This is a genomic window from Halpernia humi (assembly GCF_900108025.1).
Lineage (GTDB): Bacteria > Bacteroidota > Bacteroidia > Flavobacteriales > Weeksellaceae > Halpernia > Halpernia humi.
In genome coordinates, this window is sequence record NZ_FNUS01000007.1 from 115,343 (window position 1) to 173,013 (window position 57,671).

Below are 57,671 nucleotides of genomic sequence, written 5' to 3' on the forward strand. Positions count from 1 at the left end.
ATTTTGAAAAATCGTAAAGAAAAATATCTTCAGCCAAATAAGAAATATTATCAAATTTTTCGGAACATTTTTCGGCATGTCTTATAGAAGCGGCATTGGCGTCAATTCCAATTAAATTAAATTTTATATTATTTTTTTTGCCAAAATCTGCAAGCATTCGAAGCATATCGCCGTTTCCGCAGCCAAAATCCATAATGGTAATCGTTTGATCGGCTGGAATATCTTTTATCAGTTTTTTAACGCCGTCTAACGTCACAGCATTTCCGCCCAAAAGTTGGTTAATTTTTGCGATATCGTCCAGCGCGGTAATTAAACCTTCATTATCCATCGAAAAATCATCCATAGATTCCTCTAAATCAGTTCTGTATGTGGTATCTAAAATCATTATTTATTGATCACGATTTCTTTGCCGTGTGTTTTTTTAATTATTAGGGGAAGCATAAAAGGAAAATACGTGATTAATTTTGTTAAAGTTTCCGAAAGCGCAGAATTTTCGAAAATTTTGCCAAGCATTCTTCCGTAATGCAGTCTTTTTTTAAAATTTAGATTCCAGTTTTCGGAATATTTTTTTTCCATTTCTTCACGCGAAATTTTTTCTGTTAAAAAATTTTCAACCTGTTCTGAGGCTAATTTTGCGCTGTGAATCGCCATTGCCATTCCGTTTCCGCACAAAGGATGAATTAATCCAGCGGTGTCACCCAACATTAAAATGTGGTTTTCTACATTTTTTTTCTTCTCAAAAGAAACCTGAGAAATCGTTAAAGGTTTTTCGAAAATCTGAACTGAATTTTTTAAAATTTTCTTCAAATGCGGATTTCCTGAAACCACATTTTCCTGAAAATCTTCAATGTTTTTATGTTCTTTAAAAGATTTAAAATTAGTTAAATAACAGATATTAATCTCATCATTTTCCACTTTTGAAACGCCACAATAACCGCCTTTAAATTTATGCAAACCGACAACATCTTCGGGGAAACTTCCCGAATAGTGAGATTTAACGGCGAGCCAAGGTGATTTATTTTGAGAAAAATCACGCTTCATATTCAAATCTAAATTTGATCTTTTACCAAAAGCACCGAGCACAATTTTTGATTTTAAAATTTTACCTGAATTTAATTTAACTTCAAAATGATCATTTTCATAATGAACTTCATTCACCAAATCTTCTAAAACAATACAATTCTGAGAAAGCGCTTTTAAATAAAGTGCTTCATCTAAAATGTAACGGCTCACGCCAAAACCACCGAGCGGCAATTTTGTTTCGATCTCTTTTCCGGATTCTGAGGAAAATTTTAAAGTTTTAATATGCGTTGGTTTTAACGCTTCAATATCAACGTTCAACCATTTAAAATAAGGCAAAACTTCATTCGAAATATATTCGCCACAAACTTTATGTTTCGGGTAAGAATTTTTTTCGATAACGACCACAGAAAAACCCAACTTTGACAAGTGAATGGCGGAAGTTAATCCGGCTAAACCGCCGCCGATTATTGTGATTTGGGGGGTTAAATCAGTCAATTTTTGAGATTATGGGTTGCCAATTTTGTTTTGCCATCAAGGAATCAATTTTTTCGTAAAAATTTACTAAACCTAAAGTTCCTCTTTCACCAAAATCAGAAATTGTTTTAATTTTTCCACCATCAAAAAATATCTCAATCTTTTTGGTTGGTAAATCATTTCCATTCACTGCGTAATGGTCAGATAAATTTTTGAAATCAATTTCATTTAAATCATTTGACAATTGAGGAAAATTTTTAAAATTAGTTGTAAAATATTTTCCATCAAACTTTTTATAAAATTTTGTACTAAAAAATACTGAATCTTTTTTGAAAGTTAGATTGTAAGTTGTAGTGGGAACATAGCCGCCAATCAATGTATATATAATTTTGTCTATTTTATGATTTTGATGTGGTTTTACAAATTCAGTCAGTTGATTATTTTTTATCATTAAAGTATCACTTCTCAATATGTCATTTCTGTCATCTAAACTTCGTTTGAAACTTATCAATTTTATTAAATTTTGGTTTTTATAATTTATAATTTTAGAAGAAAATATATCATAAACTTTTCTTTTTCCTGGATTCAAAAGTTTGTAACCATCATTATTACTTAATAGTAAAGCACAAGTCTTTATATCGTTAAATAAAATTCTTACTGGTATTCCATTGTCTTTATCTTTTTTTTGATAATGAAAATTAATTAGATAATCTTCTTTCCCATCGTTATTAAAATCGGCTTTGTAAATTGCTTTAAAATGTTCTTTTTCAATAATTTTCCGAAACGTTTTTATAGAGTCTATGAAATTATCACTAGAATTAAAATCAGTTCCCAGTTCCATAGATTCGAAACCTGTCTGTAAATGAATTAATTCTAAAATTTCTTTCTCGTTAAGCGTTTTTTTCTCACAAGAACTTAATAGAACAAGACCGAAAAATAAAAGTATATATTTTAACATTTAAAAAACTAAAAAATAAAGATACAAATAAAAAACCTCACATTTCTGTGAGGTTTGATTTAATATCTAAACTTTCCCATCTCTAATCTCATCCACAATCTCAGGATTCAGCAAAGTAGAAGTATCCCCAAAATTAGAAAAATCGCCTTCTGCAATTTTACGAAGAATACGGCGCATAATTTTTCCAGAACGTGTTTTTGGTAATGCAGAAACAAACTGAATTTTGTCCAACTTAGCAATTGGTCCCATCGTATCGGCGATGACGTTGTTTATTTCTTTCTTTAAATTTTCTCTGTCTCTGCTTTCGCCGGTATCTTTTAAAATCACAAAACCATACAGCGCGCTTCCTTTCACATCATGTGGAAAACCGACAATGGCGGATTCTGCAACGGCAGGATGAAGATTGATGCTGTCTTCAATAGGCGCAGTTCCCAGATTATGGCCGGAAACAATGATGATATCATCCACTCTTCCCGTAATTCTGTAATAACCCACTTCATCTCGCAAAGCGCCGTCGCCAGTGAAATATTTCCCAGGAAATGCCGTGAAATAAGTTTCTTTATATCTTTGGTGGTCGCCCCAAATCGTGCGCGCAATTCCTGGCCACGGAAAACGGATGCATAAATTTCCATCAACCTGGTTTCCAGTAATTTCATTTCGTTTATCGTCCATCAAAACAGGCTGAATCCCCGGAAGTGGCAAAGTAGCGTAAGTTGGTTTTGTGGGTGTGATAAACGGAAGTGGGGAAATCATAATTCCGCCCGTTTCGGTTTGCCACCAAGTATCAACAATTGGGCATTTTTTCTTGCCAACATGGTCGTTGTACCAATGCCACGCTTCATCGTTAATTGGTTCACCAACAGAACCGATCACTCTTAAACTCGATAAATCGTGTTTTTCTACCCAATCTATAGATTCTTTTGCTAAAGAACGAATGGCAGTTGGCGCCGTGTAAAATTGGGTGATTTTATGTTTTTCAATCACTTCCCAAAATCGGTCGGGTTGTGGATATGTCGGAATGCCTTCAAAAATAACCGTAGTCGCGCCATTTAAAAGTGGGCCGTAAATAATGTAAGAATGCCCGGTAATCCAACCAATATCTGCGGTGCACCAATAAATATCATTTTCCTGATAATCAAAAACATTTTTAAAAGTGTAACCTGTATAAACCATGTAACCCGCCGTTGTATGCAACATTCCTTTCGGTTTTCCTGTGGAACCAGACGTGTAAAGAATAAAAAGTGGGTCTTCTGCATCCATAATTTTCGTCACAAAATCTGGCGATGCTTTTTGATATAAATCTTCCAACCAAAAATCCCGACCTTCCTTCCAATTGACTTCACAACCCGTTCTTTTCACCACTAAAACCTTTTCAACCAAAGGTGTTTTTTCGATCGCTTTGTCGATAATGACTTTTAAATCAATCGATTTATTGCCCCGAAAACTACCATCAGAACAAATAATTACTTTCGCACCGCAATCATTTACGCGCGATGCAACGGCAGAATCTGAAAATCCTGCAAAAATAACAGAATGTACCGCACCCATTTTTGCACAAGCCAAAACGGAAACCGCCAATTCTGGAATCATGGGCAAATAAATACAAACTCGGTCGCCTTTTTTTACGCCTAAATCTGCTAAAACATTCGCCATTTTACAAACCCGTTGATGCAAATCTCGGTAAGAAATATGTTGCGCTTCTTCGGTCGGATTATTGGGTTCAAAAATAATGGCAGTTTTATCACCACGATCATTTAGATGCCGATCCAGACAATTTTTAGTGATGTTAAGTTTAGCATTTTTAAACCATTCTATTTTGGCATTATCCATGTCATATTTTACAACTTTGCTCCAGCGTTGGTACCAAACAAAATTTTCATCAGCAATTTTATCCCAGAATTTCTTAGGGTTTTTTATAGATTTTTTATATTCTTTAAAATATTCTGGTAAATCGTGAATTACATAATTTTTCATATATAGATTTTTATTGTTTTAAGTGGCTATTTGCAATCGCCTTTTCTTCATTGGTGTTTGTTTGCAAACTTGCTAATGGCGATTTCATAATAATTTCTTATTTCGTTTTTAATTTTTTTGAAGCCGGGAACCTGCTATCCGCTGCAATCTGTCATTGCAAGAAAAGATCAAATCCGTTGAATTTTCTCGCATGCAATGCCAGGATTTCCGCTTCTATCAGGGCTAGTTAAGCTTCGGCTTTTTAATCAAGTTTTTTGTTCGTTTTTAAATTTACAAATATTTCTTTTTATAAGTGTTCATTTTTTCTTGCAATTCTGCTACAATACTTTCATCATCAATTGTAGATGGCATTTGATATTCTTTTCCGTCCAACATCGTTCGGATTAATTTTCTTAATATTTTTCCCGAACGGGTTTTCGGTAATCGATTGACAACCAGAGCATTTTTCATACTGGCAACCGCACCAATTTTTTCTCGAATTAAGAGTACAATTTCCTTTTCCAAAACCGATTCATCAATTTCAGAGCCCGATTTTAAAACCGCAATCGCAAACGGAACCTGCCCTTTCAAATCATCATCAATCCCAACCACGCAACATTCTGCAACTTCTTTATGACTAGAAACTACTTCTTCCATTTCTGCGGTGGAAAGTCGGTGTCCTGCCACATTAATTACATCATCCACTCTTCCAGTCACGAAAACATATCCATCTTCATCTTTAATTGCGCCATCACCAGAAAAATAATAGCCAGGAAATCTAGATAAATATCCAAATTTAAAGCGTTCTGGATCGCCCCAAATGCCCATCATCGCACCCGGCGCAAGTGGAAGTTTAATAACCAAATATCCTTCATGATGCGGTTCTAATTCTAAGCCTTCTTCACTAAAAACTTTGATATCATAACCTGGAATTGGTTTTCCAGCCGATGCTCTTTTAATTTTTACATTTGCAATTCCAGGCATTAAACCCAACATTGGCGAGCCAGATTCTGTTTGCCACCAATGGTCGATGGCGGGAACGCTTACAAATTCATCATACCAATCCAATGTTGCAACATCACATCTTTCACCTGCTAAAAACTGAGTTCTGAGAGAAGATAAATCGTATTTTTTTACAAATTTTCCTTCTGGGTCTTCTTTTTTAATGGCTCTTATCGCTGTTGGTGCCGTAAACATTACCGCAACTTGATGTTCCTCAATTATCCGCCAGAAAGTTCCCGCATCTGGCGTTCCGATGGGTTTTCCTTCAAAAATAATCGTTGCATTTCTGTTAATTAATGGGCCATAAACGGAATAACTGTGCCCAACTGCCCAACCAATATCCGAAGCTGCCCAAAAAGTTTCGCCTTCTTTTGCGCCATAAATATTTTTCATAGAAAATTTCATGGCAACAGCATGTCCGCCATTATCCCGAACAACGCCTTTCGGCTTTCCCGTCGTTCCGGAAGTGTAGAGAATATATAAAGGATGCGTAGATTCTATAGAAACGCAATCTGCAGGTTCAGATTCTGTCAATAATTTTTCAAAATCTACCAAAGTTGAATCATTTTTAAAATCTATGCGATTACCCAATAATTTCCTATCAAAAGCCACAATGTAATTTGGTTGATGTTCCGACATAGAAATGGCTTCTTTTACAAAAGGCAAATATGGAATTCTTCGCGAAACTTCCATGCCAGAACTTGCCGTGATGATGGCTTTTGGTTTGCAATCGTCTATTCTAATCGCCAATTCTTTTGGTGCAAAACCGCCAAAAACCACGGAATGTGTAACGCCCAATCTTGCACAAGCCAACATTGCAAATACAGATTCTGGAATCATCGGCATGTAAATAATTGCAGTATCACCTTTTTCTAATCCTAATTTTTGCAAACCACCTGCAAATTTGGAAACATTTTCTAAAACTTGATTGTAAGTGTATTTTATAATTCTATTCGTAACGGGCGAATCATAAATTATCGCCACTTGCTCGCCAAAACCATCTTTTACATGTTTATCTACGGCCAGAAAACAAGTATTTAATTCTCCGTCTTCAAACCAGGTTGGGTAATTTATTCCGTCGTCGGTTAAGATTTTGCTTGGTTTTTTAAACCATTCAATTTGGTCTGCCTGTTTTCCCCAAAATTTTTCTTTTTGAGTGATACTTTCGCTAAACATTTGGTCTGCATTCATGGTAATTTAATTTAGGTTTGAGGTTTTTAATTAACTTTTAATCATCAATTATTTTAAAAGTTCTTCAACCCTTTCCGTGAGTTTTTTTATGGAATATGGTTTTGTAATATAATCGTCTGCACCGAGTTCTAGCCCTTTTTGGATGTCTGCTTCTTTGGTTTTTGCAGAGAGGAAAATTACCTTGGTTTTATCTAAATTTTTATTTTTTTTAATTTCTTCAAGCGTGGTATATCCATCAATATTGGGCATCATAATATCAAGCAGTATCATGTCTGGAATTTCGCTTTTTAATAATTCTAAAACTTCGGAACCGTCTCTTGCAATGAAAACTTCATAGCCCGCCTTTCGAAAAGCATACTCTAATGTCATGATTATTTTATGTTCGTCGTCCGCAATTAAGATTTTTTTCATAAAGTTTTTTCTTTTTTCCGTAAGTTTTACATACGGTTATTATAATTGAACTCTTCGAGTTCTTTGGTGTTTTTGGGCGGCCGCGAAGCGGCCGAATGTTTTAGCCGTATGTGAAACTTACGGGCTGGTTTTATAAAAAATATTTTTCATCAAATTCAATTTCATTTTCTTTTAGCAATCTGCGGTATTCTTTTTCGAAATCTTCGTTGAGGTGGTGTTTCTTCTGATTTTTAATGTAATTGATAACTACATCTTTATCATTAATAGAATAGGTAAATGCACCATAACCTTGCTGCCACTCATCAAAAAGAGGAAATAAACCGCTCTGTTTCATCCAAAGATTACTAGCCACTTTAATATCTTTCACCAAATCGCTTAATCTAATAGTTGGGTGTAAACTTGTGAAAATATGCAAATGATCAGGCATTCCATTAATTCTATATAAAGTGCATTTTTTATTTTTTATAATTCCCCAAATGTATTTGTAAAGTTCTTCTTCATGCTCAATGTTAATCACTGATTTTCTATATTTTGTAGAAAATATTATATGATAATATATTTGCGTGTAACTCATCTTTATTAATTTTTTAATTCAACTAAACTGAGCCGTAAGTTTCACATACGGATATTTTTATTGAACTCTTCGAGTTCATTTATACTTCCTTTAATGGGCAAATAAATATCAAAAATGACCCCAATTTCTTTATTTTTTACTTTGATGTTGCCATTTTGCGCCAACATAATTTTTTTGCAAATCGCTAAACCTAAGCCACTTCCGACTGGTTTTCGTAGGTTTTGATTTTTAGATTGATAGAATTTTTCAAAAACAAATTCCAAATCTTCTTCGGGAATTATTTTTCCTGTATTGAAGATGGAAATTTCTAAATAATTATTTTTAACTTGAAATTTTGTTTGAATCATTCCTTGTTCATTAGTGAATTTCAGGGCGTTTCCTAAAATATTTTGAAACACCTGAATCATTCTTTGTTCATCATATCTGAAATTTTCTGCTTGTAAAAGATTCACTTCAGAATGGTGAAGATTTCTTTGTTCAAAAAGATGAAACAAGGGTTTTACTGATTTATGAAAAGTCTCAATAATGTTATTTTCCTCAATTTTCATCGGGATATTTCCGGTTTCTAATTTGTCTAAATACAAAATATCATTGATGATTTCTGCCAAACGGTCGGATTCTGAAATAATATTTTCCAAGAAATCTCTCTTTAAATCTGCGGGCATATCATCATCCAAAAGAATTTCTCCTGTGGCGCGGATTGCTGTGAGAGGCGTTCTAAGTTCGTGCGCAACGCTGTCTAAAAATTCGTCTTTTTGCTGGTCTTTCACAATCAGATGCTCGTTTGCATTTTGCAAATCATCAGATAATTTAATTAATTGATGAGATTGCTCGCTCAATTGCTTATTAATGGTAATATTTTCTTTAGATTCTTCTAAAATTTTTAAAACTTCTGGAAGTGTAATTTTTTCTTCTTTGGCAACGCCTTCAATTAAAATTTTTGCAGAAGCAGTACCGATTCTTCCACTCAAAAGATTTTCGGAAAACTTGATGAATCGGGAATCTGCAGTATCATTTTCATCGCTAATGTTATATTTTAAATTAAATATTTTCAGCGCTTGTGCCGCTTTTTTATCACCCAAAAATCTTACTAATATTTTCTGAATATCAGAAATATTTGCAGTGCCTTTCCAGATGTAAGAATTTTCGTGATTTTGAATATAATCATCAATATCTGCATAAATTTCCGCGTAATTTCTTTCCCGATAAGTAGAAATGGTATTAGTGGAAACGAGCAGAAATAAGAAAGCATTTATCAAAATACTCCAGAAAAAAATCTGCGAAATGGACGATAAATAAGGAATATTAAAAAAACTGAAAAAACTGCTATTGTAGAAATTACTCAGTAGAAAATGTTCTGAAAAACTTGGCAAAAACAAACTGAAAAAACAAATGGCAACGCCTGCAATAATCCCAGAAACTGAACCTGCATAAGTACCTCGTCGCCAGAAAATTGCACCAAAAAAAGCGGGCGCTAATTGCGCAATGAGTACGAAAGAAAATAAACCGACACTGTATAAACTTTTACTTAAAATTAAATATTTATAAAAAATAAATGCGGAAATAATCAATAAAAAAATACTGATTTTTCTAATGTTCACAATGTTTTTGGTATTGTCTTTTTCTGAATGTACTTTAAATTTATTCAGCCAACCATAAGGAATGATAATGTTGTTTGAAAGCATGATGGAAAGCGAAATACTTGAAATGATAATCATGGAAATACAAGCACTTAATCCACCAAAAAAAACCATCACTGAAATGGCAGTATTTTCAAATTTTTGAGGAATTAAAATGGAATATAATTCTGGATTAACGTTTTTTCCAAAAAAGAGTACTTTTCCGCCCCAAGCAATCGGAAAAACGAAAAAATTAAAAATTAAAAGATAAAGCGGAAAAAGCCAAATGGCAGTTTTGAGGTGTTTTTCTTTCCTATTTTCTACAATTGCGGTGTGAAATTGTCTTGGTAAAAGAAATATCGCAGACATTGAAAGCATAGACATTAGAAACCAATTAAAACCGCCTTCTAAACCATTAATCGTGTTTTTTGAGGCAAAATCTGGAAGTTTTTCTGCTTGTGTATAAATATCTCCAAAACCATTAAAAACGCCATAAACTACGAACAACCCAAGAATTACGAAAAATATTAATTTTAAGAAACTTTCTAGGGCTACTGCAGAAATAATTCCCAATCTTTTTTCGGACGCATCTACATATTTTGTCCCGTAATAGGAAGAAAATAAGGCAATTATGAGCACTACATAAGTTGCAGAATCAAAAAATATATTGGAAGATTGATGGGTTTCTGTAATCAAATGGAAGGTTTCAGAAATCGCTTTGATTTGCAAACCGATGTACGGAATAATCGCAATCATACAAACTATTGCGACCAAAGCACTTAGCGAACGGCTATTTCCGTAGCGTAAAGCAATAAAATCTGCAATACTACTGATTTTATTAACCCGAGAAATTTTGATGATTTTTGAATTAATAAAAATCCATGATGGAATAATGATGATGGGACCAATATAAATTGCCATATATTCTAAACCTTGGTTTGCGGCAACGCCAATGCTTCCATAATACGTCCAAGCGGAACAATAAACCGCCAAAGAAAGAGCATAAACATAAGGATTATTCACCAGAAAATTACTCTTCCTTTTCTCCGCAAAATGCGCGATGAAAAACAAAAGTCCCAAATAAATGATGACCAAAACGAAAAGCAGAGAACTATTCATCGAACTTTTTAAATATTACAAATGAACTGATGGAAGATGCTAACCAAACCGTGAATAAATAGACATAAATCATCGGTAGTCCAATTATTTTCTGTGAACTATTAAACAAAAGCAAAACCGGCGCATTGCATAACACGAATAATGCGATGCTTAATATTACCAGTTTTTGTTGATGTCTTTTTTTCATTTTTTTAATTAAATAAAAACAACGGGAAACGAATTTCCCGTTATTTATAGAGATTTATAGTGTTAAATTTTTTCGTCAGAATATTCCCCCGACAAAGAATACCATCCAAAAGTTCCTAAACCTCCGACAATAATCGGCATCAAAACCGTGAGAATTATCCAGCCAAATACATTGTCGTCGGTTTTTTCTGACATTACTTTTGGAATTCCGAAAACGGTAAATCCATAATAAGCCACTACAAGCGCGATGATTATCCAGAGAATTCCTAATATTTTTTTTATTGAATCCATTTTTTTGTTTTTTAAAGTTAGTGTAATTTGAAAAATAATTTAGTTAGACTCTGCAATCTTATGAATCAGAATTTTCTACGATAATTTCTTCAACAATAGAATCTTCCGCCAAACTTTTATTTTTAGTTTTTAAATAAAGCGTACCAATCACGAGACAAACTCCAGCGACGACAATCGGGTACCAAAGTCCTTCCAAATACCATTCTGAATGTCCAGCATCTTTTCCAGAAGTTACCAAGTAAGTTGCTACAGCAGGAAGCAAGCCTCCGAAAACACCATTCCCAATATGATACGGCAATGACATGGAAGTATATCGGATTTTCAAAGGAAACATTTCTACCAAAAATGCCGCAATTGGTCCATAAACCATAGTTACAAAAACAACTTGAATAAAAATTAGAAAAATTAAAAACCATCGTGTATCAGGGTTTACAGTAATCTGTTCTTTGATGAGTGCTGCTTCTGGTTTGCCTTCTTTAATGATTGGCCCTGTTGCAGCCCAATGAACAATGCTGTCTTTTTTCATTAAAGTTCCATCCACAAATATTTTTTCTTGATGAAAAGTAATCGTGCTATCTGTCGCAATTTTATCATGAACTTTTGCGGTTCTTTTTTCAGTTAAACCATTTTTTGCCAAAACTTTATCTTCAATTTTTACAGAATTATACATGGCTTTGTAAATCGGTCGATAAGCCAATATTGCGATCAACATTCCAATCATCATGATTGGTTTTCTACCTACTTTATCAGATAGCCAACCGAAAAAGACGAACAAAGGGGTTCCTATAAATAATGCTAAAGCCATCATTGTATCCACTTGCGCAGAGTCTATATTCATTACCTTTTGCAAGAAACTCATCGCGTAGAATTGACCCGTGTACCAAATTACGCCTTGCCCCATAACGGCTCCAAATAAAGCCAACAAAACAAATTTGAAGTTAAATTTATTTCCAAAACTTTCTTTTAAAGGATTTTTTGAAGTTTTGCCTTCTTTTTTGGCCTGTGCAAAAAGTGGTGATTCTTTCATATTTCTACGAATAACATAAGAAACGCCAACCATTAAAATAGAAATCCAGAAAGGAACTCTCCATCCCCAACTATCAAATTCTTCTGCAGAAAGTGAGGTTTTTGTTACCAAAATTACAATCAAAGAAATAAATAATCCTGCAGTTGCCGTGGTTTGAATCCAAGACGTCCAATAACCTCTTCTGTGTGGTTGCGAATATTCTGCAACATAAGTTGCCGCTCCGCCATATTCTCCACCTAAAGCCAAACCTTGTAATAATCTTAAAATTAAAACTAAAATAGGTGCTGCATAACCAATACTATCATATCCCGGAATGCAACCGATGAGAAAAGTAGAGAAACCCATAATTAAAAGAGTCACCAAAAAAGTATATTTTCTACCAATAATATCTCCTAATCTGCCAAAAAATAAAGCACCAAAAGGACGCACAACAAAACCTGCTGCAAAAGTTGCCAATGTGGATAAAAATGCAGCAGTTGGATTATCTGAAGGAAAAAATTTCGTTGCAAGAACCACGGCTAAACTTCCGAAAATATAGAAATCATACCATTCTATGAGGGTTCCCAGTGAGGAAGCCATAATGACGCCCCATATCGTTTTATTCTGCTTTTTTTCTGCAACATAAGCATCGTGCTCTTGTTGAGAGTTAAATGTTTTAGACATAATTATTTTGTTTTTTTGTTTTTAATGAGAATCTGAAAACTTTAAAATGAATACATTACTCTTACCATTCCACGGAAATTTCCCACTTCTAGCATATTATTTTGTGCTTTTCCTTCTGCATTGATGTCGCCCCATTTCGCGGTGGTATATTCTATTTCTGGGGAAATATTGAATTTATTTTGTTTAAAATCTACTCTTGCAGAAGCGCGCCAAACTTGGTCTAAAATTCTTGCTCCAGAAATTCCTCTTACATACAGATTTTTGTAACCTGCATTTACACCAGAATTTTTAGTATATCCAAAGAAAACGCCGGGTGCAATTTTAGGATTTGCACTCGCAACATCGATCCACATAGAAGAAGTTTTTGTAGGCCGATAAGATTCTTGTCCGTTCGGTTCAGTATAACCTGCAAATCCACCAATCATTACCAAATGATAAAGATTTCCACCCGTGATTCCGTATGCTTTTGCAATAATTTTGTCATTGGCATATTTAAAATATCCAAAGTAGGTTTCAGAATTCAATTTTTCGTTGGAAACTAAACCAGCCGACTCAATCACCGGTTTTAGAGATTGATATTCTGCACCAAATCCCGTAGTAATTGTTTTTGTTTTGTATTGCAATTGCCCATGAAAAGTAGGCGTTACAGAATTAAAAGTGGCACTATTTAATGTTGCTCCCGTCGCTGTTGCAGTTTGAAATTCTCGATCTTTGTAGGCAATTAAACTTAATGTTAACTCGGGTGTTAATTTTTGAGCAATTTTTATTTGCCCCGCCCATCCGAAAGGATTGAATAAAATACCCGCATTAAAATTAGCAACTCCCGGATAAACTTCCGGAATAAAAGTAGGATACCAAGTTTGCCCAAAAGTAAGTGCTGTTTTTGGCCAAGTTAAAGTGGCTGTTGCGTGACGAAGTCTTAATAAACCAGTGCTTCCACTTCCAGCGGAAGATTTGTTGAGTTCGGTATTTCCAAAAAAATCTGCCTCAATATTTCCGGTGGCTTTAGCGCCCCAAACATCCGGTCCTTTAAATTTTACACCAATTCTAGTTGTGATGGCGAGAAAGTTGCTTGCACTGGCCGCGTTTATGTCTTTTCCATTCGCATCTAACTTTTCATCTAGCGGATACAAATTCAAATTATATTCTCTGGCATAAGCAGATTGGCGAGAATCAAAACTATATTCAGTACGAACCCAACCATATAAAGCGGCATCCCATTCTTTGGGCTTATTTTTTTCTGCTTCTAATGTTTCTATTCTTTTTAATAAATCTGCGTTAGATTGCGTTTCTTGTGCATTTAGAATACTTGAAAAACATAAAAATGAAACAATTCCTAATGAAATAGCATTTTTCTTCATGGTTTAATAAGTTTTAATTTGTTTTTTTATTGAAACGAAATTGAAACTAATATTTTAATTGAAGAAATTTAATATATATTTTTGTATTTTTAATATATACAAGAGAAAGTGTGAAATCTGCTATTTACAAAATTGATGTTCAGAAAAGAAATCAATTTAGAATAAAACCCCGCAAACTATTACTTATCTTTGAATCTTTCCCATTTAATCATCATATATTTATCCCCAAATTCTGTAATAAGTAAGCCAGAACCTTTGATGTTTTTTTCATTAGCAATATATTCAAGCAGTTCATTTTGTTTAAAAACTTTGTAAACGGGATGAAAATCTGAATGCGGCGGACGGGTAATGTTATATTTTTTAATCCAAGAACTTACCGTGTTATGAGAAACACCTATAATTCGTTCAATTTCACGATAACTCAAACCTTCCAAATAGAGTTGCAAACCTTTTGTAACAAAGTAATCATCAATTTTTTTTCCTAATTTTTTTACTGTGAAATAATAGTTGCAATCTTTGCATAAAAACCTTTGTCTTTCTTTTATAATTCCACTTTTCACAATATTTTTTTCATTACATTTTGGGCAAGAATTAGGCATAACTATATTTTTTTAGCAAATATATATTAAATTACCAACAATATAGAGATGAACTTAATATTATTTATAGAAAATCACTTTTAATATAAAATATAATTAAATAAACACATAAAGAAGAAATATAATCTGTAAATATTAATATTTTTAGTGTTTATCACTAACATATTTTTTTATTTAGTAATTATTTAGTTCTATTTTGTATTTATAAAGATTATTTATCTTACATTTGCTGCTTTAAAAGATAAATTAAATGAAAATAGAAGTTTCCTCAGAAAAACATTTAAAATATGCAGAGGAAATCCGATTAGAAATGGAGGATTCTGCACTAAAAAGAGGAACAGGAATCGCAAAACGTTCCATTGAATATATAAGCGCTAAAATTTTAGAAGCAAAAGCCGTTGTGGCTATTGATGAAGATGAAACCTGGATCGGCTTCTGCTACATAGAAACCTGGTCACATGAAAAGTTTGTGGCCAATTCAGGTTTAATTGTTTCTGCTAACTACAGAAATAAAGGCATCGCAACTTTAATCAAAAAGAAAATTTTTGAATTGTCCCGAGAACGATATCCAAATGCAAAAATATTCGGATTAACGACTGGTTTGCCGGTTATGAAAATCAATGCGGAAATGGGTTATAAACCGGTGATTTATTCAGAATTAACGCAAGACGAAGAGTTCTGGAACGGTTGCAAAAACTGCGTCAATTATGAAATTTTAATGAGCAAAGAACGGAAAAACTGTCTTTGCACCGCAATGTTATATGTCCCAAAAATTGAAGAAAATAAAATTAGTAAAGAGAATAATGATGAAGAAAAAAGTAGTATTAGCATTTAGTGGCGGTCTAGACACCTCGTATTGTGCAAAATATCTAAGTGAAAATTTGGGTTGCGAAGTTCACGCTTTAACCATAAATACAGGTGGATTTTCTCAGGAAGATGCGACTGAATTAAAGTTAAAAGCAGAAAAATTAGGTGTTTTTTCTTATAAATTTATCGACGCAGTTCACAACTATTACAACGATTGTGTAAAATATTTAATCTTCGGAAATGTCTTAAAAAACAACACTTATCCACTTTCTGTAAGTGCTGAAAGAACGGTTCAGGCACAAAATATCGCAAAATATGCACTTGAAATTGGTGCAAATGCGATTGCGCACGGAAGCACGGGCGCAGGAAATGACCAAGTTCGTTTTGATCTAATTTTTCAGGTGATGTGTCCGAATATCGAAATTATCACACCAATCCGAGACTTGTCTCTTTCCAGAGAAGAAGAAATTTTATTTTTAAAAAATCACGGTTACGAAATGGATTTTGAAAAAGCAAAATATTCCATCAACAAAGGACTTTGGGGAACTTCCGTCGGCGGTAAAGAGACTTTAACTTCAAAAAATAATTTACCGGAAAACGCTTTTCCTTCTCAAGTTGAAAAAACCGAACCTTCAGATTTAGAAATTGAATTTAAAAACGGTGAAATTTTTTCCGTTAATGGCGAACAATTTTCTCATCCGGTTTCAGCCATTCAGAAAATTGAAAAACTCGCTTCTGTTTACGGAATTGGTCGCGACATTCACGTTGGCGATACGATTGTCGGCATAAAGGGACGTGTTGGTTTTGAAGCGGCTGCCGCGACAATCATTATCAAAGCGCATCATTTATTAGAGAAACACACGCTTTCGAAATACCAGCAAACCATTAAATCCCAATTGGCAGATTGGTACGGAAACTGGCTTCACGAAGCACTTTTCTTAGACCCAGTGATGAGAAATATTGAAACTTTTTTAGAAAATTCGCAAAAAACGGTTAATGGAAAAGTTTTTTTAACGCTTCATCCCTACCGTTTTGTTTTAAATGGAATTGAATCTGAAAATGATTTAATGTCTGCAAAATTCGGAAGTTACGGCGAAGCAAATCTTGCCTGGACTGGCGAAGATGTGAAAGGATTTACAAAAGTTTTGAGCAATTCATTGTCTATTTATCACCAAATCAATAAATCATGATAAAAACGGTCGGAATTATTGGCGCAAATGGTTACACAGGAAGCGAACTGATAAGAATTTTAAGTTTTCACCCAAATGTAGAACTACAATTTTTGTACAGCCGTTCAAATTCTGGTGTAAAAATTTCTGAAATTTATCCGGATTTGGTTTCCGTTTGTGACATGACTTTAACAAACAAAATTGAAGAAGTAGATATTTTATTTTTGTGTTTGCCACATCAAGAAAGTAAAAATTTTCTCGCTGAAAACTCAATAAAAGAGAATGTTTTAATCATTGATTTAGGAAATGATTTCCGTTTAGAAAATATTTTTGAAAATAGAAATTTTGTTTATGGTTTGCCGGAAATTAATAAAAATGAAATAAAAACCGCTAAAAGCATTGCAAATCCGGGTTGTTTTGCCACAGCAATTCAGTTGGCGATTTTGCCTTTAACAAAATTAAATTTACTTGAAGACATTTACACTACAGGAATCACGGGTTCCACTGGCGCTGGACAATCGCTGCAAGCAACCACACATTTTACTTGGCGAAATGATAATATTTCTGCTTACAAAACCCTCACGCACCAACATGTTGATGAAATTTTAAAAACTTTAAATCAGTTTAATGAAAAAGAAATTAACCTGCATTTTGTGCCGTGGCGCGGCGATTTTGTTCGTGGAATTTTCACAAGTTCAACCTTAAAATGTGACTTGAAACTGGAAGAAATTCAGAAAATTTATCAGGATTTTTATAAAGATGCTGCTTTCGTAAGCATTTCAGAAAAACCAATCGACATGAAACAAGTCGTGAACACCAACAAATGCGCAATTCATATAGAAAAAAACAAGGAAATGATCGTCATTCATTCCGCGATTGATAATTTATTAAAAGGCGCATCCGGACAAGCCGTACAAAATATGAATATTGCCGAAAATTGGGACGAAAATTTAGGTTTAAACCTAAAAGCAATCGCATTTTAAAAACCATCAACTATCAACCGACAACTATCAACTAACATGAATTTATTCAACGTTTATCCATTATTTAATATTAATCCTGTAAAAGCGGAAGGTTCTTTTCTGTGGGACGAAAATAGCAAAAAATACCTTGATTTTTATGGTGGACACGCTGTGATTTCCATTGGGCACAATCATCCGTATTATCAAACTAAATTAAAAGAACAGTTAGAAAAAATTTCTTTTTATTCAAATTCTGTTCAAAACCATTTGCAGACGGAATTAGCAGAAAAATTGGGTGAAATTTCTGGCTACGAAGATTATTCTCTTTTCCTTTGCAATTCTGGCGCAGAAGCCACAGAAAACGCTTTAAAATTAGCCTCTTTTCATAATGGAAAAAAGAAAGTTGTTTATTTTTCCGGCTCATTTCACGGACGAACTTCTGCCGCAGTTTCGGTGACAGATAATCCTAAAATTGTTGCACCAGTTAATTTTTCTGAACGGTTTATAAAATGTGAATGGAATAATATCAATCAATTAAATCAAATTTTTCAAGACCATAAAAATGAAATTTCCGCAGTAATTATAGAAGGAATTCAGGGTGTTGGTGGCATTATTTTGCCTTCGGAAGAACTGATTTTTTCGTTAAAAAAACTTTGTGCTGAAAACGAAGTGATTTTAATTATGGATGAAGTTCAGTCTGGTTACGGACGAACTGGTAATTTTTTCGCACATCAGGAATTTGATATTCAACCCGATTTAATTACAATCGCTAAAGGCATGGGAAATGGTTTTCCGATTGGTGGCATTTTAATTAGCCCGAAATTTAAAGCCAGCAACGGTTTATTGGGAACCACTTTTGGCGGAAATCATTTGGCTTGCGCGGCGGGAATTGCAGTTTTAGATGTCATTAAAAATGAAAATTTAATTGATAATGCAGAGAAAATTGGAAGTTATATTGAAAATAAAATCAAAGGTTTTCCAAACATTAAAGAAATCAGGCGGCGCGGTTTAATGATTGGGATTGAGTTAGATGAACCTTGCGCAGAAATCCGTAAGAAAATCTTAAATGAACATCATGTTTTCACGGGAAATTCTAGCAATCCAAATGTTTTGAGACTTCTTCCCGCATTGAATATTACAGAAAAAGAAGCCGATTTATTTATCAACGCTTTAGAATCTGTACTTCAAAATCACTAAGTTTTTAAAACTTTATCAATGCCCAAAAGGCAAATTTTAATTAAATAAAATGCAAAATTTCACTTCCGTAGAAGATATTAATGATCTTCAATCCATTATAAAAGAGGCGCTTAAGATTAAAGAAAATCCTTTGGCAGAGCCAGATAAAGGAAAAGGAAAAACAATTGGACTTGTTTTTCTAAATTCGAGTTTACGAACAAGATTGAGCAGCCAAATTGCCGCACAAAATTTAGGTTTAAATGTTTTGACCTTAAATGCCGCGCAGGAAGCCTGGAATCTCGAATTTTCTGATGGCGCGATCATGAACGGCGACACCGTTGAACACATAAAAGACGCCATCGAAGTGCTTAACCAATACTGTGATATCATTGCAGTACGTTGTTTTGCGGGCATGAAAAACAAAGAAGATGATGTGAATGAAAGTATTTTGTCGCAATTTTTAAAACATGCAAAAGTCCCGGTTATTTCCTTAGAATCTGCCACAAGACATCCTTTGCAAAGCCTTGCAGATTGCATTACGATTACTGAAAACTGGAAAGAAGACCGCAAACCAAAAGTAGTTTTAACTTGGGCGCCACACATAAAACCCATCGCGCAAGCCGTTGGAAATTCTTTTGCAGAATGGATGCAAGAAATGGATGTTGATTTTGTGATTACAAATCCGGAAGGTTATGATTTGGATCCAAAATTTGTGAAAAACTCTACTGTCATTCACAATCAAAATGAAGCGTTAAAAGATGCAGATTTTATTTATGTAAAAAACTGGTCTTCATTTGAAAATTACGCTCAAATGCCTGAGGTAAAAGAAAACTGGATGTTAACAAATGAAAAATTAAAATTAACGAATAACGCAAAAGTAATGCATTGTTTGCCTGTTCGTAGAAATGTAGAATTGAGCGATGAAGTAATGGATAGTGAAAATTCTATTATTTATCAGCAGGCGAAAAACAGAATTTTTTCGGCACAAACAGTTTTTAGTGAAATTTTAGATGAAATTTCTAAAAGATGAAATTAATGGAAAAACAGAAATTATACGTCATTAAAATTGGCGGTTCTTTAATCGACAACGAAGGAAAATTAAACGAATTTTTAGAAAAATTCGCATCTATAAAAGCACCAAAAATTTTAGTTCACGGCGGCGGAAAATTGGCTTCAAATTTAGCAACGAAACTCAATATTTCTCAGCAAATGGTCGAAGGCAGAAGAGTGACTGACAAAGAAACGCTGGATATTGTTACCATGGTTTACGCCGGAAAAATAAATAAAAATATTGTGGCGCAACTACAAAATTTTGATTGCAACGCCATCGGATTTTCTGGCGCAGACGGCAATTTAATAAAATCAAAAAAACGTACAAATTCTGAAATTGACTTTGGTTTTGTAGGCGATGTTGAAAAAGAAAGTGTAAATCAAAATTTATTAAAAGAATTATTAAACCTTAATTTAGTTCCTGTTTTTTCGGCAATAACACACGATAAAAAAGGCAATTTATTTAACACCAATGCAGATTCTGTCGCGTCCGTTTTGGCGCAGGCTCTATCTCAAAATTTTGAGGTCGAACTACTCTACTGTTTTGATAAAAATGGAATTTTAGACGATATAAATAATCCCGATTCTCTTATCAAAACTTTAAATAAAATAGAATATTTAGAATTATTATCTGCTAAAAAATTAAATGAAGGCATTTTGCCGAAACTTAAAAATGCTTTTTTAGCCGTAGAAAATAACGTTAAAAAAGTGGTTTTAATCAACGAAACCAAATTAGTAAACCAAATAAACCACCAAAATGAAGGAACAGAAATTTACTTATAATTCGGAAGAATTACTAAAAAACGCGACTGATTTATTAAAAAAACTCATCGCCACACCTTCTTTAAGCAAAGATGAATATGATGCGTCTTTGGTTATTGAAGGCTATTTTCAGCACAGAGATATTCCTACAAACAGACTGAAAAATAATATTTGGGCGACTAATAAATACTTTGATGAAAGTAAACCTTCAATTGTTTTAAACACGCACCACGACACGGTAAAACCAAACAAAGCCTACACTTTAGATCCGTTTTTTCCTCTTGAAAAAGACGGTAAAATTTTTGGCTTGGGAAGCAACGATGCAGGCGCTTCTTTGGTGACGATGGTTCAGGCTTTTCGGTATTTCTATGAAGCAGAAAATTTATCTCATAACTTAATTATTGCACTAACTGCCGAAGAAGAAATCTCTGGAAATGACGGAATCGACCTGCTTTTCCCTCAACTTCCAAATGTGGAACTCGTAATTGTGGGCGAACCGACGCAGATGAATTTAGCGATTGCAGAAAAAGGACTTTTGGTAATCGACGGCGAAATGCAGGGAACGCCTTCTCACGCCGCGCACCCAAACGATAATAATTCTATTGTGAAATGCATGGCAGATTTGCAGCATATTTTAAATTTTAAATTTCCCAAAATATCGCCTTATTTGGGTGAAGTGAAAGTCACACTTTCCATGATTAATGCAGGAACGCAGCATAATGTGGTGCCGGAAAAATGCAACTTTACTTTAGACGTACGTGTAACCGATGAATACAGCAATCAGGAAGTTTTTGAAATTATCCAATCTGAAATGAAATCTAAAATATCGGCGAGATCTTTAAGATTAAATTCCTCTAAAATTGATGAAAATCACCCAATTGTGAAAGCAGGTTTAGAAATCGGAAGAACAACTTACGGCTCGCCAACGTCCTCAGATCAAGCGATAATTCCCTGTACTTCTATAAAAATTGGTCCGGGCGACAGCACAAGGTCTCACACTGCAGATGAATATATTTACATCGATGAAATAAAAGAAGGCATCGAAATTTATACTAAAATTTTAGAAAAAATATTGTAAAAAATCACTCTAAATTTTAGCAAAATTACACCCTTTAGGGTTGGGGAAAATAATTTTGATAAAATTTTAGAATACAAAACCATTTTTAGGATTTTTAAAATAAAAAAATAATGAAAAAAATTTGGCAAAAAGATAAAACATTAACCAACCAACTGGTCAATAAATTTACCGTTGGTAAAGATCTGGATTTCGACGATCGATTGGCAAAATACGACGTGATCGGGTCTTTGGCACATTGTAAAATGTTAGCAGAAGTTGGTTTAATTTCAGCGGAAGAATCGCAGGAACTTCAATCTGTTCTAAACGAAATTTTAAAAGAAATCGAAAATAATTCTTTTAAAATAGATCCGGAAGCAGAAGATATTCACTCACAAATTGAGTCTATTTTAATTGAAAAATTAGGATCAACCGGAAAAAAAATCCACACGGCGCGATCCAGAAATGATCAGGTTTTATTGAATATTAAATTGTATTTATTAGATGAAATCAGAGAAATTGGTGAATTAACAGATGAATTATTTCAAATTTTAATTCAGTTGGCTTCTCAAAACAAAGATCATTTAATGCCCGGTTACACGCATTTTCAAATCGCGATGCCTTCATCTTTTGGCTTGTGGTTTAGCGCTTATGCAGAAGCCTTGGTCGATGATTTGGATCTGCTTTTATCGGTGAAAAATATCATCAATAAAAATCCTTTGGGTTCCGCCGCCGGTTATGGTTCGTCCTTCCCGATTGATAGAAAAAGCACGAGTTATCATCTTAATTTTAAAACCTTAAATTACAATTCCATTTATGCGCAAATGACACGCGGGAAATCAGAAAAATTATTGGCGTCGTCAATGTCAGTTTTGGCAGGAACTTTAAGCCGATTTTCGTACGACGTCTGTTTGTATTTAAGTCAAAATTTTAATTTTATTAGTTTTCCGAAAGAATTTACCACCGGAAGCAGCATTATGCCGCACAAGAAAAATCCGGATATTTTTGAATTGGTAAGAGCGCGTTGCAACAGAATTCAGGCTTTGCCGAATGAACTTATTTTGCTCACGAATAACTTGCCGTCTGGTTATCACCGCGATATGCAGTTGAGTAAAGAAATCCTATTTCCGGCGATTGATTCACTGAAAGAATGTTTAGAAATCTTAATTTACACCTTACCAAATATTGAGATTAAAGAAGGAATTTTAGACGATGAAAAATACAAATATCTCTTCAGCGTAGAAAAAATAAATGAAGAAGTAAAAAACGGAAATTCCTTTCGTGACGCTTACGTAAAAGTGGGAAATGCTATCGAAAATAATGAATTTGAATATGATGCAAAAGACCTAAATCATACGCATCAAGGAAGTATTGGAAATCTTTGTTTGGAAGAAATCACGCATCATTTTCATAAAATTTCTTCTAAACTTTTGGCTTGAAAAAATATTTGAAAAAGATAAACGCAAAGGCGTAATAAATTGATTTAAAAGCATTTGCCTTTTTAAGGCGCAAAGTATCAACTTCGTTAAATTGAAAAATCAAAGATTTTTCTTGCGCCTTAAAACATTATATTAAAATAATTGCTCCTTTGCGTTTAAACTGATTTATTATACTTTTAAAGGTGAAGTAAATTGCAAAATTTTAGTTTAATCTATTTTATATTTCGTGGTTTTTTTCACCTCAGATAATGCAATTAAACTGTGATATTGCCAGATATTTGGCGAGTTAGATATGACATTAACAGCGAAGTCGTTATAAGAGTTAATGTCCTTTACGATAATTTTCAACATATAATCATATTCCCCAGAAAGACTGATTATTTCTTGCACTTCTTCAAACTTCTGCATGTGTTTTTCAAAATCTTCCAAAGTTTTTTGAGATTGCTCTTTCAGTCGGATGTTGCAATAAACAATGATATTTAAACCAATTTTTTCTCGGTTAAGAATGGCAACATACTTTTCAATCACATTGTTTTTCTCAAGTTGCTTGATTCTTTCGTACGTGGGTGTAAATGTAAGACCAATTTTCTCTGCAACGTCCTTCACCGAAATGGTAGAATCTTCCTGTAGCAAACCGAGAATCATTTTGTCTTTGGCATCCATATTTTGATTTTGAACAAAAATATTAAAATTTTAATAGAAAGATGCTTCTTCGAAAGGAATAGTTTCATTTAGTTGAAAAAACAATTTTTAGATTTCGAAAAATATTCTATCTTTGTACCCAATGAAAATAAAATTTCCATTGAACGATTTTAGAAAAGACGGCTTTGCCGTTTCACAATATTTTTAATTAAACGAAGTCTTAACGGCTTCGTTTTTTTTTGTTTAAAATTTAAAAAATGCACACATTAGAAAACTTAGACAAGGAAAAAATTTTAGCCCTTTTAGCATTGGCGAATGATTTTAAAAATGGTTTAGAAGTAAAACTTAAATCGAAAATTTTTGCCTCGAATCTGTTTTTTGAAGACAGCACGCGCACGAAAATGAGTTTTGAAATGGCCGAACGAAAACTTGGTTTTGAAGTCATTCCTTTTGATGCCTCAAAAAGTTCCGTCAATAAAGGTGAAAGTCTTTATGATACGGTGAAAACGCTGGAAAGTATTGGTATAAATTTATTGGTGATTCGGCATTCTCAGAATAATTTTTATAATGAATTAAAAAATATTAAAATCCCGATTATCAATGCTGGCGACGGAACGGCAAATCATCCAAGCCAGACCATTTTAGACTTAATGACGATTCAGCAGGAATTTGGTGATTTTGAAAATCTAAAAATAGGAATTGTGGGCGATGTAAAACATTCCCGCGTGGCGCATTCACTTTCGGATGCCTTAAGAAAAATGGGATCTAAAGTGTTTTTTTCTGGTCCAGAAGAATGGTTTGAAGAAGCCAATTTTATGAATGACACTTATCGGAATTTAGATGAATTAGTTCCAGTGGCGGATGTTTTAATTTTCTTAAGAATTCAACACGAAAGACACGGCGAAAAAAAATACAAAGACGAAGATTATTTAAAAAAATATGGTTTAACAAAAAAACGAGAGCAAAAAATGAAACCAACTTCTATAATTATGCATCCAGCGCCGATCAACAGAAATGTAGAAATAGATTCTGATTTAGTAGAGTGCAAACGTTCTAGAATTTTTAAACAAATGGAAAACGGCGTTTTTGCGAGAATGGCAATTTTGAGTAATGCTTTGCAATACAGAGCCAAGAGCCAAGATTAAAGAACCAATCAGAAAAATAAGACATGCATAATTTTGAAAATCTGCAATTCTGGAAAAAATCGATTCTTTTAACTAAAAGTGTGTATTTAATCTGTTTAAAAATAAATAAAGATGAAAAATTTGGATTAATTTCTCAAATGAAAAGATCTGCAGTTTCAATTCCTTCAAATATTGCAGAAGGTTCCGGACGAAATAGTGATAAAGAATTTAATCATTTTTTAGCAATTGCTTTAGGTTCTTCATTTGAATTACAAACGCAACTTATTTTAACTAAAGAACTTGAACTTTTAATAGCAGATGATGTAGATAATTTAATTTTAGAACTCAAAGAAATTCAAAGAATGATTTACGCCTTCAAAAATAATTTAAATAAATAAAAATTTAATGTGCAATTGTCAATCTTGACTCTTGGCTCTTGCATCTTGACTCTATAACAATGAAAAAAATATTAATATTAGAATCCGGCGAAGTTTTTCACGGTGCAAGTTTTGGAAATCATGAAAACACTTTTGGCGAAGTGGTTTTCAACACGGCCATGACAGGTTATCAGGAATTAATTTCAGATCCTTCTTATTGCGACCAATTGGTTTGCATGACGTATCCTTTAATTGGAAATTATGGGATTAACCGTGACGATTTTGAAAGTATCCAACCTTCCATTAAAGGATTAATCGTAAAAGAACTTTGCGATTTTCCGTCAAATTTTCGTTCGCAAATGACTTTGGATGAATTATTTGAAAAGAAAAACATTTCCGGAATTTCTGGAATTGACACCAGAAGGTTAACCAGAGTTCTAAGAAATTCCGGCGTTGTGAAAGGTAAAATCATTAATGCAGATTCAGATATCGACGCAGAAATTCAAGTTTTAAAAAATGAAACTTTCATTACAAATGAAGTCGAAAAAGTTTCCACTAAAACACCTTATGCCAATCCAGGACGTGGTTTAAAAGTCGTTTTGGTAGATTTTGGTTCTAAACTGGGGATTTTAAGAGAATTAGGAAAACGCGATTGTGACATCACTGTGGTTTCTCACGATGTTTCAGCAGAAGAAATTTTACTGCTAAACCCAGATGGAATAATGCTTTCCAACGGTCCAGGAAATCCTGAAGACAATACTTTAGCCATCGAAATGATTCAAAATTTACTTGGAAAAATTCCAATTTTTGGGATTTGTCTTGGTCATCAATTAATTGCTTTGGCGTGTGGCGCAAAAACTTTTAAATTAAAATTCGGACATCGCGGCGGAAATCATCCGGTTTTAGATTTAAAACAAAATAAAGTCGCAATTACTTCTCAAAATCACGGTTACGCCGTTGATCAAGAAAGTTTAAAAAACACGGATTTAGAGGAAACGCACATAGCATTGAATGATAGAACCAACGAAGGTTTAAAACATAAAAATTATCCTTGTTTTTCCGTGCAATACCATCCGGAAGCAAGTCCTGGTCCAGAGGACGCTAATTATTTGTTTGATGAATTTATCACTTTAATGGAAGATTTTAAATCTAAAAAATTATTAAAATAAAAATGGCAAAAAGAACAGACATAAAAACAATTTTAGTAATAGGAAGCGGCCCAATCATCATCGGTCAAGCCGCAGAATTTGATTACGCAGGAACGCAGGCTTGTTTGGCTTTGCGAGAAGAAGGTTACAGCGTAATTTTAATCAATTCAAATCCGGCAACCATAATGACGGATGTGGAAATTGCCGACAAAGTTTACATCGAACCAATTTCTTTGGAATTTGTCAGTCGCATAATTCGCAAAGAACGTCCAGATGCACTTTTGCCAACTCTTGGCGGACAAACCGGTTTAAATATGGCGGTAGAATTGCAAAATTCTGGTATTTTAGAAGAATGTAAAGTTGAGATTTTAGGAACAAAATTATCAGCCATAAATAAAGCCGAAGACCGCGATTTATTTAGGAATTTAATGAAAGAATTGAACGAACCAGTTCCAGATTCTGAAATCGTAAATAATGTAGAGCAAGCCATAGAATTTGCTAATAAAATTGGTTTTCCTTTGATTGTTCGTCCTGCTTTTACGATGGGCGGAACTGGTGGCGGAATCGCTAATAATTTAGAAGAATTAAAAGAAATTACGAGTTTTGGTTTAAAATATAGCCCGGTTCGTCAGTGTTTAATTGAAAGATCAATCGCAGGTTACAAGGAAATTGAATACGAAGTAATGCGCGATAAAAACGACAACGCCATCGTGGTTTGTAATATGGAAAACATCGATCCAGTCGGCGTTCATACGGGCGATTCTATCGTGGTTGCGCCTTCACAAACCTTGTCTGATAGAGAATATCAAATGCTGCGAAATTGTTCTTTAAAAATTATTCGCGCTTTGGGAATTGAAGGTGGTTGCAATGTTCAATTGGCTTTAGATCCCCATTCTTTTAAATATTTTATTATTGAAGTGAATCCAAGAGTTTCGCGTTCATCGGCTTTAGCAAGTAAAGCGACAGGTTATCCAATTGCGAAAATTGCTGCGAAAATTGCAGTGGGTTTGACTTTAGATGAAATTATGAATCCAGTTACCGGAACTTCTTACGCATGTTTTGAACCGGCTTTAGATTATGTCGTAACAAAATTCCCGCGTTTTCCTTTTGATAAATTTGAAACTGCTGATAGAAAATTATCAACTCAAATGAAAGCAACTGGCGAAGTAATGGCCATCGGTCGAAATTTCGAAGAATCTTTACAAAAAGCCATTCGTTCTTTGGAAACTGGATTAAGACATTTAGGTTTAAAAACCAAAGTGGCCGAAGCAATGTCGGATGAGGAAATTGAAAGAAGAATTAAAGTTTGTGATGATGAAAGATTATTCATTATTTGCGATGCTTTGAGAAAAGGTTACGATTGGGAAACCATCGTAGAATGGAGCAAAATTGACAAATTCTTTATCTGGAAATTAAAAAAACTAATAGATTTTGAAAAAGAAATTTCAGCCCATAAATTAGATTTAAAAACATTAGAAAAAGCCAAAAAACTCGGTTTTTCTGACATGAATATCGCGCATCTTTGGAACATTTCACAACGCGAAGTTTTTGATTTTAGAAAAGAAAACGACTTGATGCCCGTTTACAAAATGGTCGATACTTGTGCGGCAGAATTTAAAAGTGAAACGCCCTATTTCTACGGAACTTACGAAGAAGAAAACGAAAGTGTACCTTCAAATCGGGAAAAAATTATCGTTCTCGGTTCTGGCCCAATTCGCATCGGTCAAGGTGTAGAGTTTGATTACGCCACGGTTCATGCGGTTTGGGCGATCAAAGAATTGGGTTACGAATCCATTATTATCAACAATAATCCGGAAACGGTTTCTACAGATTTTTCCATTTCCGACAAACTTTATTTTGAACCTTTAACGGAAGAAGATGTCATGAACATCATCGAACTGGAAAAACCAAAAGGCGTTTTTGTTCAGTTTGGTGGACAAACTGCAATCAATTTAGCAGATAAATTAGCAGCGCACGGCGTTCAGATTTTGGGAACTTCTTTGGAAGATTTAGACCGCGCCGAAAATAGAAATAAATTTGAAGCCGCACTTCAAGAAATGGGAATTCCGCAACCTTTGGGAAAAACCTGTTTCACGAAAGAAGATGCTTTAATTATAGCAAATGAAATCGGCTTTCCGGTTTTGGTTCGTCCGAGTTACGTTTTAGGCGGAAGAGCGATGGAAATTGTTTATGATGCCAAAGAACTCGATTATTATATGAATAACGCGGTGAAAGAAAATTCTGAACATCCTATTTTAATTGATCGTTATTTAACCGGAAAAGAAGTTGAAGTTGATGCCATTTCTGATGGTGAAACGGTCATTATTCCGGGAATTATGGAACATATCGAAAGAGCAGGCGTTCATTCCGGTGATTCAATCGCGGTTTATCCGCCACAAAATATTAGCGAAAAAAACATTGCAACTTTGGTAGATTACACCGAAAGATTAGCAAAAGGATTGAATATAATTGGTTTAATGAACATTCAATACGTCATTTCTGAAGACGAAGTTTACGTTATCGAAGTCAATCCACGTTCCAGTAGAACCGTTCCTTTTTTATCTAAAATCACTGAAATCCCAATGGCAAATTTAGCAACCAAAGCCATTTTAGGACAAAAATTAAAAGATTTAGGTTACAAAACCGGTTTAGCGCCAGTTAAAAATGGGGTTTTTGTTAAAGTTCCTGTTTTTTCTTTTTCTAAATTAACAAGAGTTGATATTTCCCTCGGACCTGAGATGAAATCAACCGGCGAAGTGATGGGCAAAGATTCCACTTTAGAAAAAGCGCTTTATAAAGGTTTAATCGGATCTGGTAGAAAAGTGCCTTTAAATGGTGCAATTTTATTCACAGTGGCAGATCAACATAAACCAGAAGCCTGCGAATTAGCAAGAAGATTTCAGGAAATTGGCTTTAGAATTTGGGCAACTGAAGGAACCGCCAATTATTTTGAAGAACACGGAGTTAGTGCAAAAATCGGTTATAAAATTGAAGAAAATCCGGAAATTAACTTGATTGATTTAATTCAAAACGGAAAAGTACAATACATTGTAAATACCATGACCAAAGGAAAACAATCCGAAAGAGACGGTTTCCAAATCCGAAGAACTTCGGTTGAAAACGGCGTTCCGTGTTTGACTTCGATGGACACTGTTGAAGCGATTTTAAAAGTCATTGAAAGTATGAGTTTTAAAATGGAAGTGATGTAAAACACTTTATTTTAACTAATAAATATCACATTTAAACCTTCAAGATTTCTCTTCTTGAAGGTTTTTTTATACTTAATTTTACAAATAATTAAAATAATAAAATGAGTTTCCTTACCGCCGAATGGAATAACCTTGCCATGATTAATTACGAAATTAATCCCAAAATTCTGGAAAAATACGTGCCGCCCGGAACTGAACTGGATTTATTCGAAGGTAAATGTTTCGTCAGTTTTATTGGATTTTTATTTGAGAATGTAAAAGTTTTAGGTTTAAAAATTCCTTTTCACAGCGATTTTGAAGAAGTAAATTTAAGATTTTACGTTCGCCGATTTGAAAATGGAATTTGGAAAAGAGGCGCGGTTTTCATCAGTGAAATTGTTCCGAAATTTGCCATTTCATTTGTTGCAAATACTTTTTATAATGAGCATTATAAGACGTTTCCAATGAAACATACTTTGAAAGTAAACGAGAATTCAAGAGAATTTCATTACCAATGGAAAGTAGGAAATAACTGGAATTCCATTCATTTAGAAACCAGGAAAAATCCGATTGATATCGAACCGAATTCAGAAACCGAATTTATTACAGAACACTATTTCGGATATAATAAATTAAGCGAATCCCAAGCAATTGAATACGAAGTTAGACACCCAAGATGGCAACAATTTGAAGTGATTAAAAACACTTCTATCATTGATTTTGAAGGCGTTTACGGAAAAGAATTTGCCTTTATAAAAGATTTAAAACCGAGTTCAGTTTTTCTGGCAATCGGCTCAAAAATCACCATCGAAGCCAAACGAAAATTCTGATTCTATTACGCGAAAAAAAATATTTGCTAAATCTTGCAAAATATTTCATTTTATTTAAATAATTGCTTTTAAAAAGTAGAACTTAAGTTTTGGAAATATTCATATTTAATTATTTTTTGAATTTTGGGAAGTACAAAATACTTTTTTAACTAAAATATTTCTAAAAAATTACCTGTTCATTTTTCGGTTGTGGGATAGTTTTAGTTAAAATAAATTTGTTTTAAATTTAGAAAATGAATCTGACTGACGAAATAATGTACCAAGCGTCTTTGGATAAAAATCCAGAATTTCTCGGCGTTTATTGGATGGCTGTGAAAACTACTGGGATTTTTTGTCTTCCAACTTGCACCGCCAGAAAACCGAAAATAGAAAACGTAGAATTTTTTCAATCTTCGAAAGAGGCATTGGATAAAGGTTTCAGACCTTGCAAAATTTGTAAACCTTTGGAAAACTCGGATTCTACGCCAACAGAAATTCAAAATCTATTAAAGGAAATTTCTGAGAATCCAGATTTAAAATTAAAAGATTCGGATTTGGTTGAGCGAAATATAAATCCTACAAGAATCAGACGCTGGTTTTTAAAAAATCATGGGATGACATTTCATGCTTTTCAAAATCAATTAAATTTAAACAAGGCCTTTAAAAAAATTCAGGAAGGTGAAAATATTATGGAAACGGCTTACGATAGCGGTTTCGAGAGTTTGAGCGGTTTTAATGAAAGTTTCAAAAAAATATTCGGGAATTCACCGAAAAATTCAAAAACTCAAAATATTGTTGATTTAAAAAGAATTGAAACGCCGCTCGGAATTATGTATGCCGCTGCAACAAAAGACGGAATCTGCATGTTGGAATTTGCCGATCGAAAAAGTCTAGAAACCGAATTTTTAGATTTAGCAAAAACTTTTAACGCAAAAATCACAATCGGTGAAAACGAGCATTTCAACTTATTAGAAAGAGAATTAAAACTTTACTTTGAAGGAAACTTGAAGAAATTTTTAGTTCCACTTTCGCCTGTAGGAACGGAATTTCAAAAATCGGTTTGGGAAATTTTAAGAAAAATCCCGTTTGGCGAAATTTGGACTTATAAAAAACAAGCGGAAACATTGGGCGATCTAAAAAAAGTTCGTGCAGTTGCCAATGCAAACGGTTTAAATAAAATTTCCATCATTATTCCTTGTCACAGAGTGATTGGTAGCAATGGAACCTTAACCGGATATGGCGGCGGAATTTGGCGGAAACAAAAATTACTAGAAATTGAGCAAGCAAATAAAATGTAATTTGAAATAATTCAATCTTTCTCAAATATTATAGAATGTTATTTTTACAATAATTTACAATTAGTAAAACTTTTTACAAAATAAAGCCCTGCAATAGTTTTCAAATACATTAGAAATCCTTAATTTTGTGTGATTAAATCAACTTTTTAAGTTAAAAATTATACAAAATAAAAAATGGCAACATTAAATTATAGAAATCCCGACCTAAATGGCTACTATGGCGAATTTGGCGGCGCTTTCGTACCTGAAATGCTCTATCCAAATGTAGAAGAATTACAGGAACAATATCTTGAAATAATTGAATCTGAAGAATTTCAAAAAGAATTTCAAAATTTATTGAAAGATTATGTAGGTCGCGCTACACCACTCTATTTTGCAAAAAATTTAAGTGAAAAATACAAGACTCAAATTTATTTAAAACGTGAAGATTTAAACCATACCGGCGCACATAAAATTAACAATGCGCTTGGGCAGGTTTTATTAGCAAAAAAATTAGGCAAAAAACGAATTATTGCAGAAACCGGCGCAGGTCAGCACGGCGTTGCAACCGCGACTGCATGCGCGCTACTCGGTTTGGAATGCATCGTTTACATGGGTGAAGTCGATATCGCCAGACAAGCGCCAAATGTCGGCAGAATGAAACTTTTGGGCGCAACAGTAATTCCTGCAACGTCAGGCAGTAAAACGCTGAAAGATGCCGTAAATGAAGCTCTTCGCGACTGGATTAATAACGCCACAACAACGCATTATATTATCGGAAGTGTGGTTGGTCCGCATCCATTTCCAGATTTGGTGGCACGTTTGCAAAGCGTCATTTCTCAAGAAATAAAATGGCAGTTGAAAGAAAAAATTGGTCGCGAAAATCCGGATTATGTGATTGCCTGTGTTGGTGGCGGAAGCAATGCAGCAGGCGCTTTCTATCATTTTGCTAATGAAATAGATGTGAAATTAATTGCCGCAGAAGCGGGCGGTTTTGGTTTAGAATCTGGCAAATCTGCAGCCACCACTTTCCTCGGAACTTTGGGAATTTTACACGGTAGCAAAAGTATTGTGATGCAAACAAAAGACGGTCAGGTGATCGAGCCACACTCAATTTCCGCGGGATTAGATTATCCAGGAATTGGGCCATTTCACGCCAATTTATTTACAGAAAACCGTGCAGAATTTTTCAGCATTACGGATGAAGAAGCCTTAAAATCTGCTTTCGAACTGTCCAAAATCGAGGGCATTATTCCGGCTTTGGAAACGGCACACGCTTTATCGGTTTTTACAAAGAAAAAATTTAATGAAAATGATATCGTGGTGGTTTGTTTAAGTGGACGTGGTGACAAAGATTTAGATACGTATTTGCAGTATATTTAGACGACATTTGTAGCTTCGAGCCTGTCGAAGACTTTGGGCGCCAATTTCCGTCTTCCGTTCCCAATCTTTTTGCATCGAAGTTTTTGTTTAAAAGCAAGTTTTCAGATTGCAAAAAGGATTTCCACTCAAGCCGGGGCGCGGTGATCGCCAATTTTTACCATTATTTTTATAAATTTAAATTTATCGAAAAAACAAAATTAAAACATGACAAAAAAACTCAATATATATTTCACAGCAGGAATTCCAAAACTGGAAGACACCAGCGAAATCATGAAAATAATCCAGGATTCTGGTGCACAAATGATGGAAATTGGGATGCCATATTCTGATCCGGTTGCAGATGGACCAATAATTCAACACGCGCACGAACTGGCATTAAAAAACGGAATGTCAATCGAAAAACTTTTTTCACAATTAAAATCTGTTAAAAATGAGATAAACATTCCAATAATTTTAATGGGTTACATCAATCCTGTTTTGAGTTTTGGTTTTGAAGAATTTTGTAAGAATTGTGCTGAAGCGGGCGTAACAGGATTAATTATTCCAGATTTGCCACCAGTAGAATTTGAAAAAAATTACCAGAAAATTTTAGAAAAATACAATCTAAATTTTACCTTTTTGGTAACACCAGAAACTTCTGACAAACGCATAAAATATTTAGATTCTTTAAGTTCTGGGTTTCTTTACGCAGTTTCAAGTTCATCAACAACTGGAAATGAAAACAAAGCCGTAAATAACGAAGATTATTTACAAAAACTTTCCGAAATCGAATTAAAAAATCCTTTGTTTATCGGTTTTGGTATTAAGGACAAAAATGATTTTGAAGCTGTTACAAAAAAATCAGATGGTGGAATTATTGGTACCGCATTCGTTAATATTTTACTAAATGAAAAAGATTGGAAAGAAAAATCAAAGGATTTTATTCATAGCATAGTAAATTAATTTTCTTAAATTTGGCTTATGAAAGCCTTGTTTGAGCATAAATTTCTAAATGTGCTAATCAAATAATTTAATGTAATGACTGCTACACAAAATAAAATTTTACAATTTGAAGATTTAGGGTTAATGGATTATCAAAAGGCATTTGATTATCAGGAAAATCTAATGCAGTCTATTATTAAACAAAAATTATATAATCGTGACAGAACCGATGGAAATTTTGAGGAAACTTCAAATTTTTTATTATTTGTAGAACATCCGCATGTTTACACGCTAGGAAAATCTGGTGATGAACATAATATGCTTGCAAATGCCGATAAATTAAAGGAAATTGATGCTACATTTGTGAAAACAAATCGTGGCGGTGATATTACCTATCACGGTTTCGGGCAGTTGGTGGGCTATCCTATTTTAGATTTAGATAATTTTAAATCTGATATTCACCTTTATATGCGAAATCTGGAGGAAGTGATTATCAGAACTATTGCAGAATATGGTTTAAAAGGCGAACGCTCTGAAGGTGAAACTGGCGTTTGGCTGGATGTTGGAAAACCTTATGCTAGAAAAATTTGCGCTTTGGGTGTAAAAACTTCGAAATGGGTAACAATGCACGGTTTTGCGCTAAATGTAAATACGAATTTAAAATATTTCGATTACATAATCGCTTGCGGAATAAAGGACAAAGGCGTTACATCGCTCAAAGCAGAGCGCGAAAAAGAATTTTCTGCCCAAGAAATTGTTGAATTAAAAAATAAAATTAAAAAACATTTTGAGGAAGTGTTTGAAGCAGAAATACTTTAATTCTGAAAATAATCTCAATATCTATTTTTCTTTTTGAACTTATTTCATAATTATAATATGTTCAAAAATTATATCTAAAAATTATTAATCCAACAATTAATATATTTTTTTTATCTTTGTATAAATCATAAAATTAAAATGGCAGAATATAAATTATTACTTCCGTCAATGGGAGAAGGCGTAATGGAAGCTACGATTATCGACTGGCTTTTCACTGAAGGCGATCAAGTAAATGAAGATGATTCTGTTGTAGAAATTGCGACCGATAAAGTAGATTCTGATGTTCCGACGCCAGTTTCGGGGAAAATCATCAAAATTCTAAAGCAAAAAGATGATGTTGCTAAAGTCGGTGAAGCGATTGCTATTTTAGAAACAGAAGGTGCAAATTCTGCCGAAAAACCTTCTGAAAATACAGTTGATATAAATATTGATGAAAATTCTGATGTCGTAAAAGGCCTAGAAGAAGCAATTAATGCTTCTATGTCGGAAACTGGAAGTAATGCGCAAATTACTGAAAACGCTGGTTTTCTTTCACCTTTAGTAAAATCTATAGTCGAGCAAGAAAATATTTCCAATCAAGAGTTAGAAAGCATCAATGGAACTGGTTTGGAAGGTAGAATTACTAAAGAAGATATTTTAGATTTTGTCGCCAAGCGTGGAAATTCTAAAGGCGAAAATACAACTCAAGAAAAACCACAAACTGTCTCTATACCTGCTCCTACTCCACCAATTCCGTCTGCTCCTGTTAAAGTGAATGCTGGTGATGAAGTGATACAAATGGATCGTGTTCGAAAAATTATTGCCGATGCAATGGTCAATAGCAAGCGCATTTCACCGCACGTAACATCGTTTATAGAAAGTGATGTAACCAATGTGGTGCGATGGAGAAATAAACATAAAGATCTTTTAATGAAACGTGAAGGCGAAAAATTGACGTTTATGCCGATTTTCGTTCATGCTATTGTAAAAGCGATTCAAGATTTCCCGATGATAAATGTGTCTGTGGACGGTGATAAAATTATCAAGAAAAAAAATATCAACATTGGAATGGCAACGGCGCTTCCTGATGGAAATTTAATAGTTCCGGTTATTAAAAATGCTGATCAACTTTCACTTTTAGGTTTAACTAAAGCGATTAACGATTTGGCTTATAGAGCGAGAAATAAAAAATTAAAACCAGAAGACACACAAGGCGCAACTTACACCATTTCTAACGTGGGCGGTTTCGGAAATCTTATGGGAACGCCAATTATTCCGCAGCCACAAGTTGCGATTTTAGCAGTTGGTGCAATTGTGAAAAAACCAGCGGTTTTAGAAACCAAAGATGGAGACGTGATTGCCATTAGAAGTTTGATGTTTATGTCGCATTCTTACGATCATCGTGTTGTTGATGGTTCTTTAGGCGGTATGTTTTTAAAACATGTTCACGATTATTTAGAAAATTGGGATTTAGAAACTGAAATTTAAAACTTTAAAGCCTTCACAAATTGTGAAGGTTTTTTTATTTTTTTTACATTCAAACTATTATATTTGTTAAAAATCTTCATTATGAAAAAATACTTTATTTTTTTAATTGTTTTTAGCCAAATTTTATCTGCACAATTCAAAGATTTTAACACTATAAAAGAAGTTGAAGTTCGCAATAAAGGTTTGGTGGTTTCCGCTCATCCTTTGGCAAGTGAAGTCGGCGCACAAATTTTAAAAAAAGGTGGAAATGCCTTTGATGCTGTAATTGCAACACAATTGGCATTAGCAGTCGTTTATCCGCATGCGGGCAATATTGGCGGTGGTGGATTTTTAGTAGGCTACAAAAATGGAGAAAAATTTACTTTGGATTATCGGGAAACGGCGCCAGAAAGAGCATCTGCAGATATGTATTTGGACGCAAAAGGCAACGCAAATACAGATTTATCACAAAACGGAAGATTAGCAGTTGGCGTTCCAGGCTCGGTTTCGGGTTTTTTTGCAACATTAAAATATGCAAAGTTACCGATGAAAGAATTAATTCAACCTGCAATAGATTTAGCCGAAAAAGGCTTTGCAATAACAGCCAAGCAAGCTTCCTTATTAAACGAAACGAAGGCAGATTTTTTGAAGCATAATAAAAATAAAATCGCTTTTGTAAACGAAAAACCATGGAAAGCAGGCGATTTATTAATTCAAAAAGAATTGGCAAATACTTTAAAAAGAATACGAGATTTTGGCGAAAAAGGCTTTTATGAAGGTGAAACTGCAAAAGCAATAGTTGCAGAAATGAAGCGTGGAAATGGCATTATTACTTTAGATGATTTAAAAAACTATAAAACAAAAGCAAGAAAACCTATGGTTTTCGACTATAAAGGAAACGAAATAGTTTCAATGGGTTTGCCATCAAGCGGCGGGATTCTTTTAGCACAAATGCTGAAAATGAGCGGTTACCAAAATCTTGAAAAATTTCAGCAAAATTCTGTGCAAGCCGTTCAACCAATGGTGGAAGCAGAAAGACGTGCTTACGCAGACCGAGCAGAATATATGGGCGATCCTGATTTTATAAAAGACCAAACTGCTAAATTAATTTCTGATGACTATCTTAAAAATCGTTGGAAATCTTATAATCCTGAAAGAGCAACGCCGAGTTCTGAAGTAGGAACTATTATTTCTCAACCTGCTGAATCTACAGAGACAACACATATTTGTATCATTGATAAAGACGGAAATGCCGCTTCTGTAACAACGACTTTAAATGGTTTATATGGAAGTAAAGTTGTGGTTTCTGGCGCAGGCTTTTTCTTAAATAATGAGATGGATGATTTCTCTGTAAAACCTGGCGTTCCGAATATGTACGGCGCAGTTGGAGGCAAGGCAAACGCCATCCAACCAGGGAAAAGAATGCTGAGTTCTATGACGCCTACTCTAGTTTTAAAAAATGGAAAAATTTTAATGGTAGTAGGAACGCCTGGTGGAACGACCATTCCAACGTCTGTTTACCAATCTATTGTAGATGTTATTGATTTTAAAATGGACGCAAACCTTTCTATAAATTCTCCAAAATTCCACCACCAATGGTTGCCAGAAGTAGTTTTTGTTGAAAAAGATTTTCCTGAAAGCACCATTAATTCTTTAGAAAAAATGAATTATAAAGTTGAAAAAAGAGATAAAATTGGAAGAACAGAAATGATATTATTAAATGCTGATGGCAGCACTTCTGCCGTTGCTGATGGGCGCGGCGATGATTCTGTGGGTGTTGAGTAGGATAATTTAAGTAAAAAAGTCTCGCAGATTTATTAGATTTCGCAGATTTCATTTTTATTGAAAACCTTTTGAACCTTATAAATCTGCGAGAAATAATTTTAAGGCTTAGAAAAATAGGCTTCCAAAATATTAAACCGACTTTCAAAAATAAACTTCACTTTATTTAAAACTATTTTTCCAGCGATTAAGTCTCCAATAGTGCCCAACGGCATTTTAAAGTTAAGTAAGTCTATCATTAAAGTTTCAGTTTCTGATATTTTTTTGAAATGATGCTCGTGGTGCCACATTGCGTAAGGCCCGAAACGTTGTTCATCTACAAAAAACTCTTTGTCTTTTAATTGTGTAATTTCCGTCACCCAATTAGATTTTACAAAGGGTAAAATGCCAATTTTATAGGTAATAATTTGCCCTGGATACGTTTTATCTGGAGGATTATTGGTGATGTTAAATTTCATTTCGGCGGGTGTAATTTTGTCTAAATTTTTTGGTGTAGAGAAAAAATCCCAAGCTTGATCCAAACCGATTGGCAAAACCTGCTCCGAGGTAAGCGTGTAAATTCCTGATTGTTTTTTGATATCTAATTTCATTTTTTGAATTCTATTTTTTTTTGTGGTCAAAATTAATCGCCGAATATTCTAAATATTTATCGAGGATTTTCTTAAGGCCTTTTTTATTTATTTTTAAGTGATGTTCCACTTCTTTTTCAAATATTCAAAGACCAGCAAAATACCGTACATTAAAGAAAAACAGTAAAAGGAATCTTCTAAAGGCATCGTTCCTACTCTATAGCCTAAAATTTCTGCGCTATTGTAATACACAACCGGATTTTCTGAATAAGCGCCCGTCAAAGCATTATTAACAAAGAAAAACGGAATATAAATGATAACAAAACTTAAGTAAAAACGCTGTGCATATTTAAATTTAAAAATCAATTGCATTAGCATTAACAATGAAAATAAACCAAAACTGCAAAAAGTGTAAATTTTATCTGTGTGAGAAACTGCGATAAAAAGTGAGAAACCAAATAAAATTGAGGTAATAATATAGGTGGCTTTTCGAGATAATTCGGGCTTTGGAAAAAAATATAATAGTGAATAATGAATAAAAAGGCTTGAATAGGGAATTAATAAAAAGAATAACCATTCTTCTAAAGGCAATTTAAAAATGTAAATGCCAAGTAAATATTGCGCACTAAAACCCCAAACATTCTGATAAGTGAAATAAATATCCCACGCGAGAAAAAACAAGCCTACTAAAATAATTGCGCTGAAAAATGGCTTCCAAAAGCGAATGAAATGCATCATTTTTCGCTCAAAACTGAACGCAAAAGGGATTAAAAAAGAAAAAATATCCAGAAGAATGTAGTAATAGTTCATTGCTACATTTTAAAATATTTTAGGGGCACATAAAGCATTCCGAAACATTCGCCGTCTTCTTTGCCAAGATGTTTATGGTGAATTTTATGTGCTTTTCGCAAGCCTCGCAAATAATAATTATTGGTTTTATCAAACCATTTGAAACGGCGATGAATCAATACATCGTGTACTAAAAAATATGCAATTCCGTAAAAAAGTATGCCTAAACCGATAAAAAATAAATAATTTATTCCTCCTCGCGTTCCGAACCAGAAGAGCAAAATACTGGGAATTGCACCAACCACAAAGAAAAAATCATTTTTCTCAAAAACATGGGGATAGCCGGGTTGATGATGATCTTCGTGAAAATACCATCCAAAACCATGCATCACATATTTATGGGTAAGCCAAGTTGCTACTTCCATCAATGCAAAAACTGCAATCGTAAGTAAAATATAAAATATAATCTGCATTTTTTTAATTTTTTAAAAAGCCATCAATTTGCTTCACTAAAGTCAAATCTTTAGAATTCTTATAATTTTCTTCAATAAATTTCTTGTCCTCTACAATATTTTTGTTGTAGCCTAAAAAACTTGGCATTTCAACTTGGCAAGTGTAGCGCATAAACCGAATCTCTAGATTATTGGGTGCTTTTGCAACAGCAGACTCCAAATATTTTTTACCTTTCTTAAAATAAGACATTTTCGAGAAAGGATTGATGGCATGTTTTGCCATAAAAAAGTTGCCCACACCAATATAAGATTCATAAACTGGAGATTTCGTTTCTTGGAAATCGTGTTTTGCTTTTGCCAAAAATTGCTTTGTAGCGAGTTCTGATTTCTCTGATTTTAGCATGAGATCTGTGTACTCTGTCCTACTATTTTGCGCTTCCATGAGGCCTATTACAAATATTAGTAAAAAACATATTTTTTTCATTAGAGCAAATTTAAGTTTTTTGTAACTAAAAGTTCACACATTAAGTACGCTTTTCTAGCATTACTCACACGTATTCTTTTGGTTAACAAAACTTTGGGCTCTGTATTTTTTATTTTTCTGAATAAATTCATATAATAGCGATAAGCCATAAAAACTGCTAATTTACTAGAAATTGGCAGCATTTTTATTCCAATTAAGGCTTGTTCGAAATCAATTGCGATATCTTTTTCTATGGTTTTTTTATCTTCTAGCGTAAAATTATTAAAATCTACACCTGGGAAATACATTCTATTTAAAACTAAAAAATCGGCTTGAATATCGCGTAAAAAATTAATTTTTTGAAAAGCGGCGCCCAAACTTTTAGCAAAAGGTTCTAGTTTTTTAAACTCATTTTTGTCTCCATTCACAAATACTGTAAGACACATAAGGCCGACTACTTCTGCGCTGCCATAAATGTAAGCATCATATTCTGCTCGATCTTGGTAATTAATTTCACCCAAATCTTTGTACATAGAATCTATAAAAGCGTCTATTAAACTTTGATCTATTTTGTATTTTTTTACGGTTTTAGTGAAGGAGTGCAAAATAGGATTTAGAGAAATCCCTTTATTCATCGCGTCTTCATACTGATTCATAAAATCGTCCATCAATTCACGTTTCGGAAAATCGTGAAAAGTATCTACAATTTCATCTGCAAATCTCACGAAACCATAGATATTGTAAATTGCCTCGCGAATGTCTTCCGGAAACAGCAAAATTGCCCGCGAAAATGAACTGCTGTAAGATTTCGTAACTAATTTGCTACAATTAAAACTCACTTGGTCGTGTAAATTCTGTGTCATTTATTATTTATTTTCGTCATTGCAAATTATGCGAAGCGATTTTTTGCACTTTTTATTCTTAAAACTGTAAAACTTTCAAAAAACAAAGCCATTCAACTTATAAATTTTCCAACTTATATTTCAAAAATAGTCAATTCTTTTTATTATATGAAATTAATTATTTTTTTCTATTCTCTTTAAAATATAATCTGTTACAACTTTACCGGAAATCAACGCTGGCGGCACACCAGGCCCAGGAACAGTTAATTGACCAGTATAAAATAGATTTTTTAACTTTTTATTGTCTATCTGGGGTCTTAAAATAGAAGTTTGCATCAGTGTGTTTGCTAATCCATAAGCATTTCCACGACAAGAATGATACCTTTCTTTAAAATCTTGTACGCCAAAACTTCTTTTAAATAAAACGTGTGGTTTTAGATCTTCACCCGTATTTTCTTTAATTCTATCTAATATTAAATTAAAGTAATGCTCATGAATTTCTTCAGATTCTTCCAAATCTACAGCGACGGGAATTAAAAAAAACCCAACTTCTTTTCCATCTGGTGCCAAATCTAAATCGGTTATACTAGAAAAGTTTGCATAAAACAGAGGTTTCACCGGCAATTTTGGTTCATCGTAAATATCTTCCGAATGTTTTTCAAAATCAGTATCAAAAAATAAATTATGATGTTGCAAACTATCTACTTTCTTATCGAAAGCGACATAATATAAAAAGGAAGAGGGCGCAAATACTTTCTTTTGCCAATAATTTTCTGAATAATTTCTAAACTCCTTGTCGAGCAGTGTTTCTGTGTGTGCGTAATCTGCGCCAGAAATCATGATATCTGCGGTATAATTTCCTTTATTTGTTCTTACATTTTTTACTTTATTTTCAGTAGTTTCTATTTTCGAAACCTCTTCATTTAAGTGAAATTCAACACCTAATTCTGTCGCTAATTTTGCCATTCCCTTTGCAACGGCATTAAAACCGCCTTTCGGATACCAAGTTCCTAAGCCAAAATCTGCATGATTCATAAAATTATAAAAAGCAGGCGTTGCACTAGGTTTCGCGCCAAGAAATAAAACTGGAAATTCCAAAATACTTCGCAATTTGGGATTTTTAATATTTTTGCGAACGGTTTGCGATATATTTTGCACAAAAAGTGGCAAGCGCTTCGCTGTTTCTAAACCCACCAATTCTAAAATCGATTTTCCCGGATTATAAACCAAATCTTGCATTGCAATTTCATAGTTTTTCTTGGCATCTGTCATAAATTTTCGAAGATGTTTCCCACTACCAGGCTCTATTTCTTCAAATTTTGCAATAATTTTTTCTGGCTCATCAGAAATATCTATAAAATCATCTTTACCAAAATAAACGCGATAGCTGGGTGATAATTTTTCAAGTGTGTAGTAATCTGACACCTTTTTACCGAAATCTGCAAAAAATCTTTCAAAAATATCTGGCATCCAATACCAACTCGGCCCCATATCAAATTTGAAATTTTCTTTCTCCCAAATGGAAGCACGGCCTCCTATTTGCTCATTCTTTTCTAAAACAGACACTTCAAAGCCCGCTTTGGCCATATAACAAGCTGATGCAAGAGCAGAAAAACCGGAGCCAATGATGAGTGTTTTTTTCATATAACAAATGTTTGGTACAAAAATATACTATTTTTAATACTTTAGAAAATATTTTTACTATTTTTGTACTTTAATTAATTAAAAAAATTATTAAAATGGAACATATAACAGTAGATAAAAAAACAATTCTTAAAATATATAGCGATTTTGTTTTAAGAAACAACCATGCACCAAAAAACGTTTATTCATTTTGTGAAGATAATAAAATTGCTGAAAATGATTTCTATATTTTCTTTGCAAATTTTGAACAAATCGAAAAAGAATATTTGATTTATTTCTTCGAAGAAAGTCTTTTACTTTTGGCAGATGATGACCAATTCGCAGAAATGAATAGCAAAACAAAGTTGCTAAGTTTGTACTATACTTATTTTGAGCAATTAACGATGAATAGAAGTTTAATATCCTATCTTTTACATCATAAAAAACCGTTAGAAAATTTAAAAAAAATATCCAAGTTGCGAACTTTGTTTATAGATTTTGTGAAATCTTTGGATATCGCTGCAACCAATTTAGATTTAGAAAATACCAGTTTGGAAAAAATTAAAAAATTGAAAAACAAAGGTATAGAAGAACTATTTTGGAATAATTTCTTGCTAACGCTTAAATTTTGGATGGATGATACAAGTTCATCTTTCGAGAAAACGGATATTTTTATTGAAAAATCTGTAGAAGCAAGTTTCGAATTGGTCAATACAAAACCATTGGAGAAATTATTAGATTTCGGAAAATTTATTTGGAAAGAAAAAGTGAGAAACTAGCAATATGAATACCTTAAATAAAATTCCGACCTCGAAGATACAGAGGGCATCTAAGTTGATTTCGACAGGTGCAAAAGTAGGTGTAAATTACCTTAAATATTACGGTGATAAATTCACCAAAACTGAAGAAGAAGCCAAAAAAACTTTAGATAAAAATAATGCAGAAGACATTTATGATAGTCTAAAAGAACTGAAAGGAAGTGCTTTAAAAGTGGCTCAAATGCTGAGTATGGAGAAAAATATTCTGCCAGAAGCTTATACTGAAAAATTCTCTTTAAGCCAGTTTTCAGTACCACCACTTTCCGCGCCATTAGTGTCGAAAACATTTAGAAAATATTTTGGTAAAAATCCATCGGAAATTTTCGATAAGTTTAGTTTAGATTCTGTGAATGCTGCAAGTATTGGCCAAGTTCATAAGGCTGAGAAAGATGGTAAAAAATTAGCAGTAAAAATACAATATCCCGGCGTTTCTGAAAGTATTTCGACGGATTTGGCGATGGTAAAACCTATTGCCATGAAGATGTTTAACATTAAAGGAAAAGACTCCGACCAATATTTTAAAGAAGTTGAAAATAAACTGTTAGAAGAGACCGATTACATCTTAGAAATGAAACAAAGCCAAGAAGTGGCAGAAAATTGTAAAAATATCGAAAATCTGCTATTTCCAAATTATTATCCTGAATATTCTACAGAGCGCATCATCACGATGGATTGGATGGAAGGTGTTCCCTTATCAACCTTTTCTAAAGGCAGCAAAAGCGATGACACAAGAAACAAAGTAGGGCAAACATTTTGGGATTTTTATATGTACCAATTGCATTATTTGAGAAAAGTACACGCAGACCCGCACCCTGGAAATTTCTTGGTAAATGAAAATAACCAATTAATTGCGATTGATTTTGGTTGCATGAAGGAAGTTCCAGAAGATTTTTACAAACCTTATTTTGAACTTGCGATAAAAGAAAATATCAACAATCCTGAATTTTTTGAACAAAAATTGCTTCAATTAGAAATTATTCGCGATGATGATTCGCCTGAAGAGCGCACGTTCTTTAAAGACATTTTTAAAGAATTATTAGTACTTTTTACCAAACCCTTACAAAATGAAACCTTTGATTTTTCTGATGATAAATTTTTCACAGATATTTCAGATTTAGGCCAAAAATATGCGAAAAACACCCAATTGAAAAACATGAATGCCAATCGGGGTTCAAAACATTTCATCTATATCAACCGTACTTTTTTCGGACTTTATAGTTTGATGCACGAAATTGGAGCTAAAAATGTGAAAATAAATAATTATCTTTCGGTTCCAAAAAATGATAAAAACAATTAAAAACAAACACATATGAGTTTAAACCTAGTAATTGACCTACTTGAAGAGGTTAAAGATTTTGAAGAAAAAAATCATAAAAGAAGTATAACTGTCGAAGATTTTAGAAATTTTTTAAACGAAAAAGCGTATCAGCAAGAAAACCCAGTACGTTTAGCAGGAAAATTTGACATGGAAGTTAATAATTGCGAAAATGAAATCGCAAAACAAGTAATTCTACTTGGTCGATACGCAAAGCAATTGCTCCGAAAAGGATTAGAAAGCCACGAGCACTTGGCGAATGAAGATTTTACCTATCTCTATCGTTTGATGGATTATGACTCTCTCACAAAAACGCAATTAATCGAAAAAAATGGCCACGAAAAACAGAGCGGTATTGAAATTATAAAAAGACTCACCAAACATGAATTAATCTCTGAAACACCCGATTCTGAAGATAAAAGAAGTGTAAGAATTTCCGTTACCGAAAAAGGAAAAACCGTTTTCAAAAACTCTATGCAGGACATCACCAGAGTTTCTAAATTATTGTGTGGAACACTCACAAATGAAGAAAAACTTCAATTTTTGGAAAGTTTAAAGAAATTAAACATTTTCCATAACACCATTTACATGAACAAAAAAGAAGAAAGTTTAGAAGAATTGGAAATGATGCTATGAGCGAAAAAATAAATATTTTTTGGTTCCGAAGAGATTTAAGATTAGATGACAACCACGGTTTATTTGTGGCGCTGCAATCTGATTTAAAAGTTTTACCCATTTTTATTTTTGATGAAGAGATTCTCTCTAAACTGCCGAGCAAAAAAGACGCTCGTGTTGAATTTATCCATAATTCTTTAGAAAAATTGAACGAAAGTTTAAAATCTATCGGCAAAGGAATTCAATACTATCACGGTAATGTTTTAAATATTTTTAAAGAATTAGTTTCAAAATACAAAATTGAAAAAGTCTTTACAAATGAAGATTATGAGCCACAAGCAATAGCGAGAGATTATGACATTGAAAAATTATTAATCTCTCAAAATATTGGTTTTGAAAGTTTTAAAGACCAAGTCATTTTTCACAAAGATGAAGTCTTGAAAGCCGATCAATCGCCTTACACTATTTACACACCCTATTCTAAAGTTTGGCTAGAAAATTTTAAAAAGGAACCACCAAAAAATTATCCTTCAGAAAAGCATTTAAAAAATTTAATTGATATTTCACCAAAAAATTTTGGTTTAAAAGACTTTGGTTTTGAAGAAACTGAAATTGATTTTCCATCGCAAAAAATAGATGAAAAACTCATTAAAGATTATGATATAAATCGCAATGATCCCTTTGCTGATAAGACTTCTCGCCTAAGTATTCATTTAAGATTTGGAACAAAAAGTGTTAGAAAAATTGTGGAAGAAACTAAAAATCTGAACGAAATATTTTTAAAAGAACTTATTTGGAGAGAGTTTTTTATGCAAATTTTGTATCATTTTCCAAAAGTTGTAAATCAAAATTTTAAGCCGAAATACGATGGGATTAAATGGTTGAATAATGGCGAAGATCTCAAAAAATGGTGTGAAGGAAAAACCGGCTTTCCTATTGTGGATGCGGGAATGCGACAATTGAACGAAACTGGTTTTATGCACAACCGCGTTCGAATGATTGCAGCAAGTTTTTTAGTAAAAGATTTATTGATTGATTGGCGAATTGGCGAGGCCTATTTTGCGGAGAAATTGCTAGATTATGAACTATCTTCTAACAACGGCAATTGGCAATGGGCAGCCGGAACTGGCTGTGACGCGGCGCCTTATTTTAGAATTTTTAATCCCACTTCCCAGCAAGAAAAATTTGATAAAGATTTTAAATACATCAAAAAATGGGTACCAGAATTTGGAACAAAAGATTATCCACAACCAATGATAGAGCATAAATTTGCACGAGAACAAACTTTGGAAGCCTATAAACTTGCTCTTGATGAAAAATAAAATTTATATAATTTTGTCATTAGAAGTACTTTAAAAGATTGAACTCCTTCGGAGTTCTTTCTCAATATTGTTCATTTTTTCTACAAAGATATTGCTCCTACGGAGCATTTTTATTTTTCGGAAAATTCAAAGACAAAATGGTATTAGACCAAAATTTTTAAACTTTTAGGAAAAACTTTTACATCAATCGGAGATTCAATTTCCATATATTCGCCGTCTAAATGCCAAGTTTTTGTCTCTACAGAAAACTGAATTTGGGCGGTAGAAATATAATGAACGAATTTGCTGGTTTTTAATTTTCCTGCAAACATACGATAGGCAAAAATTGGTGAATAATAAAATGGAAATTTTTTCACTAAAGCAATCTCAACCAAACCATCGCAATAATCAGAATTTGGCGAAATAAAAGCATTATTTCCAAACTGACGCGTATTGGCAAGATTTATCATTAAATATTTCCCATTATGCTTGGCTAATTGACCGTCAAATTTTATTTCTACAGGTTTATATTTAAAAAATGTCTTTAAAGTTACTTTAATATAATTGCTAAAACCCCGGCTCGTTTTCTCGAATCTCTTTACGACTTCGCCATCAAAACCTGTCCCGGAAACATTGATGGATAAATGATTGTTGATGGTAAAAGTATCAATTTCTAAAAATTTTTTATTTTTAATTTTACTTAAAAGTTCATTAATATTTTTACTAAAATTAACTTCTGTGGAGAAACCGTTTCCCGAGCCAGCGGGAAATCCGCCCAAAATTTTATCGGTATTCAATAATTTCTTTGCAACGCTTGAGAGTGTGCCATCGCCACCAATCGCGATGAAAATATCGACTGTTTTGAAATGATCATCAATAAATTTTTCGGTTCCTGTGGTAGATTTAGATATGTAAACCAAAGGGTTTTCAACAGTAGATTTTAAATTTTCTAAAAAACTATGATAATTTTTCTTTGCCGAAAAAGGGTTGATAATAAAGGCGACATTTTGCATCCTCAAAAATAGAAAATATTTAGCATAAAAAAACAGTCTTAAGAATAAGACTGCTTTAAAAAAAATAAAATTTTTTATTATTTATTTCTTAAATCTGGCAATGCATCTGGATTATATTTAGAATCATCAAATGCTAAAATTGGCAGAAAGATGAAACTTAAGAAAAATAAACCTACTGTGAAACCTTCACTCTTTCCAAAAAATTTTGAAAGCCTGTTCAAATCAACTATCATGAGGTAAAACCCATAAAAAGGAATCCAATACATAAAAAATTCCCACCACGGTCTTTTAATGATATCAATTTGAATAAAACTGGAATAAATTGGTATAAAAGCGCCCCAAGCATCTTCTCTCCCTGCTTTTTTAAAGATTTTAAACATACAAAAAAGAAAGAAAAATAGAAATGCGAAAAAAAACAGTACCATTCCTACACCTAAACCTGCAACGGCAGCGGTTTCACCAGAACTCATCCCGGAATAAGGATCAGTTTGTAATAATGTGATCAAAAATAATGTCGTCATAATTTTAGTTTTTAATGTTTATCAAATATAAAAAAAAGTCTTTAATAAATTAATACTAAAGACTTATTTTTATAATGATATATTTATAATTACACGTCAATATTCGCATATTTCGCATTTCTCTCTATAAAATCACGTCTTGGTGGTACTTCATCGCCCATCAGCATTGAGAAAACGTTATCTGCTTCTACAGCATTATCAATAGTTACTTGTTTTAAAATTCTATTGTCTGGATTTAGAGTTGTATCCCAAAGTTGCTCCGGATTCATTTCACCAAGACCTTTGTAACGTTGTACTTCCACTCCTTTTCCATCAGCAGAAAGTTTGTAAGTTTCTTCCTCACGATCTTTTTCATTCCAAGTATAGACTTTTTTGCTTCCTTTTTTTAATAAATAAAGTGGCGGTGATGCAATATAAATGTAGCCATTTTCTATTAATTCTTTCATATATCTAAAGAAGAAAGTCAAAATTAAAGTAGAAATATGCGCGCCATCAATATCAGCATCACACATGATGACTATTTTGTGATAGCGTAATTTTTTGATATTTAATTCTTTAGAATCTTCTTCTGTTCCTACGCTTACGCCTAGTGCGGTATAAATATTTTTGATTTCTTCATTGTCATAAACCTTGTGAAGCATTGCTTTTTCAACGTTTAAAATTTTCCCTCTTAAAGGTAAAATCGCTTGAAACATTCTATCTCTTCCTTGTTTAGCAGTTCCGCCTGCAGAATCTCCCTCTACAAGAAATAATTCACTTTCTGCTGGATCTTTAGAAGTACAATCGGATAGTTTTCCTGGCAAACCGCTTCCGCCCATTGGTGATTTTCTTTGCACCATTTCGCGGGCTTTTTTTGCCGCTTGTCTTGCTTTTGCTGCTAAAACTACTTTCTGAACAATAATTTTTGCCTCGTTCGGATTTTCTTCTAAAAAATTAGAAAGCATTTCGCCCACAATTTTATCCACTGCACCGGCAACTTCAGAGTTTCCTAATTTCGTTTTGGTTTGTCCTTCAAACTGTGGTTCCATTACTTTCACAGAGATAATTGCCGTCAAACCTTCACGGAAATCATCACCCGTCACTTCTACTTTTTCTTTTGCAGGCAAACCAAGTTCATCAGCAAATTTTTTCAAAGTTCTTGTTAACGCACGTCTAAAACCAGTTAGATGCGTTCCGCCTTCATGTGTGTTGATATTATTGACATAAGAATGAAGGTTTTCAGTATAAGAAGTATTGTATCGCATCGCGACTTCTACCGGAATATCGTCTCTTTCACCTTCCATGAAAATTACTTTTTCCATGATAGATTCACGGTTTCCGTCAATATATTCCACAAATTCCTTTAAACCGCCATCTGAGTGAAAGGTTTCTACTGGGAAAGAACCATCTTCATTGGGTTCTCTTTCATCAGTTAAGGTAATTGTAATGCCTTTATTTAAAAAAGCCAATTCTCTTAATCTTGATGCAAGTGTGCTATAATTAAATTCTAATTCATTAAAAATAGAACCATCTGCTTGGAAAAAAACCTCTGTTCCTCTTTTGTCAGAAACACCAATTTCTTGCACGTCTGCTAAAGCAGCACCTTTTGAATATTTTTGTTGATAAATTTTTCCTTCTCTGAAAACAGTCGCAATTAAAGATGTAGAAAGTGCATTTACCACTGAAACTCCCACACCGTGTAAACCACCAGAAACTTTGTAAGAATCTTTATCAAATTTACCACCCGCGCCAATTTTTGTCATTACAACTTCAAGGGCAGATTTTTGTTCTTTTTCGTGTAAATCAACGGGAATTCCACGTCCATTATCTTTTACAGTAATGCCATTCCCTTTATGAATTATAACTGTAATAGTATCACAATGTCCTGCTAAAGCCTCATCAATGGAATTATCAACTACCTCATAAACCAAATGGTGAAGTCCTCTCACACCCACATCACCAATGTACATGGAAGGTCTCAAACGTACATGTTCTATTCCCTCTAAAGACTGAATACTACTTGCAGTATATTGTTTATTGCTCATTAATTTTTTGTTTTTAAAAATACCCACAAATATACAAAAAATTAGGTGAAATATTTTATCAGATTTTAGATATTAAAATTTGAAAGTCTTTAAAAACCTCCAAGTTTTTAGATTAAATTTTAAATATTTTATGTGCTGTAATTTATAAATCAAAATTTTAAATTTAATTTTTCAAATAATAGAATAATTTAATTTTAATAAAAAAATTCGCATTTACTAATCATTTTCAATAAGATAAAATATTAAATATTCTATTTTTATAATTATTACTTAACAAACTTTAACGGCTGTAAATTTTCACACCTCATTAATAATTAAGATATTTGCGCATTATTTTTAAAAATAAATATGAAAAGACTATTTGTATTATCTTTCCTTTCCGCGGGCTATTTTTTACACGCGCAAAGCATTGGTAATTCTCCTTACGCTTCCTTCGGCATTGGTGATGTTAAATATGATAACACAGTGGATATCAATTCTATGGGCGGAGTTTCTACTGCCTATGTTTCAGATTTTAACAATTCTTTTAATTTTGCAAATCCAGCAGCTAATCTTAATTTAGAACTAACTTCTATTAAGGTTGAAGGCACAAACGAGAACAATTTTTATAAAACCAACGTTGATAATACGAAAGTTACTAAGCATTCCACCTATCTTTCTAATATTTCTATTGCATTTCCACTTTCTCCGAAAGTGAAATTTGGCTTGGGATTTCAACCTTATAGCAGCAAAAATTATAATTTCATTAATACAACCGTTAACAATAACAACACAGTAGATACTTCTGATGATTACACAACGGTTAATAGATTCACCGGCACAGGAACCATAAGCACAGTGCAAGGCGGTTTATCTTACGAAATTACACCTGGTTTCGCTTTAGGGCTGCGCGGAAATTTTTATTTTGGAAATCTCTACAATACCGAAGAAATTACCAATTCTGCCGCCACTTTGATAAATGGCTACCAAACAAAAAACAGAATTGAAACCTATGATTTCACTCTAGGAACTGTGTATCAAAAAAAGTTGGCGAATGATCGGAAACTGACTTTGGGTGCAACTTATACTTTTGGCGCTACAGGTAAAACAGAAACATATTATAAAAATAGCACCTATTATTACGGCGTTGCAGGTAACTTGGTGGATGAATTTATTATAGATGAAAATCTACAAAAAGACAACAATCTTTTCCCAATGAAAGCGTCTTTTGGCGCAGGTATAGGCAAAGATTTGAATTGGTTTTTAGGTGCGCAAGCAGATTACAAACAAGGTCAATCGGTATTATTTTTAGGAAAAGATTTTCAATATAAAGATTCATACAAAGCCTCAATTGGTGGCTGGTATCTGCCAAACGCAAATAATTTTAGAAGTTATTTGCAACGTGTTGTTTACAGATATGGCGCGTATTATGAAAAAGGAAGTCTCTTTTTAAATGGAAAAAATATTAATGAATTTGCACTTACTGGCGGTGTTACTCTTCCATTTACTGGTAAAACAAATGCCGCAAGCGCGCTAGAAATTGGTATTGAAGTTGGTAAAAGAGGAACTTTAAAAAATAATTTAATTAATCAAAATTTTATTAATTTAAAAATAGGTATTAATTTTGCCGATAAATGGTTTAGAAAATCCCTATACGATTAATGTAAATGACTATTTTTTTTAAATATATCTCCTATAAAAATATAGCGGCTTTCGTAAGTGTCGCTATATTTTTTTCTTTGCTTTCTTGTGAAGAAGATATGGCAAAAGCCAGAGGTACAAAAAAAATTGATTTTCCTTCGAAAATTATAAACGGAGCGCACATCATACAACGCGATTCTGGTTTTGTGAAAATCCGCGCTACAGCACCATTAATAGAAGAATACGAATTAATAGACACTCCATATATAGAAGCCAGAAAAGGAATTTACATACAATTCTACGACAAAAAGAAACCCAAAAAACCCGGAACTATAAAAGCAAAATATGCTAAAATTATCGAGAAAAAACAGTTTTACGAAGCCAAAGGAGATGTAAAAATTGTAACCAATGACGGCCAAATTTTTGTGACACAATCTATTTTTTGGGATAAAAATAATAGAAAAATGTACACCAATGATACGGTTTTTGTAACAGATAAAGATGGCTCTACGCTGGTGGGCGCAAACGGAATGACGGCGAAAGATGATTTTTCTGATTACACGTTCTTCAATAATTCGGGTGATATTAATGCAAAAAAAATCCCAGAAACAAAAAGATAAACTTTCTAAAAATAACGATGAACTCCTACTTTGCCATAGGCTTAATGTCCGGAACCAGTTTAGACGGTTTGGATATTTGCTACGCAAAGTTTTCTCTTAAAAATAATCATTGGGATTTCGACCTTTTAAAAACGGTAACTATCCCCTATTCAGAGGTTTGGAATAAAAAATTGTCCTCCGCTATTGATCTTTCTGCTTCAAATTTATTAGCATTAAATGCAGAATACGGTTTCTATTTAGGCGATAAAATTCAAGATTTTATTAGTAAAAATAATATTGCAAAAATTGATTTAATTGCCTCTCATGGCCATACGGTGCATCATCAACCACAAAAAAAATTCACCTACCAAATTGGAGATGGCAGAGCCATAAAAACTAAAAATAATTTCCCAATTGTGTACGATTTTCGCAGCCAAGATGTCTTACTGGGCGGCAACGGCGCACCTTTAGTACCAATTGGTGACGAACTGCTTTTTTCGGAATTTGATGCATGTCTGAATTTAGGCGGATTTTCTAATATCTCACTAAAACGACACGGAAAAAGATTGGCTTTTGATATTTGCCCTGTGAATATTGTTTTAAATTATTTCGCCGAAAAATTTAATCAAAAATTTGATGACAAAGGCAACATTGCCAGAAATGGAATAATTAATAAAGAAATCCTATTTCAACTAAATCAAATAGAATTTTATAAAAAAACCGAAGCCAAATCTTTAGGTTTTGAATTTGTACAAAAAGAAATTTTCCCTTTCTTGAAAGAAGATTCCGCAGAAAATATTCTAACCACTTTCACAGAACACGCTGCCGAAAAAATAGCAGAAATTCTCCATCAATTTAAAATAAAAAACATACTTGTAACTGGTGGTGGCGCTTATAACCAGTTTCTTTTAGAAAAAATCGAAGAAAAAACGAATACAAAAATTGTGATTCCTAAAAATGAAATCATCGAATATAAAGAAGCTTTAATCTTTGCATTAATGGGTGTTTTACGACTTCGAGGTGAAAATAATATTTTAAGTTCTGCAACTGGAAGTTTACAAGACCATTGCAGCGGAATTTTAATTTAAAAAGGACCAAGGAAATACTTTTTAAAAAATTACAAATCAATTTAGTAGAAATAATAAAAAAAATCTTTCTAAAAGTAGCGACTATTATAATAAAAAAACTTTGTCAAAGCACAATTACAATTCGTGAAACTTTGACAAAGTGGAATGTAAAATAAAAAACTTTGTCAAAGCACAATTACAATTCGTGAAGCTTTGACAAAGTGGAGAATGCGTAGTTTAAATCTACAATTTTTCCAAATTATCCGTTAATGCATTAATAAAATTTTGAAGCGGTTTTTCTACCATCATTTTTATAAACGGATTAAAATCGCCTTCAAACAACAACTGAACTTGTGTTTTTCCTTCTTCGGCATCTTCCATATTTCCCGTTAAAGAAAAATCTAAACTAGAACTAGCAGATTTTAAAACCACCTGATTGGCCAAAACTTCATCTATTTTCAGGGCAATTTCTGGCATTCCTTTTAAACTAAATTTAAAACCATCTTCTCGTGCTTCAAAATTCTGGAGAGATTCTGGCATCAAATGTCTATAATCTTCCGGATTTTTCAACATTGCTACCAAATCTTCGCGAGATTTATTTACTAATATTTTCCTTCCTTCTAAATTCATTTTTTATATTTTTGTATTAAATTAAAGCCTTACAAATGTATAAAGTTTTTGTGAATGAAAAAAAATTAAGTTTAACACAAACGCCCGAATTAAACGTAAAGCATATTAAATTTGATGGCTCACACAGTTTAGAAATGGCGACCGAATTTTTAGAAAATACGGCCTTAAAAACCGTGAACATTTATGGTGAAAATTTAGATGAAATTTGGTTGCATTTCAAAAAATTATTTCGCGAAATAGAAGCGTCTGGAGGAATAGTTTACAACCCAAAAAATGAAATATTATTTATCCATCGGCTCGGAAAATGGGATTTGCCTAAAGGAAAATTAGAAGAAGGGGAATCTATTGCAGAAAACGCCATACGTGAAGTGGAAGAAGAAACAGGCTTAACAGGCTTGATTTTAGACCAATTCATCAACCAAACTTATCATGTTTACACGGAGCGAAATGGCGAAAAAATTTTAAAAAAAACAAATTGGTTTAAAATGTTTTATAATGGAAATGAAATGCCAATGCCACAAATTGAAGAAGGCATAAACGAAGTTTCTTGGAAAAATACTGCTCAAATAAGCCAAGACGTTTTACCAAAAACTTTTCAAAATATTAAATTAATTTTACAGGAAGTAGAAAAATTAAAGCACTTCTAGCACTTTTTCCAAAGCAATGCCGCGCGACGCTTTAAGTAAAATATTTTTAGTTTCTATAGGATTTTTTAGAAGTTCTGCCATTAAATCTTGCGTGGAAGCGAAACTATTTTCTGGTGAAACTGCCATAAAATGAGAGCCTACACAAATTATTTTATCAAAATTTAGACTTTTTGCTAATTTTAGCAATTCCCAATGTTCAATTTCACTTTCGGTTCCCAACTCTAGCATATCGCCAATTATTATGGTTTTTGAACCTTCAAACTGGCTGAAATTTTTCAATGATTCTGCCATAGAACTTGGGTTTGCGTTGTAAGTATCCAAAACCAAAGTTTTACCATTTCGCTCCATAATTTGGCTGCGCATATTGGTTGGTTTGTAATTTTCGAGCGCAAGTTTAATTGCATCAATCGGAACGCCAAATTCTAAGCCCAAAGTAACGGCTGCGGAAAGATTGGTGAAATTATAATCACCGGTTAGATTAGACAGGATTTCTTGATTTTTATATTTTAGACCAACTAAAGTATTTTTTCTCAGCAAATCAAAATAATACTTACTTTGATCGGTTCCAAAGGTAATTTTCGACGGATAATTTTTGGTTTTTTCTACTTGAATTGGATCATTTTCATTAACCAAAATAGTTTGATTATTTTCAATTAAAAAATTATAAAGTTCAGATTTACCTTTAATAACACCTTGCACACCACCAAAACCTTCTAAATGCGCTTTTCCAAAATTTGTGATATAGCCAATATTTGGTTGAGAAATAGTACAGAGAAATTCTATTTCTTTTTGATGATTTGCGCCCATTTCTATAACGGCTAATTCGTGAAAATCCTTTATTGAAAGAATACTAAGTGGAACACCAATGTGATTATTTAGATTTCCAAAGGTATATTGCACTTTAAATTTTTGCGATAAAACGGCGTGTATTAATTCTTTAGAAGTGGTTTTGCCATTGCTTCCAGTTAAGCCAATTATTGGAATCTTTAGTTGTGCTCTGTGATGGATGGCGAGTTGTTGCAAAAATACCAAAGTAGAAGGCACGTAAAAAATGTTGTTTCCTTCATTCTCAAAAGATTTATCTTCTACAATAACAGCCGATGCGCCCATTTCTATTGCAGTTTCAGCTTGTTTTGCAGCATTGAAACTTTCACCTGAAAAGGCGAAAAATATATCATTTTTTTCAATTTTTCGGCTGTCTATTGAGATTTTGTTTGACTTTAAAAAAAATTCGTAAAATTGTTTAATATTCATAAAAAATTATTTCTAAAAAAATACTGCTTAAAAATAAAAAAACTTAAGCAAAATTTTTACTTAAGTTTTTAAAATTAAATATTTAAAATCTTGGCTTAAAAACTATTGGAAAATATAACTCAAACCAACACTTAAGATCTGCTGAGATTTTTTCTTACTACCACCAGCAAGACCGTTGGCAATATCTATTGGTGAATTTTTTAGATCTGGGTAAGCATTAGATAAACCAATGTCATATTTAACTGATAATTCTAATTGTCTTTTGTAGCTGTATCCTAAACCAACTCCCAAGTTAAAATTAAACGAACCCGCCTTGCCATAAGTATCTTTTTCATAATCTGGGTTCACAGCATTTTTTACATTTTGCGCAATTAAAAAATCAAATCTCGGACCTCCAAAAGCGAAAAATTCACTTTCAGCTTCGGAGAAATAGCCTTTAAAATTTATAGGAACACTAATATAGTTACAGATATACATCGCATCATACCCTTTACTTGGTTTATCTTTATAATATTTATCCTTTCCAGACTCTCCTGCAGCAACGTATAGCACTTCTGGTTGAATATAAAATTGATTATTATCGTCCACAGGAATTAGGGCTAAAACTCCAGCATAAAAAGCATAACGGGGTCCTGAAGGATTATGCGCATTTTGCACGCGAGAATAATTGGGACCTGCTGTAATACCGTATCTCGTGCTGCTAAAATCAATCTGCGCTGATAAAAGTGTTGCAGCAAGAATAGCGCTTAAAGTTAATAATTTTTTCATATTTGTGATTTTAATGTTATGCTAAAACTTTGGCAACTGTTTTACCGATATCTGCAGGAGAATCTACCACATGAATTCCATTTTTTCTCATAATTTCCATTTTGGCTTGCGCAGTATCATCTTCACCGCCAACGATTGCACCTGCGTGCCCCATCGTTCTACCTTTTGGTGCGGTTTGGCCAGCAATAAAACCAACTACTGGTTTTTTAGAACCGCTTGCTGAATACCATTTTGCAGCTTCTGCTTCTAAGTTTCCGCCAATTTCGCCAATCATAACAACGGCTTCAGTTTCTGGATCGTTGATAAACATTTCTATCGCTTCTTTTGTAGTTGTTCCGATAATTGGATCGCCGCCAATTCCGATTGCTGTAGAAACACCAAAACCTGCTTTCACCACTTGATCTGCAGCTTCATAAGTTAACGTTCCAGATTTTGAAACGATACCCACTTTTCCTTTTTTGAAAACGAAACCTGGCATAATACCAATTTTTGCTTCGTCAGAGGTAATAATTCCTGGGCAATTTGGCCCGATTAAACGGCAATCTTTATTAGAAATATAATTTTTTACTTTCACCATATCTTCCACCGGGATTCCTTCAGTGATGCAAACAATTACTTTAATTCCTGCTTCTGCTGCTTCCATTATGGCATCTGCTGCAAATGCTGGCGGAACAAAAATTATACTTACATTAGCGTGTGCTTTTTCTACGGCTTCAGCTACGGTATTAAAAACTGGTTTTCCCAAATGTTCGGATCCGCCTTTTCCGGGCGTAACGCCGCCAACGACGTTGGTGCCATAATCAATCATTTGTCCGGCATGAAATGTTCCTTCATTTCCCGTGAAACCTTGCACAATTACTTTAGAATCTTTGTTTACTAATATTGACATTTTTTAATTTTTATATTTTTTAGTTTTAAAATCAATTTTCACAAATTTAATTAATAATAACCGAAA

General features: G+C 33.3%; 54 protein-coding genes (1 of these 54 cut by a window edge). 27 read left to right on the forward strand and 27 right to left on the reverse strand.

From position 1 onward, the window contains the following. From C4S29_RS13030 to C4S29_RS13090, 13 genes are all read right to left on the reverse strand, one after another. Positions 1 to 385, reverse strand: the 5' portion of a protein-coding gene (locus C4S29_RS13030; RefSeq protein ID WP_103914537.1) for a methyltransferase domain-containing protein. 329 nt of this gene lie to the left of the window's left edge; 385 of the gene's 714 nt are visible here — the first part of the coding sequence; its start codon is at positions 383 to 385; its stop codon lies beyond the left edge, outside the window. After that, a complete protein-coding gene (locus tag C4S29_RS13035; protein ID WP_103914538.1) occupies positions 385 to 1,518 on the reverse strand; it encodes an NAD(P)/FAD-dependent oxidoreductase in 1,134 nt (377 codons plus the stop codon). The genes C4S29_RS13030 and C4S29_RS13035 overlap by 1 nt, the downstream gene beginning before the upstream one ends. Next, positions 1,511 to 2,455, reverse strand: coding sequence for a DUF6438 domain-containing protein (locus C4S29_RS13040; RefSeq protein WP_103914539.1), 945 nt, complete (start codon positions 2,453 to 2,455; stop codon positions 1,511 to 1,513). Before C4S29_RS13040 ends, C4S29_RS13035 begins: the two co-directional genes overlap by 8 nt. Before the next feature lie 66 nt (positions 2,456 to 2,521). After that, a complete protein-coding gene (gene acs / locus C4S29_RS13045; RefSeq protein WP_103914540.1) occupies positions 2,522 to 4,429 on the reverse strand; it encodes an acetate--CoA ligase in 1,908 nt (635 codons plus the stop codon). Between the two features lie 270 nt (positions 4,430 to 4,699). Further along, positions 4,700 to 6,601, reverse strand: a complete 1,902-nt coding sequence (locus C4S29_RS13050) for an AMP-binding protein (protein WP_103914541.1) — start codon at positions 6,599 to 6,601, stop codon at positions 4,700 to 4,702. A 48-nt stretch (positions 6,602 to 6,649) separates the two neighbouring features. Further along, on the reverse strand, positions 6,650 to 7,012 hold the full coding sequence (locus C4S29_RS13055) for a response regulator transcription factor (RefSeq protein WP_103914542.1): 363 nt from the start codon (positions 7,010 to 7,012) through the stop codon (positions 6,650 to 6,652). A gap of 130 nt (positions 7,013 to 7,142) precedes the next feature. Continuing rightward, positions 7,143 to 7,586 (reverse strand): IS200/IS605 family transposase, encoded by a 444-nt coding sequence (gene tnpA / locus C4S29_RS13060; protein WP_103914543.1) that lies wholly within the window; start codon positions 7,584 to 7,586, stop codon positions 7,143 to 7,145. A 41-nt stretch (positions 7,587 to 7,627) separates the two neighbouring features. Further along, on the reverse strand, positions 7,628 to 10,324 hold the full coding sequence (locus C4S29_RS13065; RefSeq protein ID WP_103914544.1) for an ATP-binding protein: 2,697 nt from the start codon (positions 10,322 to 10,324) through the stop codon (positions 7,628 to 7,630). Beyond that, a complete protein-coding gene (locus C4S29_RS13070; protein WP_103914545.1) occupies positions 10,317 to 10,511 on the reverse strand; it encodes a hypothetical protein in 195 nt (64 codons plus the stop codon). The genes C4S29_RS13065 and C4S29_RS13070 overlap by 8 nt, the downstream gene beginning before the upstream one ends. Before the next feature lie 62 nt (positions 10,512 to 10,573). Beyond that, positions 10,574 to 10,801, reverse strand: a complete 228-nt coding sequence (locus C4S29_RS13075; protein ID WP_103914546.1) for a DUF6814 family protein — start codon at positions 10,799 to 10,801, stop codon at positions 10,574 to 10,576. A 58-nt stretch (positions 10,802 to 10,859) separates the two neighbouring features. Further along, positions 10,860 to 12,491 (reverse strand): MFS transporter, encoded by a 1,632-nt coding sequence (locus C4S29_RS13080; RefSeq protein ID WP_103914547.1) that lies wholly within the window; start codon positions 12,489 to 12,491, stop codon positions 10,860 to 10,862. 41 nt (positions 12,492 to 12,532) lie between these two features. Continuing rightward, on the reverse strand, positions 12,533 to 13,852 hold the full coding sequence (locus C4S29_RS13085) for a hypothetical protein (protein ID WP_103914548.1): 1,320 nt from the start codon (positions 13,850 to 13,852) through the stop codon (positions 12,533 to 12,535). 179 nt (positions 13,853 to 14,031) lie between these two features. Continuing rightward, positions 14,032 to 14,451: a transposase-like zinc-binding domain-containing protein gene (locus C4S29_RS13090; protein WP_103914549.1), complete on the reverse strand. Its 420-nt coding sequence runs from the start codon at positions 14,449 to 14,451 to the stop codon at positions 14,032 to 14,034. 250 nt (positions 14,452 to 14,701) lie between these two features. Between C4S29_RS13090 and C4S29_RS13095 the strand changes: the two genes are divergently transcribed. The 8 genes from C4S29_RS13095 to argH all read left to right on the forward strand — a co-directional run bounded on the left by C4S29_RS13095 (position 14,702) and on the right by argH (position 22,870). Then, entirely contained in the window at positions 14,702 to 15,286 is a 585-nt protein-coding gene (locus C4S29_RS13095) for a GNAT family N-acetyltransferase (protein WP_103914550.1), read from the forward strand. Further along, complete coding sequence (locus C4S29_RS13100; protein ID WP_221405539.1) at positions 15,255 to 16,448, forward strand: argininosuccinate synthase; 1,194 nt, start codon at positions 15,255 to 15,257, stop codon at positions 16,446 to 16,448. Before C4S29_RS13095 ends, C4S29_RS13100 begins: the two co-directional genes overlap by 32 nt. After that, entirely contained in the window at positions 16,445 to 17,410 is a 966-nt protein-coding gene (gene argC, locus C4S29_RS13105; RefSeq protein WP_103914551.1) for an N-acetyl-gamma-glutamyl-phosphate reductase, read from the forward strand. Before C4S29_RS13100 ends, argC begins: the two co-directional genes overlap by 4 nt. Before the next feature lie 36 nt (positions 17,411 to 17,446). After that, entirely contained in the window at positions 17,447 to 18,586 is a 1,140-nt protein-coding gene (locus tag C4S29_RS13110) for an aspartate aminotransferase family protein (protein ID WP_103914552.1), read from the forward strand. A gap of 49 nt (positions 18,587 to 18,635) precedes the next feature. Next, positions 18,636 to 19,595, forward strand: coding sequence for an N-acetylornithine carbamoyltransferase (locus C4S29_RS13115; protein ID WP_103914553.1), 960 nt, complete (start codon positions 18,636 to 18,638; stop codon positions 19,593 to 19,595). A gap of 5 nt (positions 19,596 to 19,600) precedes the next feature. Beyond that, positions 19,601 to 20,398, forward strand: coding sequence for an acetylglutamate kinase (gene argB, locus C4S29_RS13120; protein ID WP_103914662.1), 798 nt, complete (start codon positions 19,601 to 19,603; stop codon positions 20,396 to 20,398). Continuing rightward, positions 20,373 to 21,455, forward strand: a complete 1,083-nt coding sequence (locus C4S29_RS13125) for a M20 family metallo-hydrolase (RefSeq protein WP_103914554.1) — start codon at positions 20,373 to 20,375, stop codon at positions 21,453 to 21,455. The genes argB and C4S29_RS13125 overlap by 26 nt, the downstream gene beginning before the upstream one ends. A 110-nt stretch (positions 21,456 to 21,565) precedes the next feature. Further along, complete coding sequence (argH, locus tag C4S29_RS13130; RefSeq protein WP_103914555.1) at positions 21,566 to 22,870, forward strand: argininosuccinate lyase; 1,305 nt, start codon at positions 21,566 to 21,568, stop codon at positions 22,868 to 22,870. A gap of 207 nt (positions 22,871 to 23,077) precedes the next feature. Here the strand turns inward: argH and C4S29_RS13135 are convergent, their stop codons facing one another. Further along, the gene (locus tag C4S29_RS13135) at positions 23,078 to 23,533 is read right to left on the reverse strand and encodes an Lrp/AsnC family transcriptional regulator (RefSeq protein ID WP_103914556.1); all 456 of its coding nucleotides are present in this window, start codon (positions 23,531 to 23,533) and stop codon (positions 23,078 to 23,080) included. Positions 23,534 to 23,769: 236 nt separating this feature from the next. Between C4S29_RS13135 and C4S29_RS13140 the strand changes: the two genes are divergently transcribed. The 11 genes from C4S29_RS13140 to ggt all read left to right on the forward strand — a co-directional run bounded on the left by C4S29_RS13140 (position 23,770) and on the right by ggt (position 37,789). Then, positions 23,770 to 24,657 (forward strand): aspartate carbamoyltransferase catalytic subunit, encoded by an 888-nt coding sequence (locus C4S29_RS13140; protein ID WP_103914557.1) that lies wholly within the window; start codon positions 23,770 to 23,772, stop codon positions 24,655 to 24,657. Positions 24,658 to 24,680: 23 nt separating this feature from the next. Continuing rightward, positions 24,681 to 25,034 carry a four helix bundle protein gene (locus C4S29_RS13145; protein ID WP_103914558.1) on the forward strand — a complete coding sequence of 118 codons (354 nt, stop codon included), beginning with the start codon at positions 24,681 to 24,683 and terminating at the stop codon, positions 25,032 to 25,034. Positions 25,035 to 25,093: 59 nt separating this feature from the next. Then, entirely contained in the window at positions 25,094 to 26,182 is a 1,089-nt protein-coding gene (gene carA, locus C4S29_RS13150; RefSeq protein ID WP_103914559.1) for a glutamine-hydrolyzing carbamoyl-phosphate synthase small subunit, read from the forward strand. A 2-nt stretch (positions 26,183 to 26,184) separates the two neighbouring features. After that, positions 26,185 to 29,370: a carbamoyl-phosphate synthase large subunit gene (carB, locus tag C4S29_RS13155; RefSeq protein WP_103914560.1), complete on the forward strand. Its 3,186-nt coding sequence runs from the start codon at positions 26,185 to 26,187 to the stop codon at positions 29,368 to 29,370. A gap of 101 nt (positions 29,371 to 29,471) precedes the next feature. Then, complete coding sequence (locus C4S29_RS13160; RefSeq protein ID WP_103914561.1) at positions 29,472 to 30,179, forward strand: YqjF family protein; 708 nt, start codon at positions 29,472 to 29,474, stop codon at positions 30,177 to 30,179. A gap of 233 nt (positions 30,180 to 30,412) precedes the next feature. Next, positions 30,413 to 31,456, forward strand: a complete 1,044-nt coding sequence (locus C4S29_RS13165; RefSeq protein ID WP_103914562.1) for a bifunctional transcriptional activator/DNA repair enzyme AdaA — start codon at positions 30,413 to 30,415, stop codon at positions 31,454 to 31,456. Positions 31,457 to 31,630: 174 nt separating this feature from the next. Continuing rightward, complete coding sequence (trpB, locus tag C4S29_RS13170; protein WP_103914563.1) at positions 31,631 to 32,818, forward strand: tryptophan synthase subunit beta; 1,188 nt, start codon at positions 31,631 to 31,633, stop codon at positions 32,816 to 32,818. A 204-nt stretch (positions 32,819 to 33,022) separates the two neighbouring features. Continuing rightward, positions 33,023 to 33,760 carry a tryptophan synthase subunit alpha gene (trpA, locus tag C4S29_RS13175; RefSeq protein WP_103914564.1) on the forward strand — a complete coding sequence of 246 codons (738 nt, stop codon included), beginning with the start codon at positions 33,023 to 33,025 and terminating at the stop codon, positions 33,758 to 33,760. Positions 33,761 to 33,835: 75 nt separating this feature from the next. Further along, positions 33,836 to 34,558 carry a lipoyl(octanoyl) transferase LipB gene (lipB, locus tag C4S29_RS13180; RefSeq protein WP_103914565.1) on the forward strand — a complete coding sequence of 241 codons (723 nt, stop codon included), beginning with the start codon at positions 33,836 to 33,838 and terminating at the stop codon, positions 34,556 to 34,558. A 138-nt stretch (positions 34,559 to 34,696) separates the two neighbouring features. Beyond that, entirely contained in the window at positions 34,697 to 36,025 is a 1,329-nt protein-coding gene (locus C4S29_RS13185) for a dihydrolipoamide acetyltransferase family protein (protein WP_103914566.1), read from the forward strand. An 81-nt stretch (positions 36,026 to 36,106) separates the two neighbouring features. Beyond that, positions 36,107 to 37,789, forward strand: a complete 1,683-nt coding sequence (ggt, locus tag C4S29_RS13190; RefSeq protein WP_103914567.1) for a gamma-glutamyltransferase — start codon at positions 36,107 to 36,109, stop codon at positions 37,787 to 37,789. Between the two features lie 98 nt (positions 37,790 to 37,887). Here the strand turns inward: ggt and C4S29_RS13195 are convergent, their stop codons facing one another. From C4S29_RS13195 to C4S29_RS13220, 6 genes are all read right to left on the reverse strand, one after another. Then, positions 37,888 to 38,376, reverse strand: coding sequence for an SRPBCC family protein (locus tag C4S29_RS13195; RefSeq protein WP_103914663.1), 489 nt, complete (start codon positions 38,374 to 38,376; stop codon positions 37,888 to 37,890). 93 nt (positions 38,377 to 38,469) lie between these two features. Continuing rightward, positions 38,470 to 39,165: a lycopene cyclase domain-containing protein gene (locus C4S29_RS13200; protein WP_103914568.1), complete on the reverse strand. Its 696-nt coding sequence runs from the start codon at positions 39,163 to 39,165 to the stop codon at positions 38,470 to 38,472. A 2-nt stretch (positions 39,166 to 39,167) separates the two neighbouring features. Further along, positions 39,168 to 39,617: a sterol desaturase family protein gene (locus C4S29_RS13205; protein ID WP_185116968.1), complete on the reverse strand. Its 450-nt coding sequence runs from the start codon at positions 39,615 to 39,617 to the stop codon at positions 39,168 to 39,170. 4 nt (positions 39,618 to 39,621) lie between these two features. After that, entirely contained in the window at positions 39,622 to 40,080 is a 459-nt protein-coding gene (locus C4S29_RS13210) for a hypothetical protein (RefSeq protein WP_146063328.1), read from the reverse strand. Further along, entirely contained in the window at positions 40,080 to 40,922 is an 843-nt protein-coding gene (locus tag C4S29_RS13215; protein WP_103914570.1) for a phytoene/squalene synthase family protein, read from the reverse strand. Before C4S29_RS13215 ends, C4S29_RS13210 begins: the two co-directional genes overlap by 1 nt. Positions 40,923 to 41,075: 153 nt before the next feature. Next, a complete protein-coding gene (locus C4S29_RS13220; protein ID WP_103914571.1) occupies positions 41,076 to 42,545 on the reverse strand; it encodes a phytoene desaturase family protein in 1,470 nt (489 codons plus the stop codon). 95 nt (positions 42,546 to 42,640) lie between these two features. Between C4S29_RS13220 and C4S29_RS13225 the strand changes: the two genes are divergently transcribed. From C4S29_RS13225 to C4S29_RS13240, 4 genes are read left to right on the forward strand one after another with little or no spacing between them, the layout of a single operon-like run. Then, entirely contained in the window at positions 42,641 to 43,303 is a 663-nt protein-coding gene (locus C4S29_RS13225) for a TetR family transcriptional regulator C-terminal domain-containing protein (RefSeq protein ID WP_103914572.1), read from the forward strand. 4 nt (positions 43,304 to 43,307) lie between these two features. Beyond that, entirely contained in the window at positions 43,308 to 44,639 is a 1,332-nt protein-coding gene (locus C4S29_RS13230) for an ABC1 kinase family protein (protein ID WP_103914573.1), read from the forward strand. A 12-nt stretch (positions 44,640 to 44,651) separates the two neighbouring features. Further along, positions 44,652 to 45,293 carry a MarR family winged helix-turn-helix transcriptional regulator gene (locus tag C4S29_RS13235; RefSeq protein ID WP_103914574.1) on the forward strand — a complete coding sequence of 214 codons (642 nt, stop codon included), beginning with the start codon at positions 44,652 to 44,654 and terminating at the stop codon, positions 45,291 to 45,293. After that, entirely contained in the window at positions 45,290 to 46,594 is a 1,305-nt protein-coding gene (locus C4S29_RS13240) for a cryptochrome/photolyase family protein (RefSeq protein WP_103914575.1), read from the forward strand. The genes C4S29_RS13235 and C4S29_RS13240 overlap by 4 nt, the downstream gene beginning before the upstream one ends. A 143-nt stretch (positions 46,595 to 46,737) precedes the next feature. Here C4S29_RS13240 and C4S29_RS13245 read toward each other — a convergent pair whose 3' ends face one another. The 3 genes from C4S29_RS13245 to gyrB all read right to left on the reverse strand — a co-directional run bounded on the left by C4S29_RS13245 (position 46,738) and on the right by gyrB (position 50,131). Next, positions 46,738 to 47,586 (reverse strand): diacylglycerol/lipid kinase family protein, encoded by an 849-nt coding sequence (locus C4S29_RS13245; protein ID WP_103914576.1) that lies wholly within the window; start codon positions 47,584 to 47,586, stop codon positions 46,738 to 46,740. Between the two features lie 77 nt (positions 47,587 to 47,663). Continuing rightward, on the reverse strand, positions 47,664 to 48,107 hold the full coding sequence (locus C4S29_RS13250; RefSeq protein ID WP_103914577.1) for a DUF5684 domain-containing protein: 444 nt from the start codon (positions 48,105 to 48,107) through the stop codon (positions 47,664 to 47,666). A gap of 89 nt (positions 48,108 to 48,196) precedes the next feature. After that, entirely contained in the window at positions 48,197 to 50,131 is a 1,935-nt protein-coding gene (gene gyrB, locus C4S29_RS13255; RefSeq protein ID WP_103914578.1) for a DNA topoisomerase (ATP-hydrolyzing) subunit B, read from the reverse strand. 348 nt (positions 50,132 to 50,479) lie between these two features. Here gyrB and C4S29_RS13260 point away from each other — a divergent pair, with 348 nt between their 5' ends. From C4S29_RS13260 to C4S29_RS13270, 3 genes are read left to right on the forward strand one after another with little or no spacing between them, the layout of a single operon-like run. Beyond that, positions 50,480 to 51,772: a hypothetical protein gene (locus C4S29_RS13260; protein WP_103914579.1), complete on the forward strand. Its 1,293-nt coding sequence runs from the start codon at positions 50,480 to 50,482 to the stop codon at positions 51,770 to 51,772. A gap of 5 nt (positions 51,773 to 51,777) precedes the next feature. Next, positions 51,778 to 52,371 (forward strand): LPS export ABC transporter periplasmic protein LptC, encoded by a 594-nt coding sequence (gene lptC / locus C4S29_RS13265; RefSeq protein ID WP_103914580.1) that lies wholly within the window; start codon positions 51,778 to 51,780, stop codon positions 52,369 to 52,371. A 17-nt stretch (positions 52,372 to 52,388) separates the two neighbouring features. Beyond that, positions 52,389 to 53,438, forward strand: a complete 1,050-nt coding sequence (locus C4S29_RS13270) for an anhydro-N-acetylmuramic acid kinase (RefSeq protein WP_103914581.1) — start codon at positions 52,389 to 52,391, stop codon at positions 53,436 to 53,438. A 222-nt stretch (positions 53,439 to 53,660) separates the two neighbouring features. Here the strand turns inward: C4S29_RS13270 and C4S29_RS13275 are convergent, their stop codons facing one another. After that, positions 53,661 to 54,047, reverse strand: a complete 387-nt coding sequence (locus C4S29_RS13275) for an orotate phosphoribosyltransferase (RefSeq protein WP_103914582.1) — start codon at positions 54,045 to 54,047, stop codon at positions 53,661 to 53,663. 35 nt (positions 54,048 to 54,082) lie between these two features. Here C4S29_RS13275 and C4S29_RS13280 point away from each other — a divergent pair, with 35 nt between their 5' ends. After that, positions 54,083 to 54,694 carry an NUDIX hydrolase gene (locus C4S29_RS13280; protein WP_103914583.1) on the forward strand — a complete coding sequence of 204 codons (612 nt, stop codon included), beginning with the start codon at positions 54,083 to 54,085 and terminating at the stop codon, positions 54,692 to 54,694. Here the strand turns inward: C4S29_RS13280 and C4S29_RS13285 are convergent. From C4S29_RS13285 to sucD, 3 genes are all read right to left on the reverse strand, one after another. Next, the gene (locus tag C4S29_RS13285) at positions 54,680 to 55,948 is read right to left on the reverse strand and encodes a UDP-N-acetylmuramoyl-tripeptide--D-alanyl-D-alanine ligase (protein ID WP_103914584.1); all 1,269 of its coding nucleotides are present in this window, start codon (positions 55,946 to 55,948) and stop codon (positions 54,680 to 54,682) included. The two genes, C4S29_RS13280 and C4S29_RS13285, sit on opposite strands and share 15 nt — an antisense overlap. A 102-nt stretch (positions 55,949 to 56,050) precedes the next feature. Further along, positions 56,051 to 56,716 (reverse strand): porin family protein, encoded by a 666-nt coding sequence (locus C4S29_RS13290; protein ID WP_103914585.1) that lies wholly within the window; start codon positions 56,714 to 56,716, stop codon positions 56,051 to 56,053. 16 nt (positions 56,717 to 56,732) lie between these two features. Continuing rightward, positions 56,733 to 57,605 (reverse strand): succinate--CoA ligase subunit alpha, encoded by an 873-nt coding sequence (gene sucD / locus C4S29_RS13295; RefSeq protein ID WP_103914586.1) that lies wholly within the window; start codon positions 57,603 to 57,605, stop codon positions 56,733 to 56,735. Positions 57,606 to 57,671 lie beyond the last annotated feature (66 nt).

What these genes read in the sequence shown, in the direction of transcription:
- lipB (WP_103914565.1), top strand. Translation starts at nt 33,836, where the DNA reads ATGACTGCTACACAAAATAAAATTTTACAATTTGAAGATTTAGGGTTA.
- C4S29_RS13075 (WP_103914546.1), bottom strand. Translation starts at nt 10,801, where the DNA reads ATGGATTCAATAAAAAAAATATTAGGAATTCTCTGGATAATCATCGCG.
- C4S29_RS13160 (WP_103914561.1), top strand. Translation starts at nt 29,472, where the DNA reads ATGAGTTTCCTTACCGCCGAATGGAATAACCTTGCCATGATTAATTAC.
- C4S29_RS13200 (WP_103914568.1), bottom strand. Translation starts at nt 39,165, where the DNA reads ATGAACTATTACTACATTCTTCTGGATATTTTTTCTTTTTTAATCCCT.
- C4S29_RS13195 (WP_103914663.1), bottom strand. Translation starts at nt 38,376, where the DNA reads ATGAAATTAGATATCAAAAAACAATCAGGAATTTACACGCTTACCTCG.
- C4S29_RS13065 (WP_103914544.1), bottom strand. Translation starts at nt 10,324, where the DNA reads ATGAATAGTTCTCTGCTTTTCGTTTTGGTCATCATTTATTTGGGACTT.
- carB (WP_103914560.1), top strand. Translation starts at nt 26,185, where the DNA reads ATGGCAAAAAGAACAGACATAAAAACAATTTTAGTAATAGGAAGCGGC.
- C4S29_RS13245 (WP_103914576.1), bottom strand. Translation starts at nt 47,586, where the DNA reads ATGCAAAATGTCGCCTTTATTATCAACCCTTTTTCGGCAAAGAAAAAT.
- C4S29_RS13125 (WP_103914554.1), top strand. Translation starts at nt 20,373, where the DNA reads ATGAAGGAACAGAAATTTACTTATAATTCGGAAGAATTACTAAAAAAC.
- gyrB (WP_103914578.1), bottom strand. Translation starts at nt 50,131, where the DNA reads ATGAGCAATAAACAATATACTGCAAGTAGTATTCAGTCTTTAGAGGGA.
- sucD (WP_103914586.1), bottom strand. Translation starts at nt 57,605, where the DNA reads ATGTCAATATTAGTAAACAAAGATTCTAAAGTAATTGTGCAAGGTTTC.
- C4S29_RS13250 (WP_103914577.1), bottom strand. Translation starts at nt 48,107, where the DNA reads ATGACGACATTATTTTTGATCACATTATTACAAACTGATCCTTATTCC.
- C4S29_RS13290 (WP_103914585.1), bottom strand. Translation starts at nt 56,716, where the DNA reads ATGAAAAAATTATTAACTTTAAGCGCTATTCTTGCTGCAACACTTTTA.
- C4S29_RS13280 (WP_103914583.1), top strand. Translation starts at nt 54,083, where the DNA reads ATGTATAAAGTTTTTGTGAATGAAAAAAAATTAAGTTTAACACAAACG.
- C4S29_RS13270 (WP_103914581.1), top strand. Translation starts at nt 52,389, where the DNA reads ATGAACTCCTACTTTGCCATAGGCTTAATGTCCGGAACCAGTTTAGAC.
- C4S29_RS13260 (WP_103914579.1), top strand. Translation starts at nt 50,480, where the DNA reads ATGAAAAGACTATTTGTATTATCTTTCCTTTCCGCGGGCTATTTTTTA.
- C4S29_RS13050 (WP_103914541.1), bottom strand. Translation starts at nt 6,601, where the DNA reads ATGAATGCAGACCAAATGTTTAGCGAAAGTATCACTCAAAAAGAAAAA.
- C4S29_RS13145 (WP_103914558.1), top strand. Translation starts at nt 24,681, where the DNA reads ATGCATAATTTTGAAAATCTGCAATTCTGGAAAAAATCGATTCTTTTA.
- C4S29_RS13220 (WP_103914571.1), bottom strand. Translation starts at nt 42,545, where the DNA reads ATGAAAAAAACACTCATCATTGGCTCCGGTTTTTCTGCTCTTGCATCA.
- C4S29_RS13165 (WP_103914562.1), top strand. Translation starts at nt 30,413, where the DNA reads ATGAATCTGACTGACGAAATAATGTACCAAGCGTCTTTGGATAAAAAT.
- argH (WP_103914555.1), top strand. Translation starts at nt 21,566, where the DNA reads ATGAAAAAAATTTGGCAAAAAGATAAAACATTAACCAACCAACTGGTC.
- C4S29_RS13070 (WP_103914545.1), bottom strand. Translation starts at nt 10,511, where the DNA reads ATGAAAAAAAGACATCAACAAAAACTGGTAATATTAAGCATCGCATTA.
- C4S29_RS13240 (WP_103914575.1), top strand. Translation starts at nt 45,290, where the DNA reads ATGAGCGAAAAAATAAATATTTTTTGGTTCCGAAGAGATTTAAGATTA.
- trpB (WP_103914563.1), top strand. Translation starts at nt 31,631, where the DNA reads ATGGCAACATTAAATTATAGAAATCCCGACCTAAATGGCTACTATGGC.
- C4S29_RS13040 (WP_103914539.1), bottom strand. Translation starts at nt 2,455, where the DNA reads ATGTTAAAATATATACTTTTATTTTTCGGTCTTGTTCTATTAAGTTCT.
- C4S29_RS13235 (WP_103914574.1), top strand. Translation starts at nt 44,652, where the DNA reads ATGAGTTTAAACCTAGTAATTGACCTACTTGAAGAGGTTAAAGATTTT.
- tnpA (WP_103914543.1), bottom strand. Translation starts at nt 7,586, where the DNA reads ATGAGTTACACGCAAATATATTATCATATAATATTTTCTACAAAATAT.
- carA (WP_103914559.1), top strand. Translation starts at nt 25,094, where the DNA reads ATGAAAAAAATATTAATATTAGAATCCGGCGAAGTTTTTCACGGTGCA.
- C4S29_RS13275 (WP_103914582.1), bottom strand. Translation starts at nt 54,047, where the DNA reads ATGAATTTAGAAGGAAGGAAAATATTAGTAAATAAATCTCGCGAAGAT.
- ggt (WP_103914567.1), top strand. Translation starts at nt 36,107, where the DNA reads ATGAAAAAATACTTTATTTTTTTAATTGTTTTTAGCCAAATTTTATCT.
- C4S29_RS13085 (WP_103914548.1), bottom strand. Translation starts at nt 13,852, where the DNA reads ATGAAGAAAAATGCTATTTCATTAGGAATTGTTTCATTTTTATGTTTT.
- acs (WP_103914540.1), bottom strand. Translation starts at nt 4,429, where the DNA reads ATGAAAAATTATGTAATTCACGATTTACCAGAATATTTTAAAGAATAT.
- C4S29_RS13285 (WP_103914584.1), bottom strand. Translation starts at nt 55,948, where the DNA reads ATGAATATTAAACAATTTTACGAATTTTTTTTAAAGTCAAACAAAATC.
- C4S29_RS13110 (WP_103914552.1), top strand. Translation starts at nt 17,447, where the DNA reads ATGAATTTATTCAACGTTTATCCATTATTTAATATTAATCCTGTAAAA.
- trpA (WP_103914564.1), top strand. Translation starts at nt 33,023, where the DNA reads ATGACAAAAAAACTCAATATATATTTCACAGCAGGAATTCCAAAACTG.
- C4S29_RS13230 (WP_103914573.1), top strand. Translation starts at nt 43,308, where the DNA reads ATGAATACCTTAAATAAAATTCCGACCTCGAAGATACAGAGGGCATCT.
- C4S29_RS13215 (WP_103914570.1), bottom strand. Translation starts at nt 40,922, where the DNA reads ATGACACAGAATTTACACGACCAAGTGAGTTTTAATTGTAGCAAATTA.
- C4S29_RS13225 (WP_103914572.1), top strand. Translation starts at nt 42,641, where the DNA reads ATGGAACATATAACAGTAGATAAAAAAACAATTCTTAAAATATATAGC.
- C4S29_RS13115 (WP_103914553.1), top strand. Translation starts at nt 18,636, where the DNA reads ATGCAAAATTTCACTTCCGTAGAAGATATTAATGATCTTCAATCCATT.
- C4S29_RS13140 (WP_103914557.1), top strand. Translation starts at nt 23,770, where the DNA reads ATGCACACATTAGAAAACTTAGACAAGGAAAAAATTTTAGCCCTTTTA.
- C4S29_RS13210 (WP_146063328.1), bottom strand. Translation starts at nt 40,080, where the DNA reads ATGAAAAAAATATGTTTTTTACTAATATTTGTAATAGGCCTCATGGAA.
- argB (WP_103914662.1), top strand. Translation starts at nt 19,601, where the DNA reads ATGGAAAAACAGAAATTATACGTCATTAAAATTGGCGGTTCTTTAATC.
- C4S29_RS13135 (WP_103914556.1), bottom strand. Translation starts at nt 23,533, where the DNA reads ATGGATGCCAAAGACAAAATGATTCTCGGTTTGCTACAGGAAGATTCT.
- lptC (WP_103914580.1), top strand. Translation starts at nt 51,778, where the DNA reads ATGACTATTTTTTTTAAATATATCTCCTATAAAAATATAGCGGCTTTC.
- C4S29_RS13095 (WP_103914550.1), top strand. Translation starts at nt 14,702, where the DNA reads ATGAAAATAGAAGTTTCCTCAGAAAAACATTTAAAATATGCAGAGGAA.
- C4S29_RS13205 (WP_185116968.1), bottom strand. Translation starts at nt 39,617, where the DNA reads ATGCAGATTATATTTTATATTTTACTTACGATTGCAGTTTTTGCATTG.
- C4S29_RS13080 (WP_103914547.1), bottom strand. Translation starts at nt 12,491, where the DNA reads ATGTCTAAAACATTTAACTCTCAACAAGAGCACGATGCTTATGTTGCA.
- C4S29_RS13185 (WP_103914566.1), top strand. Translation starts at nt 34,697, where the DNA reads ATGGCAGAATATAAATTATTACTTCCGTCAATGGGAGAAGGCGTAATG.
- argC (WP_103914551.1), top strand. Translation starts at nt 16,445, where the DNA reads ATGATAAAAACGGTCGGAATTATTGGCGCAAATGGTTACACAGGAAGC.
- C4S29_RS13055 (WP_103914542.1), bottom strand. Translation starts at nt 7,012, where the DNA reads ATGAAAAAAATCTTAATTGCGGACGACGAACATAAAATAATCATGACA.
- C4S29_RS13090 (WP_103914549.1), bottom strand. Translation starts at nt 14,451, where the DNA reads ATGCCTAATTCTTGCCCAAAATGTAATGAAAAAAATATTGTGAAAAGT.
- C4S29_RS13100 (WP_221405539.1), top strand. Translation starts at nt 15,255, where the DNA reads ATGATGAAGAAAAAAGTAGTATTAGCATTTAGTGGCGGTCTAGACACC.